Raw genomic sequence first — 57,671 nt, 5'->3', positions numbered from 1 at the left:
CAGCTCACAAACGACCTTTGTTCTATGGGAATAAAAGCCTATTTTTATCCGGTGAGAGATTTTATATTTGCAGATGTAAGTGGAAAATCAAGGGAGTATGAGCATAAAAGAATAGAAATACTTTTGAGCATTATAACATCTCAGTGCGAAGTTGTAGTTGCCTGTGCAGACGCCGCAATGCAGTTTACAATCCCTATGGAAAATCTTGAGGCTTCAGTTCTGAGCCTGATGCCGGGAAAGGAAATTTCTCCGGATAAATGCTGTAAAATTTTAAGCACTTTGGGATATGAAAACTGTGCCAATGTTGAAGGTAAGGGACAGTTTTCAAGGCGTGGAGGAATTTTAGACTTTTTTCCTCCTGAAAGCGATTACCCTGTAAGGGCGGAATTTTGGGGCGATGAAATAGATACCCTTAATTTCTTTGATATAGAAACTCAAAGGCGTACAGAGAGCTGTGAAAATATTCTTTTAGCTCCATCCACTGAAATATTGGTTTCAGATAATCAGGAGCTTGCCGGTAAAATAAGGCATAAAGCCGATTTGCTTAAAGGTAAAAACAGCGCTCTTGCCAAGGAAAGACTGTACCGTGAAGCCGATGATATTGAAAATAATATAAAAATAGGTTCAATGGATAAATTTATAGGTCTTGTATATGAAAAAACCGCCACACTTTTGGATTATGCCGATGATAATACGGTGTTTTTTGTGTCGGAGCTTATAAATGTCCGTGAGAGAATCAAAGGCAGTGAGTTCAGATTTTCAGAGGACTTGAAAGAATATTTTTCCGACGGAATACTTTGCAGAGGCTTTGAAACCTACAGCATAAGCCACGGAACATTTGATGAAATTTTAAGTGAAAATACATGTATCTACCTTGACAATTTTTCAAGGGGAGGATATGATATCAGGCTTGACGCATTGGTTCCCTTTACAGCTAAACAGCTTTCTCCCTGGAACGGCTCAGTGACAGCTCTCTGTGATGATTTGGAGGGTATAACCCTTAAAAATAAAGCTGTTGTGATTTTGGCAGGAACAGAAAAAGCCGCCGCAAACGTGGCTTCACTGCTTCGTGACAGAAATTACAATGCGGTTTATTCCACAAATTTGGAAGAGGCGGAAAAGGAAATAATATACGTTACAGGCGGAAGTCTTTCTTCAGGCTTTGAATATCCCAGCCTGAATTTTATGCTTATTACCCACAGCCTTATTCCGGCAAAGCCCTCTAAAAAGAGAAAGACAATAAAAAGCGGTGAGGCTATATACAGTCTTTCAGAGCTGACTCCCGGTGATTATGTGGTTCATTCAACCCATGGTATCGGTATTTTCGGAGGTATTCACAAAATTGATACCCAGGGAATTGTAAAGGACTATATAAAGATAAGCTATGCAAAGGGTGACGTGCTTTATGTGCCGGTTACTCAGCTTGACCTGGTTTCAAAATATATAGGGCCTAAGGAAAATTCCACAGTCAAGATAAGCCGTCTCGGAGGTACGGAATGGCAGAAAGCAAAAACAAGGGTTAAAGCCGCCGTTAAGGATATGGCAAAGGAGCTTATTGCCTTGTATTCTGCCAGAATGAGCGCAAAGGGTCATGCTTTTTCAGCCGATACCGAATGGCAGAAGGATTTTGAAGCTTGTTTTGAATATGAGGAAACTCCTGACCAGCTCAGATGTATTGACGAGATTAAGGGCGATATGGAGAAAACAGCTCCTATGGACAGACTGCTTTGCGGAGATGTAGGCTTTGGAAAGACGGAGGTTGCCCTGCGTGCCGCTTTTAAATGTGTATGCGACAGCAAACAGTGCGCTTTGCTTTGTCCTACTACGATTTTGGCTTGGCAGCATTATCAAACCGCTTTAAAAAGATTTGACGGATATCCTATCAGAATAGAGCTTCTTTCAAGATTCAGGACTGCAAAACAGCAGAAGGATATTCTTGAAAAGCTTGAAAGAGGGGAGATAGATATAATTATCGGAACCCATAGGCTTGTTCAAAAGGATGTTAAATTCCGTGACCCGGGACTTGTGATAATAGATGAGGAACAGCGTTTCGGAGTTGCTCAAAAGGAAAAATTCAAGGAATGGTATAAAAATATCGACGTACTTACATTGTCCGCAACACCTATTCCAAGAACACTTAATATGGCAATGAGCGGAATAAGGGACATGTCTGTAATAGAGGAAGCTCCCCAGGACAGACAGCCTGTTCAGACTTATGTACTTGAACATGATGAAGCTGTCATAAACGAAGCCATAAGAAGAGAGCTTAGGCGAGGAGGACAGGTTTTCTATCTGCACAACAGAGTTGATTCAATAGACAGCCTTGCGGCGTCCATTGCAAAAAGGATACCGGAAGCCTCCGTTGGTGTGGGACACGGAAAAATGTCAGAACATCAGCTTTCTAAGGTTTGGGAGGAAATGCTGGAACAAAAGATAAATGTTCTTGTATGCACTACAATAATAGAAACCGGTGTTGACCTGCCCAACGCAAATACATTGATAATAGAAAACGCTGACTGTATGGGACTTTCACAGCTTCATCAGCTCAGAGGTCGTGTAGGACGTTCCAGCAGACGTGCATATGCTTATCTTACATTCAACAGAAGCAAGGTGTTAAGCGATATTTCTCAAAAAAGGCTCAATGCAATAAGAGAATTTACCGAGTTCGGTTCAGGATTTAAAATTGCCATGAGAGATTTGGAGCTTAGAGGAGCTGGAAATATCTTGGGTGCAAAACAGCACGGCCATATGGAGGATGTAGGATACGATATGTATCTGAAGCTTTTGGGCGATGCGGTAAAAGAGGAAAAGGGAGAGAAAACCACAAATCCGGAGATTGACTGTCTTATCGACGTTGCGGTTCAGGCGCATATTCCGGAAAGCTATATTTCCGACCTTTCCACAAGGCTTGACGCATACAGAAGAATTGCAGATATCAGAAACGATGAGGACGCCCATGATGTTACCGATGAGTTTATAGACCGTTTCGGTGAGCCGCCTCAAAGTGTTGTGGGACTTATTGATATTGCTCTGATAAGAAATATGGCGAACGCTTTTGGCGTTTATGAAATAAGACAGAATGACAGCGGATTTTTGCTTTACCTGAGAAATATAAAGTCTGAAGAAGCTATGGATATAGTGGTAAAAAATGCCGGAAAAGCATTTTTAAATGCAGGAAAGAAGCCTTATATACTTATTAAGGCTTCAAAAAATGAAAAACCTCTTGAGTTTTTGCTTGAGGTTTTTACAAACCTAAAAAAATAAAAAATGCCTATAAGTGCAAATCAGCCAGTTAAATGGTGAATGTTTTATGAAAATTTGTAAAATTATAGATTTTTATAGACAACAGTGAATATTTGGTGTATAATTACCGATATATGCTGTCATCGTTAAACGATGATGAATTTTATTTAAGGACGGTAATTTTTTATGAAAGCAATCAAAAAAATCACCGCTGCTTTTTTGGCGGTGCTTATGATTATGTCAATCTCAGGATGCAGTACAAAACCGGAATGGTCATACAAGGTTGATGACAATGAGATGCAGATAGGCGTTTATATTTATGCCCTCTATACTGCATATAATCAGGCAGCAACATATGCTTCATCCGCAGAAGGTTACGATGCGGAAAAGTCTTTTCTTAACCTTACAATCACTGATGACGACGGCGAAACAGCAGTTGCTAAGGATTGGATTGTTGACACTGCAAAGGAACTCACAAAGAATATTCTTACAATCGAAGAAGAGTTTGAAGCAAGAGGCCTTACACTCACAGCAGAGGATGAGGCAGCCGCTAAGGAATCAGCTGACAATGACTGGAACCTTGGACCATACTACGATATGTACCTTGCATACGGCATGATGCCAACTCCTTATAAGGATATACTTGAGCCTTACGGTGTATCTTACGAAAGCTTTGAAAGAGCAAGCTACATGGCTTCTGCAAAACAGACAGCTTTGTTTGAAGAAATCTACATCAATGATGAAGAAACAGCAGTAAGCACAGAAGACCTTACAAATTACTTTACAGAGAATTACACAAGCTACAGCTATTTGAGCGTTCGTCTTGCAGATTCTGCAACAGATGACTCAGGCTCAACAACATACACAGCTATGTCCGATGAGGATATTGCAGAAATCGAATCCACACTTCAGGGATACGCTGACAACATCAACAACGGCGCAGGAACCTTTGCAGAGCAGATGGTAGAGTATACAGCTTTAAAAGAGCTTGAGTCAGACCCATCAACAAGCGCAGTTGAAAATCTTGACGAGTCATCACTCAACGAAGATGTTGTTGCTGCGTTGAATGAACTTGAAGAGGGAAAAGCTTCTCTTGTAAAAGTAGGCGAAGCAGAAAATGCTTATTACTACCTTATTTATAAAGCTCCTATAGCTGATTCAGTTGCTGATTATATTGAAGACGAAACAAACAGCTTCAACGTACTCAGCGCAATGAAGTCAGAAGAATTCCAGGATATGCTTACAGCAAAGGCAGAAGAGCTGGGAATTCAGGAGAATACAAGCGTAGTTAATTCTTATAAACCATCAATGTTCGAGTAATATAGTTATTTGCTCTGCCGGATTTAACTTATTACTTTAGGGATTTGCCAAAGTGCAGAAGGAGAATGAGGAGTATATGGCGAAAATGAAAAGAATCACAATATCTTTTTTCCTTGCATTGATTATGTGTTTTTCTTTTTCATCAATTTTTACCGTAAGCGCAGATGAGCTGTCCAGCGATGATTGGGAGGAAATTTCTCTTAATCTTCAGCAGGGCGGGGAACAGTCCGGAGAAGATTTTAACTTTATCAAGGAGAATAACGGAAAAAGTGACGACGGCGAATGGATTTTATACGTTGGAATAGGTCTTGTTGTTGTGGGTCTTTTGGGAATAACATATGCTGTTTTGTCATCAAAAAGACAGAGAGCTATTGCTAAAAAACGCAGAGACGCATACATTAGAAATGCCAAGGCCGCCAACAGAAAAAGAGTAAATTCAACACAGCAAAGCAGGGGAAGAACAAAGCAGGCTTCAACTGCTAAACCTCAGCAAGGTCAGAGAAGACCTGCTTCATCATCCGGCAGTACAAGAAGAGCCTATGATGAAAGCGGAAAGTATGACTCTTACAATTCTATTAAGGGCAGCAGATATGTTGACGGCGGTGTAAGACGTACCAATTCACAGCCATCTCAGGATTTTTACGATGACGGTTACGGACGTTCTGCATCACAGCAAAGTCAGTTTGCAGACGATTATGTAAAGACTTATACAAGAAAATCTTCTCAGCCGAGAAAAACTCCGGGTTATGAAGATATAAGTTCTTTCTCCTCATCCGACAGGGATATTTACAGTTCTTCTTCAAGAAAAAACAGTAAATATATCAACGATTATATCGACTACGAATAATTAAAAACAGGGTAGACGCTTTAAGCGCCTGCCCTTTAAATTTCTACAAACCATCTGTCCTCTTCAAGAAAAAGGTATCTTTGTTTACCTAATAAAAGACAAGTATATCTTATTCCTGCGCCGCCGGCTTTTAAAGAGGCGGCTCTTCTTATATCTGTTATCCTGTCGATTTCAAAGGTTCTGCCGTCTTCCCAGTGAACCTTTATAGGCATAATTCTTCCTTCACAGTCAAACTGCGCCGTAACACATACATATTGTTTCATATTATCACCTCAGTAAATGTGGTTTCATACAGATTATTTGGATTAAATATACTTTGTAAAATATCCAACAGGGTGTATAGTATGGTCATCCTTTGGATTAAAGCCGGAAAGACGTGGGTCGTTTAGCATAACTGCCGGCTGAACACAGTATGAGCCAAATCGTTTTTTTAAACTGTCAACAGCGCAGTCTAAATTATGAAGCCTGTTATTGTTTTTGGCATTACAGAAGAAACTCATCTGCACAGGTGTGTCAGAGGGGATAAGCTCGCTTAAACTTATTCCTATGCTTCTCAAAGGGGTTTCTCCTTTGTTTTTCAAAAACAGGTCTATAGCGTTTTCGGCAATTTCTTCTGTTATATCGGTGGGAATACTTAACTTGCGCTGGCGTGTAAAGGAGTTAAGGTTATTTTCCCTTATTGAAACGCCTACAACCCAAGCCTTTAGGTTTTGTTCTCTAAGTCTTCTTGCTACACTGTCGGAAAGAACAAAAGCTACAATCTTTATGTCCTCAACTGTTTTTAAATCTCTGTAGGTGGTTGTTGAGTTTCCTATACTTTTAACATCCTGATGACTTATAGAAAATGCCACAGAAGCTTTGTCACTGCCGTTTGCGAATTGATTGAGAAGATTTCCGTTTTTTCCGAAAACTGAAACGAGTGTATCCAGGGGGCAGTTTGCCAGATTTCCTATGGTGTATATGCCCATGTTGTTAAGTTTTTTCTTTGTGGCAGGCCCTACAAAAAGAAGATTTTCAACAGGCAAAGGCCAAACTATATATTTATAATTTTTATCAGTTATAACAGTAACTGCATCAGGCTTTTTGTAGTCGCTTCCAAGCTTTGCAAATATTTTATTAAAGCTTACTCCGATGCTCACAGTTATGCCAAGCTCATATTTAATTCTTCCACGTATTTCCTCGGCTATTGCTTTGGCTTTTTGGAAATTCATATCCCTTCCGCTTATATCAAGCCAAGCTTCGTCAAGACCGAAAGGCTCCACTTTTTCGCTGTATTCTCCATATATTTCCCTTGTCATTTTTGAAAATCTTTTATACAACGGAAAATTAGGAGGAACAGTAACAAGTTCGGGACACTTTTGTCTTGCCTGCCATATGGCTTCGCCTGTTTTTACGCCGAAATTTTTGGCAATTTGATTTTTGGTCAGAATAATTCCGTGTCGGTCGTCGGCGTTTCCGCTTACGGCTACCGGTTTGTTTCGGATTTCGGGTCGGTAAAGACATTCCACCGACGCATAAAAGCTGTTGCAATCACTGTGGAGAATATACCTCATGAACAATCGCCTTCCTTGACGAAAATTTGTTTGATATAATTATAGAACTAATTTTCGATAATGTCAATAGGTATTTTATGGAATTGAAAAATTTTTTATATTGAGGCGGAATTTTCTTTGTGATATAATTTAATTGCTTGATAATACAGAAGAAAGGCGGATTGAAATGAAGTTTGTTCATCTTTCCGATTTACATATAGGAAAAAAGGTTAACGAATTTAATATGGCGGAAGACCAGAAATATATATTGAAGGAAATACTTAAAATTATAAATGAAGAACATTGTCAGGGAGTTTTTATCTCCGGCGATGTTTACGATAAGACAATTCCTTCCGGTGAGGCTGTGGGAATATTCGACGATTTTCTCACAGAACTTTCAAATACAAGAGTTAAGGTTTTTATAATAAGCGGTAACCACGATTCGGCAGAGCGACTGGAGTTTGGCTCAAGAATAGTCAAGGACAGGGATATCTATATAGCATCGGTTTTTAAAGGTGCGCCGGAAAAAGTAACCCTTAAAGAAAAGGATGAAACAGTTAATATATTTATGCTTCCTTTTGTAAAGCCCTCTACGGTAAGGCCTTTTTTTGAGGATAAGACAATAGAAACCTACAACGACTGTGTGAAGCTTGCATTGGAAAAGGCTGAAACAAAAGAAGATGAAATAAATATACTGCTTGCCCATCAGTTTGTCACAGGCGCATTAAAAAGTGACTCTGAGGAGGTATCAGTTGGCGGTATTGATAATGTAAACGCTGACGTGTTTGAAGGCTTTGATTATGTGGCATTGGGACATATACACAGACCTCAAAATATTTCCACGGAAACATTGCGTTACTGCGGAACACCTTTAAAATATTCCTTTTCAGAGGCCAGCCACAAAAAGTCAGTAACTATTGTGGAAACAGGAAAGAAAGGCGAAATTTCAATAAAAACCCGTGAGCTTAAACCTCTCCGTGATATGAAAATAATAGAGGGAAGCTACATGGATGTGACAGACAGGGAATTTTATAAAGGACTTAATCTCGACGATTACTATAAAATAATTTTGACAGACGAAAAAGATATTCCTGATGCTATAAATAAGCTCAGAGCTGTATATAAAAATATTATGATCCTTGATTACAAAAACACAAGGACGATGAATAACAACGGTGTGGACGCAGTACAGCCGGTTGAGGATAAATCTCCGTTTGAAATGTTTGAAGAGCTTTATAAGCTTCAAAATAATATTTCTATGGATGATGAAGAAAAAAGTTTTATAAAAAATATTATGGAAGAAGTTTGGGAGGAAGAGCTGTGAAACCTTTAAAACTTACAATAAGCGCATTCGGTCCATATCCCAATAAAGTTGTTGTGGATTTTACAAAGCTGGGAAGCAGTGGACTTTATCTCATAACCGGAAACACCGGAGCGGGAAAAACAACTATCTTTGACGCAATAACCTTTGCGCTTTTCGGAGAACCAAGCGGAGATAACAGAAAATCAGATATGCTGAGAAGCAAGTATGCCGATGAAAACGTGAAAACATATGTTGAGCTGGAGTTTTCCTATAAGGATAAAATTTACACGGTAAAAAGAAATCCTGAGTACAAAAGGAAAAAGCTCAAGGGCGACGGATTTACAAAGGAAACAGCCGACGCAGAGCTTACATTTTCAGACGGAAGAACAACGGTCACAAAAATAAAAGAGGTAAACGAAGCCATAAAGGAGATAACAGGTCTTGACAGGGGTAAGTTTACCAGAATAGTCATGATTGCCCAGGGGGATTTTTTAAAGCTGCTTTTTGCTGATACGGAGGAGCGAAGCAAAATTTTCCGTGATATTTTCAGAACAGAGCCATACAGAAAATTGCAGGAGCGCCTGAAAGAGAATGTTTCAGAGAGTAAAAGGGACTGTGAGGACACTCAGAAAAATATTCTCAGATTTGTTGAAAGCGGTCAGTATTACGGAGAAAACAAAGAAAGATTTGAAGAAATAAGAAAATCTAAAAACGCCGTATATTCTAATGAAGTTCTTGAATTTTTTAAAAGTCAGATGGATGCTGACGAAATATTTTTAAAGGAGTCGGAAGAAAAAATTTCAAGTACGGAAAAAGAGCTTGAAAAGATAAACCAAAACTTAGGACAGGCAGAGCTTTACAAAAAAACACAGGAGCAGATAAATCTGACAAAAAGAGAAATAGAAAGCTTTGAAATGAAAGTTCAAAAGTCAGAAGCTGAGTTAAAAGATGCGGAAAGCAAGCTTCCTTTGTCAGAAACACTGACTGAAAATATACGAGAAGAAAAAGAAAAGCTTCCCCTATATAAGGAACTGGACGAACTGGAAAGCAAAAGAAAAAAATCCGCAGAAAGAGCGGATTTTATAGAGAAAAATTATCAAAACGCAGAAAAGTCGGAAAGAACTTTTTCTGAAAAGCTTAAAGAAGCAAAGGACATCTGTGAAAAATTAGGAGATGCGGAGGTTCAGGTTGAAAAGCTGAAAAACAAAAAATCCGATCTTATGCAGAGAAAAGGTCAGACGGATGAAATTATTTCCCTTATGCCAAATGTAAGAAAGTTGAATGAGGATTACAAAAGGTTAGCAGTAAAATACGAAAAAGAAAAAACAGATTACGAAACTAAAAAAGCTGTATATGAACAGCAGGAAAGAAACTTTTTTGATGAGCAGGCAGGCTTTTTGGCGAAAAATTTAAAAGATAATTGCCCATGTCCTGTTTGCGGTTCACTTTCACATCCAAACCCTGCTAAGGTTTCAAAGGAAACAGTTTCAAGAGAACAGCTTGAAAAAGAAAAAAGTCAAGTTGAAAAATATAGAAACACTGTTTTGGATACACTTACGTTGTTGAATCAGGCAAAATCCACTTTTGAAATAGCAAGGGATAACATTTACAGTAAAATGGAAGAGTTTACCGGAGAAAAGGACAGAAAAAAGGCTGTTGAAATTATAAATTCAGAAAGCGAAAAATTGTCCGAAGAAATTAAATCCCTTGACCTGCAAATAAAGAAAGAGGAACAAAACGGAAGAATAAAGGAGAAAGCTCAAAAAGATATACCGATTTTTGAAAGCTCTTTGAATAAGGCAATAGAGGAAAAGCACAGAAGTGAAATTGAACTGGCAAGAATAAATGAAGAGATAAAAAATCTTGAAAAGGAATTAAAGGAGAAAAAAGAAAAGCTTACCTTTAAAAGCGAAAATGACGCAAAGCTTCATATAGAGAAGCTGCAAAAACAAAAGGATGATATAACATCTGCACACGAGAAAGCTTTTAAAGAATATCAGGAATTTAAAAATAAACTGGATGAGAAAAAAGCATCTCATTCAACGCTTAAAAATCAGCTTGAAAATATGGCAAGCTTTGACTTTGCGGAGCTTAACAGTAAAAAATCAGAGCTGTTGAAAGAAAAAGAGGAGCTTCAAAAACATCAGAAAGAATACAATCTACGTCTTTCTTCCAATAAAACTGCGGTTGATAACATAAAAAAATATACCGTGGAACTGGAAAAATCCGAGAAAAAATATCAGATGGTAAAGCTTTTGTCCGATACAGCTTCCGGCAATCTTTCCGGCAAGGACAGAATATCTATAGAAACTTTTATCCAAATGACTTATTTTGACAGGGTAATAAACAGAGCAAATGTAAGGCTTATGAGAATGAGTTACGGACAATATGAGCTTGTGAGAAGAACGGAAAGCGACAAGGGAAGAGCCCAAAGCGGCTTGGAGCTTGACGTTATAGACCACTATAACGGAACAAAGAGAAGCGTAAAATCTCTTTCAGGCGGTGAAGCCTTTAAAGCTTCTTTGTCACTTGCTTTGGGTATGTCCGACGAGATACAGTCGTCCTCCGGAGGTATTCAGGTTGACTCCATGTTTATAGACGAGGGTTTCGGTTCTCTGGACGATGAATCTTTAAATCAGGCTATAGGTGTTTTGCAGGAGCTTACCGCAGGAAATAAGCCGGTGGGAATAATTTCCCATGTGTCGGAGCTTAAAGAGAGAATAGACAGACAAATTGTAGTTACCAAGCAGAAAAATTACGGAAGTAAGGTCGAAATAAAAATTTGATGTAAAAGGCGGCGTGGTTTGCGCCGTCTTTTGTTTTAACCAACGGTTAATTTTTGAAGGGTTATATTTATAACGGTTCAATTGAAGGAGGAAAATGCTTTTGTTATAATAGGATTAAAGAAGGTGATAACATGAAAATCAACCATACAATAAAGGAAAAGAGAATAGAGAGAGGATATACCCAAGAACAGCTTGCGTCAATTTTGGGTGTGACTGCGCCCGCCGTCAATAAGTGGGAGAAAGGCAGTTCATTTCCGGATATAACCTTGCTGCCTGTTTTGGCAAGAGCCTTGAAAACGGATTTAAACACACTTTTGTCTTTTAAAAATGACCTTACGAGGGAAGAACTCGCCATGTTTTTAAATGAGCTTTCAAAAATTGCAATTTATGAGAGCACAGAAAAAGCTTTTGAAGCGGCAAAAGAAAAGATAAGTGAATATCCAGAAAGCGACGAGTTGATTTTGTATTGCGCCATAATAATAGAAAATTCCGCTATTATGGAGAAGGGAAGAAATATTCAAAGCGATTACGATGAAGCCGAGGTTTTTTCATGGTACGAGAAAGCCTGTCAAAGCGGCGATACAAATATAAAATCCATGGCTCAGTCCTCTGTTGTCAATAAATTTATTGAAAAAGAAGAGTACGAAAAAGCCGAAAAAATCATAGATGAAATCCCGGATAAACTTCCTGTAGATAAGAAACAGCTAAAAATAAATCTTGCTTTGAAAAAAGGCGAATATGAAAAAGCAGCCTTACTTTTGGAAGAAAAGCTGCTTTTATCTGTTACGGAAATATTATCTGATATGACTGCACTTATGCAGACCACTGTGAAAATCGGAAACGTTGAAGATGCAAAGTATATTTCAGAGGTTTCTGCAAAGGCCGCAGAATTATTCGATATGCAGAAATACAATATCTATATACCGAAATTTTTATATCTGTGTTCAGTGGGGGAAAACAGTGATGAATTGAAAAAGGTGCTTTCAATGCTTATGGACTCCACAGAGGAAAAATGGAAAGGGAATAAATCCCCTCTTTACCGTTTTGTAAAAACAAAGGACCACAAGGATTTGGAGAAAATATTGAAAAGAACTCTTTTTTATGAGATTGAAAATAACGATTCTATAAAGTTTTTGCGTGAAACGGAAATTTATAAGAAACTAAAAGCTGATATTAGTTTTCCTCAAGCTTCCAGCCAAAGTCATTGTGATAAATCATAAGCTTTGTCATTCCGCCGTCTATGCAGATATTTTCTCCTGTTATAAATGAAGCTTTATCGGAACAAAGGAAAAGCACCATGTTTGCTATGTCCAGAGGATTTCCTACACGGCCTGCCGGGTGCTGAAAGGCGTCTGCTCCTGAATATTCGGTAAAGTCAGTGTCAATCCAGCCGGGAGAAATCGAATTAACTCTTACTTTTCCGGAAAGAGATACTGCAAGGGCGTGAGTTAAAGCAGAAATACCGCCCTTTGCCGCTGTATAGCTTTCTGTGTTTCTCTGGCTCATTCTGTCACGTGAGGATGAAATGTTTATTATTGAGCCTCCCTTGTTAAAATCATCCATAAAAAGCTTTGAAAGCATATACGGAGCGGAAACACCTATTCTAAGAGCATAATTGAAATCTTCCCAGGAGCAGTCAAAAATTCCGCCCATAGATTTCATTGCGTTGTTTACAAGGAAATCTATATGTCCGTAATCGGAAATAACCTTGTCATGAAATTTTACGAGTGTTTCCTCTTCGGCTATATCTCCTGTAAAATATTCATTTTCTATTTTGTCGATTATGCAGACATGAGCGCCTGCCTTTTTAAATTCATCGGCTATTGCTTTTCCGATTCCCTGTGCGCCGCCTGTTACAACGGCTACTTTGTTTTTAAACATTGTGGTCACCTCATATTTTTTGTTTATTGAAATTCTTTCCGGTTTATTTTATAATTATATACAAATAAAATAAAGGGGAGTTTTTAATGAGTACATATACAGCTGTAAAAACATGGTTCAGCCCTACAGGAGGCACAAAAAAAGCTGTGGATATTTTCTGCGACGGTCTTGGTTTGCCTGTTAAAGAAATAGATTTTACGGTTATGGGAAACAGAGAAAAAACAGAGGAATTTACCCATAAGGAACTTTTTATAGCCTCAGTTCCTGTTTATGCCGGCAGAATACCTCCTATTGAAAATCTTTATAAAAACGTAAAGGGAAACAATACTCCTTGTATTATTGTGGCATGTTACGGGAACAGACACTACGATGATACTATAGCTCAGCTTAAAAATATATTAGATGAAAGAGGTTTCATCTGTATAGGAGCTATTGCCTGCATAATTCCTCACATTTATTCTGACAAACTTGGAAAGGGCAGACCTAACGATAAGGACGAAGAGATAATAAAGGCTTTTGCAGAAAAAATAAACGGAAAGCTTGAAAGCGGAGAACTTTCAGAAATTTCTGTTCCGGGAAATCCAATGCCTGAGCCTAAGCCTGTTAAAATGATAAAGACATGGATAGAGGGACTTTGTAATTTCTGCGGTTTGTGTGCAGAAAGCTGTCCTGTGGGAGCTATCAACAGAGAAACAATGTTCATAGACAACAACGTCTGCATAAACTGTATGCGCTGTTCAAAAGTCTGTCCAAGAGAAGCCAGAAGCTTTGAGGCTGAACACATAAAACTTAAATTGGAGCAGAACTTCTTAAAACCAAGGGAGATAGAGTGCTTCCTTTGATTTTAAATCACAATAAATCTTTTCCGTAGATTTCCGTGTAACAAAGCTTGCCGGAAATTCTTGAGGACTGCATAAGGGAAATTCTTGAAACATTCATGGTAAGGTGTGGGGGAGTAATAAAGATTTTTTCTTTTGAAACCACCTGTCTTGCTATGGTTATATGTGGCTTGAATTTCCTTTTTTCTATGTTAAAGCCGGAGGCAATAAGCTCTTTTTGAATATTTTCTGCGGCTGTGATGAGAGATATATTTTCCTTAATTCCTACCCACCAAAGGTCAGAAAATTTACCGATTTTTTCAGTTGTAATTTTAAAGCTTTTAAAATTTTGAAAAGCTCGGTCAACGGCATTTTTAGCACCCTGAATATTCTTAGTTTCTCCTATAAAAGCCAGTGTTAAATGCAGGTTCTCATCCAAGGTGAAATTACCGAAAACACTTTGATTTCTCAGTTCTTCACGTATGTTTATTAGTCCGTCTTTAAAGTTTTTGTCAAAATTTATTGCAATAAATAATCTCATCGCCTATTTACTCCCTGAAAAAAAGTGATATAATGTAGTTGTGATATATTCTATCATAGGCGTGAGTATATTACAACGAAATTTTTCATCATAATAAAAGTCGGAGGTGCTTTACTTTGGAACTTTGTAAAGGATTGGCTCATGTAGCAATAGCTGTTGAAAATTTGGAAAACAGTATAAAGTGGTATGAAAAAATAGGCGGAAAGTGTCATAACCGTGGAGAACTGAAAACAGATATCGGAGTTAAGAAATTGGCTTTGGTGAATTTGTTCGGCGTTGATTTTGAACTCATAGAAAACGAAGTTCCGGAAAAACTTCCATCAGGAGCGATAACTCACGTGGCAATTACGGTTGTGGATTTGCCTAAGGTTATTGAATACCTCAAAGAAAAAGGCGTTGACAGCTTTATGACTGAGGAAATTGTAAATATGCCTGAGCTTTTCGGCGGCCTTAGAAACATATTTATAAAAGGTCCTGACGGAGAGGAAATCGAATTTATTGAGATGGGAAATTTCTGATAAATTTCGACGGATAAAACGGAGGAAAGAAAAAATATGAAGAAAGCAGCCCTTATTTTAGCTTTTGTATGCATGTTTATTTTTTCAGGATGTTCACAAGGCGAATATATGCCGGAAGTGAAGAATAGAACCAATGTTTTTGAAATTTACGACTGCGGCAGCAAAAAGCTTGTAAAGGAATTAAATGTTAACAGCGATGCTGACCAGCTTTTGATTCTTGACAGTATTATAAACAATGCAGACAACAGTAAGGACTATACAGAAGAACTAAGTGAGGTTGAACCGGAGTATGTTTTGATAAACTGCGGTGAAACCGACGAAACAACCATATATGTAAAAATAAGATTTTCTGAGGGAAAAGTATACAGAGAGATTTACAGTGACAACGAAAGTTCATCAGTCCTTAATCAGGGAATACTTGACTGTATAACAGTTACGGAAGAGGATTTTAGAAGTATTTTGGCATAATAAAAAAGGTAACGGGACAAGCGTCTTCGTTACCTTTTTGTTTTGTGTTGATATTTAAAAAATCAGTCCTGGTTTAAAGCTGCTTTAAGAGCTTTTGAGAACTGGTCAGGACATGAAGTTGACTTCATTCCGCAGGTTATGCCCTCAAGTCTGTTTATAGCTTCTTCAACTTCCATTCCCTCAACAAGGGCAGAAATTCCTTTAAGGTTGCCGTTGCATCCGCCTGTAAAGCTTACATTTTTAACAACGCCGTCCTCAATTTCAAAATTGATTTTTCTGGAACAAACTCCCTTTGGTGTGTATGCATATTTCATATTTATACTTCCTTCCTTAGTTTTGTATATCTTAAATTGTGAATTTAATTACTTTCTTTTCTCGGCAAGCGCTAAAATCTTTTCGACTTCTCTGTCTGTTGTAAAACAACTGCCGAGAGGTCTTGGGGTCATAGAGTGAAATCCGTGGAAATCGGAACCGCCGGTTTTGATAAGATTGTATCTATCCGCAAGGGAAGAGAGATAATCAAAATCACCCTCTTTATTTCTCGGGTGCATAACCTCTATGCCGTCTATCATGTTTTCCTTGCACAGATTTTCCAAAAGCTCATAGCTGTTGTAAACACCGGGGTGAGCCATAACCGCCACACCTTTACAGCTTCTTACTGTGTCAATAGCTGTGCGCACATCCGGATATTCCACAGGAAATAAAGCCTTCGGGTTTTCTCCTCTGAAATAATAGTTGAAAAGCTCGCCGAATATTTTTGTTTCATAACCCAATTCCATAAGTAAAGCTATGATACTCTGCTTAAAAACGCTTTTATATTTACCACGTTTTTCTCTGAGTATTTCATAATCAATAGGGTAGTCTTTTGATATTACCTCTATGGATTTTTCTATAGATTTTTCACGGCTTTGATTTGTAGTTTCAAAAAGCTCATTTAAAGGGTTTTCATCCTGGGGAAGATAGCAAAGAATGTGAACACGTCTTCTTGTAAGAGGGTCACGTGTTGAAATTTCACAGGCTTTGAGAAGTCTGATGTTTTCACGGTCAGCGATTTTCTGAGCTTCAGGGTACTGGGCAAAAGTATCGTGGTCGCTTACAGCGATTGTTGAAAGCTTCAGTTTTACCGCTGTGGTAATAATTGTTTCAATATCGGTAGAACCGTCGGAATACAAACTGTGACAGTGTAAATCTCCGTTCATTTTTACATCTCCCGTTAATAATGAAAAGGTTATAAAACTTTAGATATGAAAAAAGCACCGAACGCAATGTTCAGTGCTTATGGAGCGGATGACGAGGCTCGAACTCGCTACCTCCACCTTGGCAAGGTGGCGCTCTACCGGATGAGCTACATCCGCATCCCTCAGTGCTCGTTTATTATATAACAGTAATCCTCATTTGTCAACACTTTTTTCAAAAAAAATTTAATTTTTTTCAGAGGCAGATTTTTTGACTTTTAGACAGTGAAATACACCTTAAAAATTTTAGTGGCGGAGAAACTGCACTTGTGGTATAATTAAAGTTATAGAGTGAATGAAAAGAAGTTTTACAAATTTATTGAATGGAGGGTATTATATTATGTCTTTTAATTTGAATTTAGGCTGTTGGTCATCGGTTTTTGCCGTGCCTACACGAATTGTTGATAATGATATTAAACTTGCAAGCTCTTATCACTTGAAAGTTTTGCTTTATATTCTCAGAAACTCAGACCATGCCATGACTTATGAGTCAATCGGTTCAGCTCTCGATATGCATCCGGGAGATGTAAAGGACTGCATAAACTTTTGGGCAGACCGTGAAGTGATTTCTGTAGATGAAAATATGATTTCTCCTTATCCCGCTAAAAACTCAGAGAGCGTTATATCTTCTGTGGAAAGGGAAGAAACTCCGGAAAAAGAAGAAGAGAGGGAAAAGCTTTATCATCAGGAAGAGTTTGAAGCTGATGATGAAACAGGAGATGATAGCGGATACACATATCAGCCATCACCTGTTATAAAATCTCCAAGACCTTTGACACGTCCTTCAAGACCTGATATAAAGCATGTGGCACGTATGCTTTCCACAGACAGCGAGCTTGCGGCTTTGATGGAAGAGGCTCAGATGATTTTGGGCAAAACTCTGTCCTCAGGGGACGCCGCAACACTGCTTATGCTCAGGGATACTTATGGAGTCCCTGCAGAGGTTCTTATAATGATAATTCAGTACTGCGCCAGTGTTGATAAAGGCAACATGCACGCTGTTGAAAAGGAAGCAATAAACTGGTCCGACGAGGGCATTATTACAATGGAACAGGCTGATGAGAAAATAAAAGACCTTACAGAAAGACGTGAGGCATGGAACAGAGTTTCACGTGTGTTTGGTTTTAAAAATGTGGGTTCTCCTACAAAGAAACAGCTGGAGTTTGCTTCACGCTGGACTGCCGAATGGAAATTCTCCGATGAAATGCTTAGAGAAGCTTACGAGCGCTGTGTGGATGCTAAAGGTATTTACGAGATGAACTATATAAACGGAATTCTAAGCAACTGGCACAAGAATAAGATTTTCAATATGGATGAGCTTAGAAGCGCCGATGCCGCAAGAATGATGTCTGATAAAGGAGATAAAAAGATTTCTGACACAGCTCAGAGCATACACAACAAAAAGCACAGCTACAATATAGAGCGAACCTACGATATAGGGGAGCTGGAAAAAAGAAGTATTCTGGATGAACAGGATTGATTTTAAACTATAGAGAAATGAGGTGCAGGCCTTGGGATACGGTTACAGTGTTCATGTAAAAGCAAAAGAGGTAATGCAGCAGAGAAGAGCTAAGGCTTTGCGTGAAGCCGACTATAGGCTTCAGGAGATTTACAATAAAATTCCAAGAATAGAGGAGATTGACAGGAAGTTAAGCTCTCTGGGTTCAGCCGCCGCAAGAGCTGTTGTAAAGGGCGGAGACGTAAAACAGCATATAGAGGAACTGAAAGTTCAAAGTCTTGGACTTCAGGAGGAAAGAAAAATGCTCCTTGCAAAGCACGGCTACAGCTTTGATTATGATGAACCGAGGTTTATCTGCAATATATGTTCCGATACCGGAATTATTGAAAAAAACGGAATTTCCATCCAGTGCGACTGCATGAAAAAGCTTATGTTTGAGGTTGCCTGCGATGATATAAACAGGATAGCTCCTTTGAAGCTTTCCACCTTTGATAAGTTTGATTATACCTTACAGCCGGACGAAGTGATATCCGGAATAAATCTCAGAGAGAATATGAAAAGGATATATCTTTTTTGCAGAAAATACGCCAGTACTTTCGGAGAGGGAAGCAAAAATCTTTTGATGAAAGGCGGCCCCGGACTTGGAAAAACCCATTTGAGCTTAGCTATTGCAAATGAGGTTCTTCATAAAGGTTTCGGTGTAATTTACGCTTCTGCTCCGTCGCTCATATCAAAGCTTGAAAAGGAACACTTTTCCTACAGATACGACGACCTTTCGGAAACAGAGGATGCGGTTACAAACTGTGATTTGCTTATTATTGATGATTTGGGTTCTGAGTTTTCTAATCAGTTTTCCACAAAAACACTTTACAATATTCTGAATAACAGAATTCTGCTGGGCAAGCCGATTATAATAAGCACCAATTTGAGCTTTGAAAACATTGAGTCGGCTTATTCCACACGTTTTCTTTCAAGAATTGCCGGAAACTGCGGAACTTTGAATTTTGTGGGAAAGGACGTCAGAAACCTTGTCAGAAGATAAGAAAGTAAGCAAAAGAGTTTTATCATTTTTTCTTTGTTTGATTATGGCACTTTTAAGTTTTGTTTTGACTTCCTGCAATAGTGAAGTAAAGACGGAAACAGCGGAGTTTTTTGTATTCGATACTGTTGTGAATATAACGGCTTACGGAGAAAACGCAAAGGAAGCCATAGAAGCGGCAAGAGACGAGCTTTACAGATATGACGCCTTGCTTTCAACAACAAATGAAAACTCAGATATTTATAAGGTTAACAACAACGAATCCCGGGAGGTTTCCGCTGAAACAGCGGAGATAATAGAAAAATCTCTGAAAATATCTGAGCTTACCGAAGGCTCTCTTGATATAACAATTTATCCCGTTGTGGAGCTTTGGGGATTTACCGGCGGAAACTACAGAGTTCCAAGTGAATCAGAGATTGAAGAAGCTTTGAATTTTGTTGGCTTTGATAAGATTTTCCTACAGGATAATAACGTGGTAAAGGACGATCCAAAGGTTCAGATAGACTTGGGAGCCACAGCAAAGGGATATATAGGTGATAAGGTTGCAGAAGCTATAAAAAATGCAGGCTGTAACAGCGCAGTTTTAAGCATAGGCGGAAATGTTGTGACAGTTGGAACTAAGCCTGACGGAAAGGATTTCAATGTGGGAATTACATGGACTGACGGAAAGGAAATATGCGCAACTGTTTCATTAAAGGATATGTCCGCAGTTACATCAGGTACATACCAACGTAACTTTACCGAAAACGGAGTTTTTTACCACCATATAATAGACCCCAAAACAGGATATCCTGCCCAGTCTGATATAGGGTCGGTGACTATTTTTACTTCAAACGGACTTGTTGCTGACGGACTTTCCACAGCATTTTTTGTTATGGGAAGTGAAAAGGCTGTTGAGTTTTATGAAAACGAAAAATATTCAGAACTTGGCACTGACAGCCTTGATTTTATGATTATTAAAAATGACGGTACATGTATTGTTACAGAAAGTATTTACAGTAATATGAAGTTAAATTCTGACTGCATATCAGAGAGCGATGTAACTGTAATTTGAGACATAAAATAACCCGATGTTTCTGTTTAGTTGAAACATCGGGTTTAACTATTCATGGTGTGTTCCGAATTGTTTTATTTCGCCTTTTCTGAGCTTTTTGAAAAAAACTTTTAAAAGGGCGGCACATTCTTCCTGTAAAACTCCGCCTAAAACTTCTGGTTTGTGATTGTAGGGAAGCTCAAACAGGTTTGTAACAGAGCCGCAGGAGCCGTTTTTCTTGTCATAGGCTCCGAATATAACCTTGGGTATTCGTGCATTGATTATTGCCCCAGCGCACATTGGACATGGCTCTAAGGTCACATACATGGTGCATTGCCACAATCTCCATCCGCCTAATTTTTTACATGCGTTGTTTATGGCTTCTATTTCCGCATGACACAGGCAGTTTTTTTCATTTTCACGGTGATTTGTTCCGAAAGAGATTATTTCATCGTCCTTGACTATTATTGCGCCAACGGGGACTTCGCCGTGCTGGGTATATTTTACGGCTGTTTCCAATGCCTTTTTCATATAGAAAATATGTCGGTCTTCAATTTGAATGTTGGACATTTTATCACCTTTTAACTTAGAAAAGAATCACTTACGGAAATCGCCAAAAGAAGTACTGTAAAAGCTATAATTCCGAAGCTTTGGAAAAAGTATCTGTATTTTTCTTTTTCGGTTTGTATAAGACCTGAATAGGGAGTGCTTGTTCTTTTGCTGAACCTGAGAAGCTTTTCGTCATTTTTTGAAAGTCTGTAGACCGAATATATACCTAAAAGCAAAGCCGCCACTACGACTATTCCGTAAATTATTTCGGAATATGTATTTCCTATATATTTAGGAAGAGCGGAAAAAATACATGAGAATAAATTATTTGCAAAGTGTACAATCATAGCGGGAACTATTGAGCCTGTATAGATTGTGACATACCCAAATACAAGACCGCCAACAAATGCAAAGGGCAGCTGAACAAAATTATGATGCATAAGACCGAAAAGCAAAGCGGAGGTGACCACCGCAAAGCTTTCGCCGTATTTTCTTAAAATTCCCAGAAGAACTCCTCTGAATAAAAATTCTTCTGTAAGTGCCGGGATAACCGCAACAGATAAAATGTATACGGAAAGATTAAGCCATGATTTTTCAAAGACTGATGAGGATTGATTAACGGGTATTCCTATTAAATCCATATTTCCTAAAAAGAGATTGGTAAGATAATTGCTAAGCATAAAAAATGCAAAGGAAGCTATAAGAATAAAAGCAAGTCCTTCTTTTTTAGCTCTTGAAAAGGATATTACGGAACTAATCTTCTCTTTGGAAATGGCGCAGCAGAAAAACCCGGCAGGTATAAAAGCAAGTATAGACGCCATTGCACTTACCAGATTTGAAAGTGCAAAGGAGTTTTGAGGGTTTTCAATGCCCACTGCTGTGCCTATAACAATACCGTATGATATGAGATATAGGATAACTATAGAGAGAAGCAGGGAAAATCCTATCTTTGAAAAATTATTTCTTAAAGAGCTTTTTTGCTCGGCTAAGTACATTTTATCAAAGTCATAGGTGTTTTTGTTATTTAAAGTTTTATTTCTTCCTGAAAACATTAAAAGCCTCCTTTTAGAGGTATTTTTACATTTTACTTTATATAGTGAAGTATATCACCCGAAGAGCTTTTTTACAAGATATAGATTAAAGGTTTGTTTTTAAGAAAAATATAATAAAAGTGTTGACAAAAGAGATTTTGTAGGGTATAATACCAAAAGAACAATAAAGCAAGGCAGTTACATGCTTTCACCTGTGGGGTTCCGTCTGCACGGGTCAATATTTTTAACATGATATTTCTGCGGCGTTGAGCCGTGTTTTTGTGTTGAGTTTATTGTGCGGGCGGAGTGTATTCTGTCCGCATTTTCTTATATTGTTACACAACTTTTTAAAGCTTTGGAGGTGCTTACAATTAGCAGTAAGGAAATTCAGATCAACGAAGAAATTACCGAAAAAGAGCTTAGAATAATCGGCTCAGACGGTACTCAGCTTGGTATTATGTCAGCGGCTCAGGCTCTTGAGCTTGCAGCAAAGAGCAATCTCGACCTTGTAAAGATTGCGCCACAGGCAAAACCACCGGTTTGCAAGATAATGGATTACGGTAAATATCGCTTTGAACAGGCAAAGAGAGAAAAGGAAGCAAGAAAAAATCAAAGAGTTATTGATGTTAAGGAAGTAAGACTTTCCTTGAATATAGATACCCATGATTTTAACACTAAGCTTAACAACGCTCTCAAGTTTATCAAAAAGGGCGATAAGGTAAAGGTTTCCATCAGATTCAGAGGAAGAGAGATGGGACATCCGGAAATCGGTCAGGCTACAATGGAGCGTTTTGCAAAGGCCTGCGAAGAAGCGGCTATTGTGGAAAAACCTGCAAAGCTTGAAGGCAGAAACATGCTGATGTTCCTTGCTCCAAAGCCTAACAAGTAATATAAAAAATCAGGGAGGATAAATTTTATGCCTAAGATTAAAACACACAGCGGCGCAAAAAAGCGCTTTAAACTTTCCAAAAACGGTAAGGTTATCCGTGCTCATGCAAATAAGAGCCACATTCTCAACAAGAAGACAAGAAAGCGCAAGAGAGGCCTTCGTCAGACTTGTGTAACTGATAAGACAAATACAGCACAGGTTAAGCGTTTGATTCCTTACAAATAATTCAATCTGAATTTTTTGTAAGCTATTGTATTGATTTTTAATATAACTTTTCGGAGGTAAATATATATGGCACGTATAAAGGGTGCGATGATGACTCGCAAAAGAAGAAAAAAGACATTAAAGCTTGCTAAAGGTTACTGGGGTGCAAAAAGCAAGCACTTTAAAATGGCTAAACAGGCTGTAATGAAGTCAGGCAACTATGCATACATCGGCCGTAAGCATAGAAAGAGAGATTTCAGACGCCTTTGGATTACAAGAATTTCCGCAGCTTGCAAGCTCAACGGCACAAACTATTCAACATTCATGAACGGTCTTAAGAAAGCAAATATCGCTCTTAACCGCAAGATGCTGGCTGAGATTGCAATTTCAGATCCTGCTGCATTTGCAAATCTTGTAGAAAAAGCAAAAAATGCATAATTAAATGTATAAACTGCGTTTGGGAGTTCCTTCCAAACGCTTTTGCATTTCTTTGGGAAAGTGTAGGTATATATGGAGGCAATTATAAATTCTAAGGATAACCGTATGGTGAAATACGCTGCAAAGCTTCAAAAAAGCGCTTCTTTCAGACGTGAGGAAAATCTTTTCCCGGTTGAGGGCGCAAGGCTTTGCGAGGACGCTTTAAATTCAAAGGCGGAGATAAAATACTTTTTTTATTCGGAAACAGCTGATAAAAAATACCATACAATTATAAAAAAAATATCAGAAAAATGCCCCAATACATACAGGGTAAAAGAGAGCGTATTTCCTAAAATGTGCGACACTGTTACCCCTCAGGGAATGCTTTCTTTGGTTTCACCTCTTGACAAAAGCCGTGTATTTGATACAATAAAAAAGTATAACAAGCTGAAGTTTTTGGCACTTGAGTGCGTTCAGGACCCCGGAAACATGGGAACAATCCTTAGAACCGCCGACGCACTGGGAATTGACGGCATAATAATCAGCAGCAATTCCTGTGATGTTTTCAGCCCGAAAGTAATAAGAGGCACTATGGGGGCGGTTTTTAGACTTCCGATTTTTATAACTGATGATATATGCGGATATATAAAAAGGTTTAATGAAAACGGATGCTCCTATGCTACAGTTCCTTTAAACGCCGATAAAGCGGTGACAGAGATTGACTTTAAATCAGGAAATGTGATTGCGGCTATAGGCAACGAGGGAAACGGTCTTACAAAAGAGTGCATTGAGGCTTGTTCATGCAAAATTACAATTCCTATGACGGGAAATGCCGAGTCCCTTAATGCGGGAATAGCGGCAGGCATTGTTATGTGGGAGATGGTCAGGTAATCATGGTTTATAACAACGCTCGTTACTGGATATGGCTTACTTTGGCTTTGGGATATAAAACGCCTAAGGCCTTAAAGGTATGTGAATTTTCCTTTAGTATAGCTGAGTTCTACGAGTGCGGTGAAAACCATTGGAAGCTTTGTCCCGGAATAACTCCTGCTGATATTCAAAAGCTTAAAAGTACCGCCTTGAGCAGTGCGGATAAAATCATAAATAGATGTATGGAACTAAACATCGATATAATAACCTTTGATGATGAAAGATATCCCATGTGTCTTAAGAATATTTATGCGCCTCCCTGCGTTTTGTACGTAAAGGGAGAATTTCCCGATTTAGATAACAGGTTTACTGTTGGGATTGTGGGAACAAGAAATGCTTCAAAATACGGTCTGCGTGTGGCTTATGATGCGGCTTCAAATCTTACAAGAGCCGGTGCTCTGATAATAAGCGGCGGCGCATTGGGAATAGATTCGGCAGGCCATCGTGGGGCGTTGGCGGCAGGCGGCGACACAGTTTGTGTTTTAGGCGCAGGAATTGACGTAAACTACATAAGTCAAAACGCAAAGATGAGGGAGTATATAACAACTCACGGCTGTCTTGTGACGGAGTATCCTCCGGGAACACAGCCGAAGCCCTATCATTTTCCTGCGAGAAACAGAATAATAGCGGCTTTTTCCGACGCTGTTTTGATTGTGGAGGCGGCAAGAAGAAGCGGAGCGCTGATAACCGCCAATCTCGCCCAGGAACAGGGAAAAGAAGTGTTTGCGGTGATGGGAAACATAAATGCGGCATATTCTGAGGGTACAAATGCCCTTATTAAGGATGGAGCATATCCGTACACCCATTACACGGATATTATCGACGCTTTCCCTAATGTTTACATAACACGTAAAAACGACGTGAGAGCCACTGAAACCGCTTTGGAGGCTATTCCGGTAAAGGGAACACTTCCAAAAAATGCGGGCAAAAGCAAAGTGGTGCCGGCTTCCCAAAAGACTGAAAATGTAAATGTAGTGAATAAAGAAAGGGAAGCCAAAAAAGAGGATATTTCCGAAAATACGAGAAATATTCCAAATGAAAAAATTGAAAGTATAAGCAGTGAAGCGAGGCGTGTGTATGACGCCATTAAACAGGGCGAAACAGTATCCACAGATGAACTGTGCATACGGCTCGGTTTATTGCCTTATAAAATTCTGCCTTATATTACAGAACTTGAAATAGAAGGTCTTGTGATAAATACAGGGGCAAGAAACTACAGAAAAGCATAGCAATATGAAATCTGTATAATAGATGTGACAGAAGTAATTTAAAAAGTACGGAGGAATGAAATGTCAAATCTTGTAATAGTGGAGTCACCGGCTAAGGCTAAAACAATACAAAAGTATCTTGGCAATGACTACGAAGTTATCGCATCTATGGGACACGTAAGGGATTTGCCTGCGGCTCGTCTCAGCGTTGATATAAAAAATAATTATGCTCCGAAATATGCGGTGATTAAGGGCAAGGAAAAGCTTGTGGAAGAGCTTAAAAAGGAAGCCGAAAAAAGCGATAAAGTATATCTGGCAACTGACCCTGACCGTGAGGGAGAAGCTATTTCATGGCATCTTGCATATCTTTTAAATCTCGACCTTAACAGCAAAAACAGGGTTGAGTTTACCGAAATCACAAAAACCGGAGTAAGCAACGGAATGGAACACCCAAGGTCTATAAATATCGACCTTGTAAACGCCCAGCAGGCGAGAAGAATTCTTGACAGACTTGTGGGTTATAAGCTAAGTCCCTTTATTTCTCAGAAGATAAGAAGAGGGCTTTCAGCAGGACGTGTTCAGTCTGTTGCGGTTAGAATTATCGTTGACAGAGAAAACGAAATAAGAGAATTTAAGCCTGAGGAATACTGGTCAATAGACGCAAAGTTTATTCCAAAGGGCAGCAGAAGAGTTTTCTCAGCCGCTTTTTACGGCGACGAAAACGGAAAAATGAAGATTGAAAACGAAGAGCAGGCAAAGAAAATCCTTGCAGACTTGGAGGACGCAGAATATGTGGTTTCCAAGGTTAAAAACGGCACAAGGAAAAAATCTCCGGCTCCTCCTTTTATAACATCTACATTGCAGCAGGAGGCTTCCAGAAAGCTCGGTTTCCAGTCAAAGAGAACCATGAAGGTGGCTCAGGAGCTTTACGAAGGCGTTGAGGTAGAGGGAATAGGCGCTATGGGTCTTATAACCTATATGAGAACCGACTCCCTGAGAATTTCAAACGACGCAATTACCGAGGTTTCAAAATACATTTCCGAAACCTACGGAGAAAAATATCTCCCTGCAAAGCCACGTGTATTTAAATCCCGTGCCAATGCTCAGGACGGACACGAAGCTATAAGACCTTCTGTACCCTCATTGACACCTGACAGAGTAAAGAGCAGTCTTACTTTAGATCAGTATAAGCTCTATAAGCTTATCTGGGAAAGATTTACCGCTTGTCAGATGGCCGACTGTATCCAAAAGACTACACAGGCTGACATTTCTGCAAAGAATTATATTTTCAAAGCTTCAGGATATAAGGTTGACTTTGACGGCTTCACTGTTCTCTATGTTGAAAGCAACGACAGCGCAGAGGAAAAGGAAAAAGAGCTTCCGGCACTGGAAAAGGATATGCCTTTAAAGCTTAAAGAGATTGTGCCGAACCAGCATTTTACTCAGCCGCCTGCAAGATATACGGAAGCTTCCCTTATCAAGGCTTTGGAGGAATACGGTATAGGCAGACCGTCCACATATGCGGCTACAATAACCACCATAACAAGCCGTGAGTATGTAAAGCGTGACGGAAAAACACTTATACCTACAGAACTGGGAGAGGTTTCAACTCAGCTTATGAGAGAGCGTTTCCCGAAAATTGTAAACGTGAAGTTTACAGCTCAGATGGAAAAAGAGCTTGATACAGTTGAAAAGGGCGAAACCCAGTGGGTTCAGCTTTTGGACGACTTCTATCAGGATTTCGATAAAACACTTAAAAAGGCAAAAGAGGACATGGAGGGCGTAAAGCTCCACCTTAAAGAGGACGAAACAGACCTTATCTGCGAGTACTGCGGAAGACAGATGGTTGTAAAATTCGGCCGTTACGGTAAGTTTATTGCCTGCCCGGGATATCCGGAGTGCAAAAACATTAAGAAATTCGTTCAGGATATAGGAGTTGCCTGCCCTAAGTGCGGAGGAAAGGTAATTGTGAGAAAAACCAAAAAGGGCAAACCTTTCTACGGCTGTGAAAATTATCCGGAATGTGATTTTGTTTCATGGACTGAGCCTACAAACGAAAAATGTCCGAAATGCGGCAAGACTTTGTACAAGAAAAAGGGAAAGAAACCTACCCTTTACTGTGCTGAGGAAGGCTGCGGATATTCAAGACCTTTTGAATAATAAGATTTTAACAATGCCCTTTGTGGCTGAATGGTTGTGACTTATGCATATAAATGTAATCGGTGCCGGACTTGCCGGCTGTGAAGCGGCTTTCCAGTCCGCACAGAGAGGTTTAAAGGTTTATCTTTATGAGATGAAGCCCCAAAAGAAAACTCCCGCTCATAAAAGTGATACGTTTTCGGAGCTTGTCTGCTCCAACTCATTAAAGGCTGACAGAGTGGAGAGCGCCGCAGGTATGCTCAAAGAGGAAATGCGTGTTATGAATTCCCTTTTGATGGAGTGTGCCGACCAGTGCCGTGTTCCGGCGGGAGGCGCTTTGGCGGTTGACCGTGACAAATTTTCCGCAATGGTGACAGACAGAATAAGAAATCATCCCAACATACAGGTGGTTGAAAAGGAAGTTTTGAACCTTGATGAATTTATACAGGATAAAGACGGAATAACCGTAATAGCTTCAGGCCCTTTGACCTCTGAAAGTCTTTCAAAAAGTATTCAGGAAAAATTCGGCGGCGCACTTTCATTTTTTGATGCGGCGGCTCCCATAGTTTCTGCGGAAAGTATAGACATGGAACACGCCTTTACCGCTTCAAGATACGGAAAGGGCGATGGGGACGACTATATAAACTGTCCAATGAATAAAGAGGAATACGAGAATTTTCACCGTGAGCTTGTAAATGCCGAAAGAGCGCCTCTTCACGACTTTGATGTGAATAATCCTAAGGTGTACGAGGGCTGTATGCCAATAGAGATAATGGCGCAAAGGGGCGAGGACACAATAAGATTCGGCCCTATGAAGCCTGTTGGTTTGAGAGACCCGAAAACAGGACATCGTCCCTGGGCGGTTTTGCAGCTTAGAAAGGAAAATGCTCTTGGCAGTATGTATAACCTTGTGGGATTTCAGACGAATTTGAAATTTCCGGAGCAGAAAAGGGTTTTCGGCTTAATTCCTGCTCTTAAAAATGCTGAGTATTACAGGTATGGCGTGATGCACAGAAATACATTTTTAAACTCTCCGAAAATTTTAAATTCCGATTACAGCGCAAGGGAATACCCAAACCTGTTTTTTGCAGGTCAGATGACCGGAGTTGAGGGCTATATGGAGTCTGCAAGCTCGGGACTTTTGGCGGGAATGAATGCCGCAAGAAGAGCTTTGGGAATGGAAACTCTCACAATGCCGGAAACCTCTATGACCGGCGCACTGAGCAGATATATAAGCTGTCCAGAGGTTGAAAAGTTCCAGCCTATGGGCGCAAACCTTGGAGTGCTTCCTCCTCTTGAAAACCGTCCAAGAGATAAAAAGGAAAGAGCGGCGGCCTATGCCTACAGAGGACTTGAGGATATAGAAAAATTTTTAAGTTTGTCCGGCGAGAATTTTAAGCCGGCAAATATTCAAAAATAAACATGATTAGGGAAAAAGAACATATATAACAGAATTGAGGTGCAGCATAATGAAAATTATCGTAGACGCATTCGGCGGAGATAACGCCCCTTTGGAAATCATTAAAGGCTCCTGCGAGGCAAAGGCGGAGTACAATGTTGATATCGTTTTTACCGGAAACCGTAACATAATAGAAAAGGTGGCAAAGGAAAACAATATCGACATAAGCGGTATTGAAATTATACATACCGAAGATGTGATTTCTATGCACGACACAGGCTCTGAGATTATGAAGTCAAAGAGCAACAGCTCAATGGCAGTAGGACTTAAGGCTGTTGCCGAGGGTAAGGGCGACGCTTTTGTTTCAGCAGGAAACAGTGGCGCACTCTGCGTAGGCGCAACACTTCTTGTAAAGAGAATAAAGGGCATTAAAAGACCGGGCTTTGCTCCTGTTATCCCCACAATGGAGGGATGCCTTATTCTTGCAGACGGCGGAGCTAATGTGGATTGCAGACCGGAAATGCTTCAGCAGTTCGGTATTATGGGTTCTGCCTACATGAACAAGGTTTATAATCTTGAAAAGCCGAGAGTTGCCCTTGCCAATGTTGGCGAAGAGGAGTGCAAAGGCGGAGAGCTTCAGCTCCAGGCTTATCAGCTTATGAAAAACAGTCCGATAAATTTTATAGGCAATATTGAGGGCAGAGATATTCCAATGGGCGGCTGTGACGTGCTCGTGTGCGACGGCTTTACCGGAAATCTCATTTTAAAAACCTATGAAGGCGTTGCGATGGCTCTTATGAAGAAAATTAAGGGAATTTTCACAAAGGGTATTAAAAATAAACTTGCTGCCGCAATGGTGCTTTCCGATATGAAAGAGATGAAAAAAGAGTTTGACTACAACGAATACGGCGGCGCACCTATTTTAGGATGCTCAAAGCCGGTTTTCAAAGCTCACGGAAGCTCCAATGCCAAGACATTTAAAAATGCCATAAGACTTACAAAACAGTATGTTGAGGGCGACGTTATCGGAGCTATTGCAAAGTCTTTGGAGAGCATGAAATAATAAAAGATAAGCGGTGTAAACATGGAAGAGTTTCAGAAGATTATAGGATATGAATTTAAAAACAAAGAGCTTTTAACTGAGGCTCTGACACATTCATCCTATGCCAATGAACACAAAAATAAAAAAATCAAATGCAATGAAAGGCTTGAGTTTCTGGGAGACGCAGTGCTTTCTATAGTTGTTTCCGACTATATTTTTAAAAACTGTCCTCATCTTCCGGAGGGAGAGCTTACAAAGCTGAGGGCTTCACTTGTATGTGAAAAAAGCCTGTTTCAGTTTGCTAAAAAGATAAATCTGGGAAATTACCTTATTTTGAGCAAGGGTGAGAAGAACAGCCACGGCGACGAAAGACCGTCTATTCTCTCCGACGCCTTTGAAGCGGTGATTGCCGCTATTTATCTTGACGGCGGAATTGAACATGCGAGAAAGCATATTTTAAGATTTGTAGAGCCTGAAATTTTAAATCACAAGCCAAAGGCTTTTAAGGATTATAAAACCACATTGCAGGAAATAGTTCAGAAAAACCCGGGAGAGCTTTTGCAGTACTGTTTGGTTGATGAAAGCGGCCCTGACCACAACAAGCATTTTGTGGTTGAGGTTCATTTAAACAGCAACGTAATCGGTAAGGGCGGCGGAAAGAGCAAAAAGGAAGCCGAACAGCAGGCGGCTCGTCAGGCTCTTGAGCTTATGGGTTATTGATAAAAAGGAGGACGAAAGTTTGTCAGACAAAAATAAAAGGTCAAACGTGGCTGTTTTTGTACCGCACAACGGTTGTCCTCATATGTGCAGTTTTTGCAATCAGAGAAGTATAACAGGGCAGCAGTACCAGCCTACGCCTCAGGATGTTAAAGACGCTGCCCTTACGGCTTTAAAAACCATGGGAGAGTTTTCAAAGGACTCGGAAATCGCCTTTTTCGGCGGCAGCTTTACGGCTATAGACAGGGATTACATGGTATCCCTGCTTAAAGCCGCCTATGAGTTTCACGATGTTTTTAAGGGTGTGCGAATTTCCACACGGCCTGACTGTATAGACGAGGAAGTTCTCGATTTACTTAAAAGCTACAATGTTACGGCTATAGAGCTTGGCGCCCAGAGCATGGATGACCAGGTGCTTTCTGCCAATAACAGGGGGCACAGTGCAGAACAGGTGGAAAAGGCTTCAAAGCTTATAAAGGAAAATGGTTTTTCTCTTGGTCTTCAGATGATGACGGGACTTTATAAAAGTACCTTGGAAAAGGATATGGAAACCGCTTTAAAGATTGCCGCTTTACAGCCTGATACAGTGAGAATTTACCCCACTGTAATAATGAAGAATACGGCTCTCGGCGACCTTTACCTGGGCGGTGAATATAAGCCTTATAGCTTTGAAGATACAGTGAAGCTTTGTTCAGATATGCTCAAGCTTTTTATGGAAAGAAACATAAAGGTGATAAGACTGGGGCTTCATTACAGCGAAGAGCTTTTAAGGGACAGACTTGCAGGAGCCTACCACCCGGCATTCAGAGAAATATGCGAAAGCAGATGTTTTCTTGAAAATATTAAAGCGGCCTTTGACGGAAGAGAAAATTTAGATATAAGAACACTTCCCGACGGGAAAACCTTTATCAAGAGAAAAAAAGTGCTGATAAATGTTGCGAAAGGCTCGGTTTCAAAAGCTGTGGGACAGTCGGGCGCAAACAAAAAATATATCTTTGAAAAGGGATATATACCTGTTTTTAAGGAAGATGAAAACCTTAAAGACTTTGATGTGAAAATTCAGATACTTGAATGACTATAAAATAACCTTTTGTTATGGGGTGTATGAATGTTACTGAAATCACTTGAAATACAGGGATTTAAAACTTTTCCCGATAAAACAAAGCTTACCTTTGACAAGGGCATTACCGCCGTTGTAGGCCCTAACGGTTCGGGAAAAAGCAATATAAGCGACGCTATAAGATGGGTGCTTGGAGAGCAGTCTCCGAAAAGCCTTCGATGTTCCAAAATGGAGGATGTCGTTTTCAACGGAACCGACGGAAGAAAGCGACAGGGTTTTGCGGAGGTCACTCTCACTATAGATAATACGGACAGACTTCTTCCCTTTGACGGTGACGAAGTGGCTGTCACAAGAAGATATTACAGAAGCGGCGACAGCGACTATCTTATAAACAAAAGTGCCGTAAGACTTAAAGATATACACGAGCTTTTCATGGATACCGGACTTGGAAGAGACGGTTATTCCATGATAGGTCAGGGAAAAATTGACAGCATAGTTGCCTCAAAAAGTGAGGACAGACGTGAAATCTTTGAAGAGGCGGCAGGTATTTCACGTTACAGATACAGAAAGCTTGAGGCTGAAAGAAAGCTTGCTTCTGCCGAGGAAAACCTTGTAAGACTTCGTGATATTGTGGCTGAGCTTGAAGGAAGAGTAGGGCCTTTGAAGGTGCAGGCTGAAAAAGCGGAGAAGTTTTTGGAATATTCCGAGGAGAAAAAAGGTCTTGAAATCGCTTTGTGGTTGGAAACACTCAATAAATCCTCAGCTATTTTAAAGGAGCAGGAGGACAAAATAACTGTTGCCAAGGCACAGCACGATGACGCCGAAAAAATTCTGGAAGAGATAGCAATAGAAACAGAAAAGCTCTACTTTGAAAACGGAGAGATTTCCTCAAAGATTGAGGAGCAGAGAAGTATGAACGCTGAATACTCTGCCCTTTGTTCTTCAAAAAGGGGAGAAATCTCGGTTGCACAAAACGATATTATCCGTGACAGGGAAAATATAGAAAGACTTGAGAAAGATATTGCTCAGACGGAGATAACCTCAGAGGATTCTCAGAAAACGGCTCAGGAAAAAACAGAGATTTTGAAAGAGGTTGAAAAGACACTTTCAAATCTTAAAGCAAAATATGACGAGACCTCAGAAAAGCTCAATGCTAAAACCGCCGATACATGGAATCAAAGCGAAAAAATTCAGAAGCTTACATCTGAAATCACACAGATAAACTTTAAGCTTGCCGATGTTCGTGCAGCCTGCCTTGCTGCTCAGTCTGCGGCTGAGGATTACAGAGAGAGAATAAAAAGAGCTGAGGAGTCCGGCGAGGAAAGACAGAAAAAGTACGAGGAAATAAAAAAATCCGCCGAGGAATATACTGCGGTGGTTGAAAAGTATAAAAATCAGGGAATTGCCCTTGAAAATGTACTTAAAGGACTTGAAATAAAACTCCGAAACCAAAAGGCAAAACGTGACCAGACAAAAGCGGAGTCTGATAAACTTATTCTCGATACAGGAGAGATTTTCAGAAGAGTTAAAATTCTTGAGGACTTGGAAAGAAACCTTGAGGGTTTTTCCCAGAGCGTAAAGGCGGTTATGAAAAATTCAGCCGCAGGACTTTTGGGAGGAATACACGGACCTGTATCAAGAGTTATAACAGTTCCCAATGAATACACAGTGGCTATGGAAATAGCTCTTGGCGGAGCTATGCAGAACATTGTCACAGGTACGGAAGAGGATGCAAAAAAGGCTATTGAGCTTTTGAAGCAAAAGGACGCCGGACGTGCAACTTTCCTGCCGATATCCACGATAAAAGGAAAGCAGCTTAATGAACAGGGACTTGAGAATTGTTTCGGTTACATAGGAGTTGCCAGCGAGCTTTGCTCCTGCAAAGATGTGTATAAGGGAATACTTGACAACTTGCTGGGCAGAATTGTTGTGGCTCAGGATATAAACTGCGCCGTTTCCATTGCGAAAAAATACAGCTACAGATTTAAAATAGTTACCCTTGACGGACAGGTTGTAAACGCCGGCGGTTCTCTTACCGGTGGTTCCCTTGCAAAGAAATCAGGACTTTTGAGCCGTGCTACAGAGATTGAAAGACTCAAACGCACAGGCGCAAAAATGCAGGAGAAGTCCGATAAGCTTAAAGAGGAATACAGACAGTCAGAGGAAAATCTGGGAAAATGCGAACAGGAAATAGAAGAAAAGAGAAATCTTTTGAGAGAAACCCAGCGCAGATACATTCAGGCAGAGGGTGAGTACAAAGCCTGCGTCGGTGAATACAAAAACCTTGAAGCGATTATTTCGGAAAATAACACTCAGATTGAAGAGACAAAACGTCATCTTGACGAAAGCATAAAAACCGCTGAAAGCTCTTCGAAACTTCAAAAGGAAGCGGAGGAGGAAATAGCGGAAAAAGAAAAGATTTTGCAGAGCCTTACAGGAAAACGTGACGACCTTTCAAGAGAAAGGGAGATACTTTCAACAGAACTGCAAAACATAAGACTTGAAACCGTAAAAACAGAAAAGGATATTGAGTCCTTGAAATATGAAATCGCTGTTATGAGTGAGGCGGCTTCCGACCAGAAAAAGAGAAAACAAATGCTTTTAAATGAAATCGAAGCCATAAAACAGCGCTCAATGGGTTCAAACCACAGAATAGAAGCCATTGAAAAGGAAATCGCTTTGCTTGAAACAAGAATTTCCGAAGGCGAAGCAAACATAAAAGAGTTTAACCGCCAGCGTGAGGAAAAAGAACAGCTTACAGTTGAACTTAGACAGAAAGAGCGTGACAAAACCTCTGAAAGGGAAATTTCAGGACGTGAGCTTGCTCGTCTTGAGGAAAGAAAACTCAATCTTCAAAAGCAGTACGACGATATAATATCAAAGCTTTGGGAGGACTATGAGCTTACAAAAAGAGAAGCAGAAAGCGTTGCAAAGCCTATTGAGAATATCCCTCAGGCGCAGAAGCGTTTAAACGAGCTTAAACAGAAAATTAAATCTCTGGGAAGCATAAACGTGGGTGCTATTGAGGAATACAAAGAGGTTTCAGAGAGATACGAGTTTATGACCACTCAGGTTTCCGATGTTGAAAAGTCCAAAAAAGAGATTGAAACCTTGATAAACGGACTTACAAAACAGATGAAGGAACTTTTTGAAGTAAACTTTAAGAAGATAAGCGAAAACTTTACCGCAACCTTTAAGGAGCTTTTCGGAGGAGGTACGGCATCACTGTCACTTTCAGAGCCTGATAATGTTCTTACCAGCGGAATAGATATTATAGTTCATCCGCCGGGCAAAATTGTGGTTCACCTTGAGGCTTTGTCCGGAGGCGAAAAAGCTTTGGTGGCTATCGCTTTGTACTTTGCGATTATGAAAGTTCGTCCGGCACCGTTTTGCGTTATGGACGAGATTGAGGCGGCTTTGGACGATGTAAATGTTGAAAGATTTGCAAAGTACATGAACAGAATTACAGATAAAACACAGTTTATACTCATTACCCACAGACGTGGAACAATGGAAGAAGCCGATGTGCTTTACGGTGTAACTATGCAGGATGAGGGTATTTCCAAGCTTTTGGAACTGAGAACAGCAGAAGCTGCTCAAAAGCTTGGAATAGATACAAGCAGAGCCTGAGTATATTAAATAAAATCTACAGGGGATGATTACATGGGATTTTTCAGCAAAATTAAAGAAGGTTTGAAAAAAACAAGGGATAATGTTGTAGGTCAGATTGATTCAATGCTTAAATCCTTTACAAAAATAGACGACGAGCTTTTTGAAGAGCTTGAGGAGCTTTTGGTTATGGGAGATGTAGGAATGTCAACAGCTTCCAAAATCTGCGACCAGCTTAAAGAAAAGGTTAAAAAAGACGGTATCACCGACCCTAAGGTTATTCGCTGGATGCTTGAGGATATAACAGCCGAAATGCTTGCAGGAGGCGAGGAGCTTGTTCTCAATACAAAGCCGTCAATTATTCTTGTGATAGGCGTAAACGGAGTTGGAAAAACCACAACAATAGGCAAGCTTGCAAACAACTTTGTCAAGGACGGAAAAAAGGTTATCCTTGCAGCGGCTGATACGTTCAGAGCTGCGGCTATAGAACAGCTTGAAATCTGGGCTGACAGAAGCGGCGCAAGCATTGTAAAGCAGAAAGAGGGAAGCGACCCGGCAGCTGTTGTATTTGACGCTATAGCTGCGGCAAAGGCGAGAGATGCGGATATTATTATCTGTGACACAGCCGGCAGACTTCACAATAAAAAACACCTTATGGATGAGCTTGCAAAGATAAGCCGTGTTATAGATAGAGAGCTTCCGGGAGCAGACAAGGAATTTTTGCTGGTTTTGGACGCAACTACAGGCCAAAACGCTGTAGTACAGGCAAACGAATTCAGAAATGCCACAGGTATCACCGGTATAGTTCTGACAAAGCTTGACGGAACCGCAAAGGGCGGTGTTGTGCTTGCTATTAAGGACGGTCTTGGTATACCTGTAAAATATGTGGGCGTAGGCGAGCAGATAGACGACTTGCAGCCATTTGACCCACAGGGCTTTGCAGAAGCATTGTTTGCACAGGATAAGAAATGATTTTTCCGAGAGGAGAAAGAGAAAATATGAAAAAATTTATTATTGCCACCAACAATGCCAAAAAGCTTGTTGAGCTTGACAGAATATTAAACCCATTGGGAATAAATGCCGTAACCGCAAGGGACGCAGGCGTTGATTTGGACGATGTTGAGGAAACAGGAACAACCTTTGAAGAAAATGCCCTTATCAAGGCTATGTCAGCCTTTGAAAAAAGCGGACTTCCGGCTATTGCCGACGACAGTGGACTTATGGTTGACGCCCTCGATGGACGTCCGGGAGTTTACACCGCCCGTTACGGCGGAGAGGGACTTTCCGACAAAGAGAGATATATGCATCTTTTGGATGAAATGAAAGATATTCCAAAGGATGAGAGAACCGCCAGATTTGTAAGCGCAATTTGCTGTGTGATTTCAAAGGATGAGGTTATCACAGTCCGTGGTGAATGTGTGGGAGAAATCGCTTTTGAACCGTCAGGTGAGGGCGGTTTCGGATATGACCCGATTTTCCTCTATGAAGGCAAATCATTTGCTCTTCTCACACCTGAGGAAAAGGACAGCATAAGCCACAGAGGAAAAGCTCTGAGACTTTTAAGAGAAGAGCTTTTGAAAAAGAATATAGACGGTTAAACCGTTTGAATTTTATAAATAAAACAAGGAGTGTTATATATAGTGTTGACAAGCAAACAGAGAGCATATCTCAGAGGTCTTGCAAGCAAGGAAGATACAATTTTGATGCTGGGTAAGGGCGGAATGAGCGACCAGATTATAAAGCAGGCTGATGACGCAATAAAAGCCAGAGAGCTTATTAAGGGCAAGGTTTTGGAAACCTGCGAGCTTACACCGAGAGAAGCAGCTGAAGAAATTGCGGAGAAAATTTCTGCCGATGTAGTTCAGGTTATCGGAACAAAATTTGTGCTCTATAGAAGAAACAATGACGAGCCGAAAATCGAGCTTCCTAAGGCTAAGAAATAAGGTTTTAAAATGAGTGAAAAAATTGCAATGCTGGGCGGTACTTTTAATCCAATTCATGACGCCCACGTAAAACTTGCCCTTGAGTTTGCAGACAGAATGAAACTTGACAAGGTGCTTATGGTTCCTACGGCAATTCCTCCACACAAGGAAATAAAGGACTTTGTGCCGGCAGAGGAAAGATTTTATATGACAAAGCTTGTGTGCGATATGTACGACAAGCTTGAACCCTGCGGCCTTGAGCTGGAGAGAAAGGGAAAAAGCTATACGGTGGATACTTTGAAAAGCATAAAGGAACTGTATCCAGACGCAGAGCTTTACCTTATTGTAGGTGCCGATATGTTTTTGTCATTGGAAACATGGAGAAATCCTCAGGAAATATTTAAAATGGCAAAGATACTTTCCGCACCCAGAGAGGACAGCGATTATGAGCCTATGAAAGAGCATCAAAAGGTGCTTAAAGAGCTGGGCGCTGACACTTTTGTCCTTGAAAAGTCGATTTTCACTGTGTCCTCAACGGAAATAAGGGAAAAAATTAAAGGCGGAGAAGATGTTTCAAGCCTTATTCCTGAAAAAATTTATTCATATATAAAGGAAAAAGGTCTTTACCTTTGAATAAATAAATGATAAAATAATAGGTGATTTTATTTTTGATTTCGGGGGTATGTATTGTGTTGACGGCTGATGAGTATAAAGCTATGTTAAAAAAGTCTTTGTCCACAAGAAGATTTACCCATTGCGTAAATGTTTCAAAGGAAGCTGTAAAGCTTGCAAAGATTTACGGAGCAGACAAGGACAAAGCGAAAATTGCGGGACTTTTGCACGATGTTACAAAGGAAATGCCTTTTGAGAAACAGCTTGTTATTATGCATAACGGCGGACTTGCTCTTACAGAGGACGAGCTTATCTCAACAAAATTGTGGCATGCAATGTCCGGCGCAATTTATGTCAGAGATATTCTTCTTATTGACGACGAAGATATTTACAATGCAATAAGATATCATACAACAGGCAGAGCAGGAATGTCTTTGCTGGAAAAAATTATCTTTACCGCCGACTTTACAAGCGCCGAGCGTTCATATAACGGTGTAGAGGTTATGAGGGAAAAATCATACAAAAACCTTGACGATGCGGTTTTGTACGGGGTTTCCTTTACAATAAGCGATATTTCCAAGAAATGTCAGCCCCTTCATCCGGACGCTTTGAAGCTGTACAACGAAATTGTATATTCAAAATACAAAAAGGAAATCAAATCAAACAAATAATCAGAAGAAAACTGACAGGAGTGATTAAGTGAATACACGTGAACAGGCTCTGGAAATCGTAAAGATCCTTGATTCAAAAAAAGGACTTGATATAAAGCTTATAAATATTTCAGACGTGTCCAGTCTTGCCGACTATATGGTAATTGCCACAGGTACAAGCAGTACCCACGTTAAAGCTCTTGCCGAAGAGGTAGAGTATAAAATGGACGAAATGGGAATTTCCGTAAGTCACATTGAGGGACACCGTTCAAATACATGGATTTTACTTGACTATGTTGATATTATCGTTCATGTTTTTTCCGACGAAGCCAGAGAGTATTACAGCCTTGAAAGACTGTGGCAGGACGGTAAAATGGAGGACATTTCCGATTATCTTATCGACTGATTTTGCAGGTGAATATTTTCACTGTTTTATTGAATAGCAAGCCGCTTCTTGCGGCTAAATAAACAAGGAGGTTTCTGTTTTGAAGTACGACCATAAACAGATTGAACCCAAATGGCAAAAGGTTTGGGAGGACAGAGGGGTTTTCCACGCTGAGGAAAATTCACAGAAAGAAAAATTTTATGCATTGATAGAGTTCCCTTATCCTTCAGGTCAGGGTCTGCATGTTGGACATCCACGTCCTTATACAGCTCTTGATACTGTTGCGAGAAAAAGAAGACTCCAGGGATACAACGTACTGTATCCGATAGGCTGGGACGCTTTCGGACTTCCTACAGAGAACTATGCAATTAAAAACCACATTCATCCTGAAATTGTTACAAAGCAGAATGTGGCAAGATTTAAAAGCCAGATTCAGTCTTTGGGTATTTCCTTTGACTGGAGCAGAGAGATTAACACAACTGATCCTGAATATTACAAGTGGACTCAGTGGATTTTCCTCCAGCTTTTCAAGCACGGACTTGCCTATAAAAAAGAAATGGCTGTTAACTGGTGTACATCCTGTAAGTGCGTTCTCGCAAATGAAGAGGTTGTCAACGGCACATGCGAGCGCTGCGGCAGTGAGGTTGTAAGAAAAGTTAAATCTCAGTGGATGCTGAAAATCACAGAATATGCAGACAGACTCATAGAGGATTTGGATTTGGTTGACTATCCTGAGAGAGTTAAGGCTCAGCAGAAAAACTGGATTGGCAAGAGCACAGGCGCAGAGGTTGACTTTACTACAACAACCGGCGATAAGCTTACAATATACACAACAAGACCTGACACTCTTTACGGTGCTACATATATGGTTATTTCTCCTGAACACCCGATGATTGAAAAGTGGGCAGGAATTTTGGAAAACATGGACGAGGTAAGGGAATATCAGGCTCAGGCTGCAAGAAAGTCTGACTTTGAACGTACAGAGGTTGCCAAGGACAAGACAGGCGTTCGTCTTATGGGCGTTGAGGCAATTAACCCTGTAAATGATAAAAAGATACCTATCTTTATTTCCGACTATGTTCTTGTTTCTTACGGTACAGGCGCAATTATGGCTGTTCCTGCACACGATACACGTGACTGGGAATTTGCTAAGAAATTTGATTTGCCGATAATCGAGGTTGTTAAGGGCGGAGATGTTGAGAAAGAAGCATTTACCGACTGCGCAACAGGCATTATGGTTAATTCCGGTATTTTGGACGGACTTTCAGTTGAGGATGCAAAGAAAAAAATCGTTGAATTCCTTACAGAAAAGGGTATCGGACACGAGAAGGTAAACTTTAAGCTTCGTGACTGGGTATTCTCACGTCAGAGATACTGGGGCGAGCCTATTCCGATTGTTTACTGTGAGAAGTGCGGCTATGTTCCTCTTGATGAGAGCGAGCTTCCTCTTAAACTTCCTGAGGTTGAGTCCTACGAGCCTACAGACAACGGAGAATCACCTCTTGCAAATATCACAGACTGGGTAGAAACCACATGTCCTCACTGTGGAGGAAAAGCACACAGAGAAACAGATACAATGCCTCAGTGGGCTGGTTCTTCATGGTACTTCCTCAGATATATGGATCCTCACAACGATAAGGCTTTGGCAAGCAAGGAAGCTATTGAATACTGGTCACCTGTTGACTGGTACAACGGCGGTATGGAGCATACAACACTGCACTTGCTTTACAGCCGTTTCTGGCACAAGTTCCTTTACGATATCGGCGTGGTTACAACAAAAGAGCCATACGCTAAGAGAACAAGCCACGGAATGATTTTGGGTGAAGACGGCGGAAAGATGAGTAAGTCCAGAGGCAACGTTGTAAACCCGGATGAGGTTGTTGACGAGTACGGTGCAGATACAATGCGTCTTTATGAAATGTTCATAGGCGACTTTGAAAAGGCTGCTCCTTGGAAAACATCAAGCATCAGAGGCTGCCGCAGATTTATTGAGCGTTACTGGAATCTCCAGAACATACTCGTAGACGGCGATGAAATAAGACCTGAGCTTGAGGGCCCGTTCAACAGAACAATTAAGAAAGTCGGAGACGACATTGAAAATCTTAAGTTTAATACAGCTATTGCGGCGTTGATGGCTCTTATCAACGACATCACCGCAGTGGGTTCTATAAATAAAAAGGAACTTTCCATATTCAGCATTCTGCTCAATCCTTTTGCTCCTCATGTTACAGAGGAAATGAACCAGCAGTGTGCTTTGGGCGACGATATAATTGCCGCTCAGAAGTGGCCTGAGTATGACGAAAGCAAATGTGTTGAGGCCACAGTTGAAATTGCAGTTCAGGTTAACGGCAAGATTAAGGCAAAAATCAATATTCCTGCCGACTGTGACAGTGAAACTGCACTTAATGCGGCAAAGGCTGACGCCAATGTTGCAAAACTTATTGACGGTATGAACATAGTCAAGGAAATTTATGTAAAAGGAAAGCTTGTCAACATAGTTGTTAAGCCGATGAAATGATTTTTTGATAAAATTCAACTAAATTTTCATTATCCTATTGACAAGTATGTCAGTTATGTTATATAATACTCCTTGCAATTATGTGCATATAACCCCTGCCTTATGGCGGATGGGAGGGAAGATAGATGGCAGAAGTTAGACTTAAGGATAACGAATCTCTTGAGAGCGCACTCAGAAGATTTAAGAAGCAGTGTGCAAGAGCCGGCGTTATTGCTGAGGTACGCAAAAGAGAAGCTTATGAAAAGCCTTCCGTAAAGCGTAAGAAGAAATCCGAAGCAGCTCGCAAACGCAAATATAAATAATTAAAAGCAAAAAGCGGACAGGGGCTTCTTGTCCGCTTTTTTACTGTTTCGGAAGAATTAAATGTGAGTTCTAAGGAATGATAATAATGAAAAAAGTACTTGTAATTTTAGGTCCGAACCTGAATATGGTTGGAGTGAGAGAAAAAGGCGTTTATGGAACAGAAACCGCCGAAAGCATAAATCAGCAGATTTTGGAAAAAGCAAAGTCTTTAGACTTTGAATGTGATATTTTCCAGTCTAATCACGAAGGAGATTTAATTGACAAAATACATTCTGCTTTGGGAGTTTACGAAGGCGTTGTTATAAATGCAGGCGCTTTGACCCATTACAGTTATGCTTTGAGGGACGCTATAGCTTCTGTTAATATTCCTTTTGTAGAGGTTCATATGTCAAATATCCACAAAAGGGAAGAGTTTCGTCATCACTCTGTAATAGCTCCTGTTTGTGTGGGACAGATTGCAGGATTCGGAAAGCATGTATATTTTCTGGGACTTGAGGCATTAAAGGAATTGATGGTATGAGTATTTACAGCGAAAGAATAAGGAAAATGAGATATTACATCTTTGCTCCAAATGAAGCTATGCTTTTTACCAAGGATGAAAATATCTACTACTTTACCGGAATGCGCCACAGCGAGGGCTCTTTGCTTATCACTGAGAAAAAAGCCTATCTTTTTGTGGACTTCAGATATGCTGAAGCCGCAGAAAAAATAGTTTCTTCCGCTCAGGTTATAAATTCTGTTGAGCGTGAAAAGGACATATGCAAGGCCTGTGTTGAAAACGGAGTAACTTTATTAAGCCTTGAGGCTAGAGAAACAAATGTACTTCAATACAACAGATTTACAGAGCTTTTCACAAAACGTCATTCCATAAAGCTCGAATGTGACGGCGGTTTTGATATGGCGATTGCCAACAACCGCATGATCAAAACTCCCGATGAAATTGAAAAAATGCAGACCGCTCAGAATATTACGGAAAAAGCTCTTACAGAGGTTTTAAACGATTTAAAGCCCGGAGTTACTGAAAGAAGTATAGCGGTAAGGCTTGAGTATCTTATGAAGCTTTACGGAGCAGAGGACGTTTCTTTTGACCTTATTACAATCACCGGTGAAAATACATCTTTGCCTCACGGCGTACCGGGAGACAGAGTTGTAAAAGACGGCGACTTCTTTACCTTTGATATCGGTGCGGTCTATGAGGGTTACCACAGTGACATGACGAGAACTTTCGGTATCGGTCACATAAATGAAAAGCAAAGGCAGGTTTACGATATCGTATTGAAAGCTCAGAAAGCCGCTTTGGACACTATTAAGGATTCGGTTTTTGCCAATCAGGTGGACGCAGCTGCAAGAGATATAATAAAGGATGCCGGTTACGGAGATTATTTCGGACATGCAGTTGGCCACGGAGTGGGACTTGAAATTCATGAAGCTCCCACAGTTTCTCCGAGAAGCACAAAGCTTTTAAGTCCGGGAATGGTGATAACCGATGAGCCGGGAATTTATATTCCGGGAGAATTCGGCGTAAGAATCGAAGATATGGTTCTTGTAGAACACGGAGGATACAAAAATTTTGCTTCTTTTACCAAGGACTTGATTGTAATCTGATTTTTATTGCAAAAAGTCATTGATTTTTATGTCGCTTTTATGTATAATATAATTGTTGAGTACCGACAAATTTTTTTGTTTGGCGCAAAAAGATGCGGCGGAGGAATAAATAGGAGGAATTAACTTATGATATCTGCAGGAGATTTCAGAAACGGCGTTACATTTGAAATGGATGGACAGGTTGTTTCTATTATCGAATTTCAGCATGTTAAGCCAGGTAAGGGTGCTGCTTTCGTAAGAACAAAAATCAGAAATGTAATCACAGGCGCTGTTGTTGAAAAAACTTTCAACCCAAATGATAAATATCCAACAGCTTATATCGAGAGAAGAGATATGGAGTACAGCTACGAAGACGGCGACCTCTACTATTTCATGGATACAGAGACATGGGAGCAGATCCCGATAAATAAATCCATTCTCGGCGACAACTTTAAGTTTGTAAAAGAGAACATGGTTTGCAAGATCCTTTCTTACAAGGGCAATGTTTTCGGCGTAGAGCCACCAAACTTTGTTGAGCTTATGGTAACAAAGACAGACCCTGGATTTAAGGGCGACACAGCTACAAATGCAACAAAGCCTGCAACTCTTGAGACAGGCGCTGAAATCAAGGTTCCTCTCTTCATCGATGAGGGCGAAATGATTCAGATCGATACAAGAACAGGCGAGTACATGGGCCGTGCATAATGCACAGATTTAAGGAGATTTTACTATGAACTTGAACGAAAAAATTGCTTACATCAGAGGTTTGGCAGAAGGACTTAATCTTGACCAGTCAAAGGACGAGGTAAAGGTTCTCAATGCTATTATTGAGCTTTTGGACGATATGTCTTTCACAGTAACTCAGATGGAAGACCTCTATGATGAACTTTCAGAGCAGATTGATGCTGTTGACGAAGATCTCTCATACCTTGAGGATGATTTCTATGAGGATTATGATGAGGACGAGTGCGACGACGATTGTGACTGCGGCTGCTGCGGCGGTGACGACGAGGAAGAGGATGTTTACTATGATGTAACATGCCCAACCTGCGGCGAGACAATCAGCGTTTCTGAGGATGTTCTTCTCTGCGGCGAGATCAACTGCCCTAAGTGCGGCGAAACTCTCGAGTTTGATTTCTCAGAGCTTGAGGACGAGGAGTGCGACTGCGACGAGTGCGCTAAAGGCGAGGAAGAGTAATTTAATTTCCGGTCACAAGTAACAAAATAAACACCTTCCGTGTATAATAGCGGGAGGTGTTTTTTATGCTTTATAAAAAAACTAAAAGGAAGAAAAGGAAAATTTTTAAAAAATATCTGATTTTCTTTTTTGTACTTTGTGTGGCGCTGGCGGCAGTGTTTGAATATCAGGTAAAGCCGATACAGGATAACTTTATAAGAACCAAGGGGAAAGTTGTTGTTCAGAAATGTATCTCAGACGCAGTTACAAAAACCCTTGAGGAGTCTCCGAATGAAGATTTTGTAAATATTTCCACAAACGGTGACGGAACGGTAACCGCCGTAAATACCGACGCTGATTCTGTGAACAAATTTAAAAGCGATTTGGAAAGTGAAATTTCAGCATCTCTTGAAAAAATACATACGGAAAACATAAGTATACCAATAGGAGCTTTTTCAGGGCTTACACTTCTTACAGAGGTTGGTCCAGATATAGCATTCACTTATTTTTTAACAGGCAGCTTTGAGGCTCAAATTACAGACAGCTTTGAAAGCGCAGAAATAAATCAGACACTCCATCAGGTGGAGCTTACTGTTACCGGAACGGTGATACTTGCGGCGTACGGATATGAAGAGGAAATAGAGGTAACAACCAATTATATAATATCTCAGACGGTTATCGGAGGAGAGGTTCCCCAGTACAGCAGATATTATGGTATATAAAAATTGACGGTTATCTGAATATTTTGTTTTTAAGCAATCTCATAACCTTATTTACTTGAAAAAAAGCGTATTTTGTGGTAGAATAACATGATACTACAAGAGAATGGGGGATTTTGTCCGTTGCTTAACGACAATTTAAACAATTCACCGGAAATTCAAAACGATTATATAAAACTCATCGCAGAGATTATGGAGATAAGAAAAAGGGGAGAAGTGCCTCTTGCTTATATCAGAACCTACGGTTGTCAGCAGAATGTTGCAGACAGCGAGAAGATAAAGGGAATGCTCTCCATGTGCGGTTATGAGTTTACAGATAACCCAAACAATGCAGATTTTATTCTTTTTAACACCTGCGCCGTAAGAGAGCATGCCGAGGACAGAGTTTTCGGAAATGTGGGAGCTTTAAAGTCACTTAAAAGAAAGCATCCGTCAGTGCTTATCGCTTTGTGCGGCTGCATGATGGAGCAGGAGCATGTGGCAAACAAGATTTATAAGAGCTTTCCTTTTGTTGGTCTTGTATTCGGAACACACTGTATGCATATTTTTCCGCAGCTTCTGTATAAGTCACTTGTTGACGGAAAGAGAGTCTTTGAAAGAGATAACGACGACCTTTTGGTGCATGAGGGAATACCTGTAAGACGTGACGGAAGCTTTAAAGGCTGGCTTCCTATCATGTATGGCTGTGATAACTTCTGCACATACTGCATAGTGCCTTATGTGCGTGGAAGAGAGAGAAGCCGTGAAAGCTCGGTAATTCTTCAGGAAGCAAAAAACATGATTGACGCAGGCTATAAGGATATAACATTGCTGGGTCAAAACGTAAATTCCTACGGAAAAGGTCTTGAAGAGAAAATCACCTTTGCAGAGCTTTTGAAAAAGATTGACGATATCGAGGGCGATTATCTTTTAAGATTTATGACCTCACATCCAAAGGACTGCACAAAGGAACTTATCGACACAATGGCTTCAGGCAAACATATAAGCAAGCATCTGCATCTGCCTTTCCAGTCAGGAAGCGACAGAATTTTAAAGCTTATGAACAGACGCTATAATGTGGAAAAATACTTGAGTATTATAGATTATGCAAAAAGCAAAATACCGGATGTTTCACTTACCAGCGATATAATTGTAGGATTCCCGGGTGAAACCTATGAGGATTTCAAACAGACCTTGGAGCTTATCAGAAAGGTAGAGTTTACATCATTGTTTACCTTTATCTACTCTCCGAGAGTTGGAACACCGGCGGCAAAAATGGATGACCCGATACCTTATGAGGAAAAATCAAAGTGGTTTTCCGAGCTTTTGGCGGTTCAGGAAGAAATCGCCGCAAAGAGATGCGCTGCTATGGTAGGAACAACTCAGAGAATTTTGATAGAGGGAGAAACCGGAAAAGACGGTATGCTTGCAGGAAGAACCTCAGGCAACATCGTTGTAGAGCTTCCGGGAGATAAAAACACTATCGGAACATTCCAAAATGCAGAAATCACAGAAGCCCGAAACTGGATACTCAGAGGAAAGCTTCTTTGATAATAAATTAGAAAAATACATTGATAATATAAAACGGAGGAAAATTAAAATGGATATTATTGAAATGACAAGAGATTTGGGAAGAGCACTCCAGCAGGAGGAAAGCTTTAAAAAGCTTATGGACGCTCAGAAAAAGGCAGACGCAGATATCGACCTTCAGAGACTTATCGGAGAGTTTAACCTCAAGAGAATGGCTATCAACAACGAGGCTTCCAAAGAGGACAGAAGCGATGAGAAGCTCAAGGAGCTCAACGCTGAAATGCGTCATGTTTACGCTGACATTATGAAAAATGAAAACATGACAGCCTACAATGAGGCAAAAAATGAGTTTGACGCTATTATGCAGAGAGTTACTGCTATCATTACTCAGTGTGCTGAGGGCGCAGACCCGGAAACTGCTGACTACTCACAGTCAAGCTGCTCAGGCAGCTGCTCAACATGCGGCGGATGCGGCTGATAAAAACTTTTTTTATCTCCCTAAAATAAGGAAAGGAAGTATGTAAATGGCTGATTTATCGCCAATGATGCAGCAGTACTGCGAAATAAAAGAAAAAAATAAAGACAGCATTTTATTCTTCCGCTTGGGAGATTTTTATGAAATGTTTTTTGACGATGCAAAAATAGCTTCCCGTGAGCTTAATCTCACTTTGACAGGAAAAGACTGCGGTTTGCCAGAACGTGCGCCTATGTGCGGAATACCTTTTCACAGCTATGAGGGATATCTTGCAAAGCTTGTGGCAAAGGGCTACAAGGTTGCCATATGCGAGCAAACCGAGGACCCTGCAAAGGCAAAAGGTCTTGTAAAAAGAGAGATTATAAGAATTGTAACTCCCGGCACAGTGCTTGAAAGCAGTATGCTGGACGAGGGAAAAAACAATTATATAGCTTCTCTTTACGGCCTTGGCAATGATACGGGAATGTGTTTTTGCGATATTTCAACAGGCGAGCTTTTGGTGACTGTGGTAAGCGACAGCACAGCAACAGGTGAGCTTGTTAAAAATCAGCTTACGGCATTTTCTCCCAGAGAAATTCTTATCGGCGGAGATGTAATAAACATCAAAAAGCTGGATACATTTATCTCTGAAAAGCTTTCCGCTTCTGTGGAAATGTTTGAAGATGAAAAATACGATGAGAATAAGTGCCGTAATGAGCTTGAAAACCAATTCCCAACGGATGAGTTTCAGAAAATTTCACAAATGCCTTTGGTTATAAAAGCCTTGGGCGGACTTTTGGAATACCTTTCAGTAACTCAGATGGTGGGACTTGAAAGAATAAATAAAATCAAGATTTTTACTGACAGTCAGTATTTGAGGCTTGATTACAACACCTGCCGAAATCTTGAGCTTACACAAACCATGAGAGGCAATGAGAAAAAGGGTTCTCTTCTCTGGGTGCTGGATAAGACAAAAACCCCTATGGGCAAGCGGCTTATCAGAAGCTGGATTGAAAAGCCTCTTATGAATATCTGTGAGATAATCAACAGACAAAGCGCAGTTGAAGAGCTTGCAGGGGACACGGAAAAGAGAATGGAGCTTGCACATCTTTTATCGGGAATTTCCGATATGGAAAGACTGCTTACTAAAATAGTGTATGGTTCAGCAAACGGACGTGACCTGCGTTCTCTTGCTTCCACTTTGGAGGTGCTTCCCTCTGTTAAATGTTATCTTCAGGACAGTGAGTCCAGCAAACTCTCTGAGATTTATTCCGGACTTGATGTTTTGGAGGATATCTTTACACTTATAGATAATTCTATTGCGGTAGACCCGCCTTTCTCTGTGAGAGAGGGAAATATAATTAAAGAGGGATTTAATAAAGAACTGGATGTTCTGCGTGGAGATATGACCAATTCTTCACAGCTTTTGGCTGATATCGAAACAAGAGAAAAAGAAAAGACAGGAATACCAAAACTTAAAATAGGCTATAACAAAGTATTCGGTTATTATATTGAAATTTTAAATTCCTCAAAGGATTTAGTTCCTGATAATTACATAAGAAAGCAGACCCTTACCAACTGCGAACGCTATATTACCGATGACCTTAAACTTCTGGAAAGCAGAATTTTAGGCGCAAAAGACCGTTCAGTGGCCCTTGAATATGAACTTTTGGACGGTATAAGAAAACAGGTGGCTGAAAACCTTGATAGAATTCAGAAAACAGCAACTACAATAGCGGTTCTGGATGTTTTGGTTTCCCTTGCAAATGTGGCTGTTGACAACAGATATGTGCGCCCTGAAATAAGCCTCGACGGCGTTATAAAGCTCAAGGACAGCCGTCATCCTGTTGTTGAAGCTATTTTAAAGAATGAACCCTTTGTTCCTAACGATGTAAATCTGGATAACGACAACTGCCGTGTGGCTATAATTACCGGCCCTAATATGGCAGGTAAATCCACATACATGCGCCAGACTGCCCTTATTGTTATAATGGCTCAGATGGGAAGCTTTGTCCCTGCATCATACGCTCATGTGGGAATAGTGGACAGCGTTTTCACACGTGTTGGCGCATCAGACGACTTGGCGGCAGGTCAGTCAACCTTTATGGTTGAGATGAGCGAAGTGGCAAACATTGTGATGAACTCCACTTCAAAGAGCTTACTTATTTTGGATGAGATAGGCAGAGGTACATCCACTTTTGACGGAATGAGCATTGCAAGAGCTGTTTTGGAATATGTGGTTGATAAAAAGAAATTGGGAGCGAAAGCCCTTTTTGCTACACACTACCATGAGCTTACAGTCCTTGAGGATTTGCTTGACGGTGTTAAAAACTATAACATTGCCGTAAAAAGACGAGGGGACGACATAACCTTCCTGAGAAGAATAATTCCCGGAGGAGCCGACGACAGCTACGGCGTAGCAGTTGCAAAGCTTGCAGGAGTTCCCGACTGGATTATAAAAAGAGCAAATAAAATACTCTCTGAGCTGGAAAGCGGCAAAAAGCCGGATGTTCCTGAACAGAAAAAAAGCTCGAAACAGCAGGCAAGTGAATTTGCCTCACCGTTTTTGCTGACTGAAAGCGCACCTTCTAAGGTGGAAGAGAGATTAAAAGAAATTGATGTAAATACTTTAACGCCTATTGAAGCGTTGAATGTGATATACGAGCTTAAACAGCTTATAGAATAATAAAAAAGGTGGTGACACGTTTGGGAAGAATAAATGTTTTAGATAAACATATGGCGGAGCTTATTGCCGCAGGTGAGGTTGTTGAAAGACCGGCATCGGCAATAAAAGAAATGGTGGAAAACTCTATTGACGCCGGCTCAACCGCTATAACTGTTGAAATAAAAAACGGCGGCGTGTCATTTATGAGGGTTGCAGACAACGGCAGCGGAATTATGCGTGACGATGTAAAAAAAGCATTTCTGCGCCATGCAACCAGTAAAATAAAAGACCAAAGCGACCTTGATAAAATAGGCACTTTGGGATTTCGAGGAGAGGCTCTGGCGTCTATTTCAGCCGTTTCCGACCTTACCCTTATAACCAGGTGTCCGGAAGACTTTGTGGGAACCTCCTACAGGGTTAGGGGAGGAGAGGAAGTCTTGTTTGAGGATGTTGGTTGTCCTGTTGGTACAACCTTTATTGTCCGTGAACTTTTCTTCAATGTTCCTGCAAGAATGAAATTTCTAAAAAAGGATGTTTCAGAGGGCAATGCGGTTTCGGCGGTTATGGACAGGCTTGCCTTAGCTCATCCTGAGATTGCATTTACTTATATTAAGGACGGAAAAGTAGCTTTAAAAACTACAGGTGACGGAAAACTGCGTTCCGCCATATATTCGGTTTTCGGAAGAGAGTTTGTAAACACTTTGATGCCGGTGGATTACACCCTTGATAATGTACGTGTTTACGGATTTATTTCAAGACCGGTCAACGCCCGTCCCAACAGAAACATGCAGAATTTTTTCATCAACGGACGTTACGTCAAAACGAAAACCGGAGTTGTGGCTTTGGAAGAGGCCTGCAAGGGTTCTGTAATGGTGGGGAAATTTCCTGCCTGTGTTTTAAATATTCAGCTTGATTTCAGCATGGTGGATGTCAATGTACATCCGGCAAAAATAGAGGTTCGTTTTGTAAATGAAAAGCCTGTTTTTGATGCTGTTTATCATGGTGTAAAATCTGCATTGCTGAAAGAGGATACAAATAAATCAGCTGTGATAAATTCTTCACAAAAAAATTCGTTTGAACCTCAGACTCCAAAGGTAAATCCTTTTGAGATGGCGCAGATGATATTTAAAAAGCGTGATTTGGAAGAAGCAGAAAAAAATGAACCTCCAAAGGCTGAAGAAAAAACAGACCCGATTTCTGAACTTGACATTGTTTCGGAAAATATTAAGCCGTTGAGTCTTGAAGAAAAACCCTTTAAAGAAGCAGAAAAAACATCAGAGTATAATAGCTCTGATATATTTAAAAACAAAACAGAAGAGGACATTTCTATTACTTTTGAGGAGAAAGAAGAAAAGAAAGAGGATAAGAAATCTCTTTCTGAAAATGATGGCGACTCAATTAAAAAAGTTACCCCGTCGGATGAATATATAAAGGCTTTAAAGGAAAAGATTATAACAAACTTTAAGGACCACGGAAACTTTTCCTCAAATAAAAACCAGCGTGACTTAAATGATTCAGCAGGAATAAATGAAAATGCTCATGTTTATGCAAAGCTAAATAAAGAGGTTTTCAAAGATAATGATGTTACCTCAGAAACAGTGCAAAAGCCGAAAGAAGAAAACTTTACAGGTGAAAATCTTTTGGAAAAGGATGAGCAAACAGTATTGCCTCGTTTTATAGGAGAACTTTTTAATACATATATTATCCTTGAAAACGAGAAAAAAGAGATGCTGCTTATTGACAAACATGCGGCTCATGAGAGAATTCTTTATGAAAAACTTAAAAAAGAAAAGGGAAAAGGTTTTTCTCAAATGCTTTTGGATCCTGTAAGGGTTTTGCTTGACAAAATGGATTACGACAGCAGTATAGCTCATCTTGATGTGTTTAAGGAAGCGGGATTTGATGTAGAGGATTTCGGTTTCGGAACACTGATTGTGCGAAGCGCTCCCCAGTATCTTGACGAAAAGGATATACACGATTCCGTTATTGAAATGGCGGGATACATCGCAAAAAATAAAAAAGATATTACCACAGAGCATATGGATTGGATTTATCACAATGTGGCTTGCCGTGCCGCAGTAAAAGGCGGAAACCTTAATTCAAGTGCAGAACTTATGGAGATTGTAAAAATTCTCCACGAAAATCCACAGCTCAGATACTGCCCACATGGCAGACCTATTGTGGTTTCAATATCAAGAAGAGAGATAGAAAAACAATTTGGCAGGGTGTGATTACCGATGTCTGATAAAGATAAAATCAAAGTTTTGACCGTTGTTGGCCCAACCGCTTCCGGAAAAACAGCTCTTGCCGTGGCTTTGGCAAAAGCCTTGGACGGAGAGGTTATATCTGCTGACTCAATGCAGATTTACAAGGAAATGAGCATAGCTACGGCAAAACCGGATGAAGAGGAAAAAGACGGCGTTGTTCATCATCTTATGGATTTTTTGCCGCCGTCTGAAATTTTTTCCGTCGCCGATTATGTGGAGCAGGCGGGAAAAATTATAGAGGATGTTCATAAAAGAGGTAAGCTTCCGATTATCTGCGGAGGAACAGGCCTTTACATAGATTCTCTTTTAAAAGGTGTAAAATTCACCGAAGAAAAATTTGACCCTAAGCTTAGGGAAAAACTAAACGAGGAATACAAAGAATTTGGAATTGAGCCTCTTTTGGAAAGACTGAAAGAAATTGATTTTGAAAGCTATGAAAAGCTTAAAGTTGAGAGAAATCCCAAAAGAGTTATAAGAGCTTTGGAGATATACGAAACCTCCGGAGTTACAATGTCAGAACAAATTAAAAACTCTCTGCCTGAAGAACTGCCTTACGATACCGTTAAAATCGGTCTTAAATGTGCAGACAGGCAAAATCTTTACAACAGAATAAATCTCAGAGTAGACCTGATGATGGAGCGGGGATTATTGGAAGAAGCCAGAGAGGTGCTTAAAAAACCTCTCGGTGCAACTGCGGTTATGGCTATAGGCTATAAAGAATTGGCTCCGTATTTCAACGGTGAGAAAAACCTTGAGGAATGTATTGAACATCTTAAACAGGAAACAAGGCGTTATGCTAAAAGACAGCTCACCTGGTTTGGAAGGGACAAGGATATAAATTGGATACTTACTGATGAGTGCAGAAATTTTGAAGATGTTTTCCAAAAAGCGGCAGACATCTGCGGTTCTGCGGGACTTGTAAAAAAGTAAAGGAGTAATTTCTGTGAAAAGAACTGAAAAGAAAAAAGGTATGCTGGTCACAGGAGGAATTATTCTTCTTGTGGCGGTTGCTATAGTTACATATATTGTAAAATCTGCCAGTGCTATTCAGACAGAGGACGCAGTTTCCATTGAAGTGACAGATTATATCGATACCACCGGTTATGTTGTTAGAAATGAAAACTATATTCTTTCAAATAGAGAGGGAATTGTAGCATACGATGTGGATGACGGTGAAAAAATAAGTTATAACGGTGTGGTAGGAAGTGTCTTTCAAACAGAAAAAGATGCGCTAAACCATAAAAAAATCAGAGAACTGGACGCACAAATAGAAAATTTTGAAAGATTGAATCAGACAAACGTAAATGTTCAGATAGGACTTGACTCTGTAAATAACCAGCTTGACTCACGATTGATACAGTTTCAAGAGGATTTAAATAATAACAGCTTTAAATCTATGGATACAAACGTATCTGAACTTATGTACCTTATAAATCAGAAGCTTATTCTCACAGGCAAGGTTGAAAACTTTGATTCTGAAATTGAGGAATTGAAGCAGGAAAAAGAAAGGCTTGAGGCTGAAACGGCGGACAGTCTTTATACTATTACCAGCGAATATGCAGGTTATTTTGTTTCAACCTGCGATGGATATGAAAATATTTTGAGCTATGACGACATTGAAAATGTGACGCTTGATGACTATAATAATGTTGTAACAGCTGCAAATGTACCTGATTCTGCAATCGGAAAGGTAATACACAGCTTAAACTGGTATGTTGTATGTCCTGTTACTGCTGACCAGGCGTTCAGTCTTTCAAACGGTTCAACAAATGTTACAATCAAGATGCCTTATGCTTTTTCCGAAGATATACCTGCAAAAGTTATAAAGGTAAACCAGGAAACAGAGGATTCTGACGGAGTTGTAATATTGCAGTGCTCCTATATGGATTCAGACCTTTCAAAAATAAGATCTGAAACAGTGCAAATCGGCTTGAAAACATATGAGGGTATCAGAGTCAGCAAAGATGCTCTTCACAACGACTATGTAACCTATACCTACGAGGATGAAAGCGGAAACACCGTTGAAGAGCAGAAACTCGTTCAGGGTGTTTACGTAAAATACGGAAGCAAGCTTATATTTAAGCAGGTTTCAATTTTGTATGCAGGCAACGATTTTGTTATTTGTGATCCATCACCTGAAGAAGGTGTTTTATATAATGGTAAAACAGTAGAACTGTACGACCAAATTGTTGTGAGCGGAGGTAATCTATATGACGGAAAAATTATTGACTGATGTGGAATATAATTTTAAAACTATTCAGGAAAATATATGGAATACAGCTGCATCTGTTGGAAAAAGCGGCGACGATATAACCTTTCTTGCAGCCACAAAAACTGTAAGTCCTGAAGTTATAAATCACGCAATTTCACTTGGTCTTGACCACATAGGTGAAAATAAAGTTCAGGAGCTTTTGTCAAAATACGATTATTACAATCTCGAGAAGTGTTCATTGCAGTTTATAGGACATCTTCAGACCAATAAGGTGCGACAGATAATTGATAAAGTCGATCTTATTCAGTCGGTAGATTCTGTAAAATTGGCACAGGAAGTATCCAATCAGGCAATTAAGCACGGCTTGGTTTGTGATGTTTTGGTAGAGGTAAATATTGGAAAGGAAGAAAATAAATCCGGTGTTATGCCTGAAATGCTGGAAGAATTATTAAATAATATTTCTAATTTTGAGGGCATAAATGTTAAAGGATTGATGACAATTCCGCCAATTTGTGATAATACACAGAAAATCAGAAAATATTTCGAGAATATGCACAATATTTTTATTGACATATCGTCGAAAAAAATAGATAATATAAGTATGGACATTTTGTCGATGGGTATGTCGGCAGATTACCGTGAGGCTATTTTGGAGGGTGCGACTATGATTAGAGTCGGTTCTGCTCTCTTTGGTCCACGCCTGTACAAACAATAAACATTTCATTGGAGGAAATTTCTATGGCAGGGTTAGTAAATAAGATAAAGAATCTTTGGGGAGATAACGAAGAAGATTACGAGTACGAAGATGATATGAACGAATACGACGAGGACGAAGAAGACATAGAGGATGAGTATGAGGAAGAAGAGCCTGTTGAAAGACAGCCTCAGAGAGACTCTTATCAGAGAAGAAACTTTAACAATTCTATGAACGGAGGAAATAAAGTGGTTAATTTCAGCGCAACAGCAAAGCTTCAGGTTGTTCTCTTTAAGCCTGAGAGATTTGGTGAAGAGACAAGAACTATTGCGGACGAGCTTATTAAGCTTCACACAGTTGTTCTTAACCTTGAAAATACAAACAAGGATATGGCAAGAAGAATTATCGACTTCCTCAGCGGTGTTGCTTATGCTAAGGGCGGACAGATAAAGAAGGTTGCCGCAAATACATATATCATTATTCCTAACAATGTTGAGCTTACAGGTGATGACCTCCTCGACGAACTTGAGAATAACGGCTTGTATCTTTGATGAAAAAATTAAAAGGTGATGCTTTTTCTGATGAGGATTCTATCCTATCAGCAAAAATATGTGATTTAATATCATTATCGGAAAAGCGTTGTTGTCCATGTTTTTCGGATTTTCTGAATCTGCATGAGATTCATGTTGCCGTAAAAACGGCAGACAGCAATGCTTTTTCTCGTTTTGTGCTTTTTGGAGGCTATGAGCAGGCGGAAAGAAAAATTTTTGCGGTGCTGCCTGATTACATAGAACCTTCAGATTGTACAGATGATTTTCCCATAATTCCCCTTACTTTTGAATATAAAAAGGAATTTGAGCTTAGTCACAGAGATTTTCTCGGTGCGCTTATGGCTCAGGGAATAAAAAGAAATTGTATAGGGGACATAGTTGTCACGGAAGGCAGAGCAGTTGTTTTTGTTAAGGACGATATGGCCGATTATATCTCGCTGAACATTGATAAGGTGGGCAGAGTCGGTGTTAAAATAAGTAAAATTATTCCGCCGGTTATATCGGCAGGGAACAAATTTATCGACATTGACATAACAGTCAGCTCAATGCGTCTTGACTGTATGGTTTCTGCTTTGACCGGTTTAAGCCGTGACAAGTCTTCGTCACTTATTTTTTCAAAAAATGTGTTTATAAACAGCAGTGAAGTTTCAAAGCAGGATGTTTTGGTTAAATGCGGAGATACAATCACTGTAAGAAAAAAGGGTAAATTTATAATTGATTCCTTAAATGGCAATACAAAAAAAGGAAGAATTAAGATTTCAGTAAAAAAATACTCTTAAAATTGCTTATTTATGTTTGATTTTCTTTTCGGAATATGATATTATAAGACAATAGTATCAGATATATTTACAATAAAGGTTGTGACAGCACACAGCCTTTTTCAGATTACTAATAGTGTTGACTTTGTTGTGACATAAAATAAAATTACGACAGGAGTGCGTTTAGATGCTTACTATTGATGAAATCAAGAATATAAGCTTTAGAAAAGCAAACAGAGGCGGCGGCTATCATCCCGATGATGTTGACAGCTTCATTGACGATGTAGTTGCAACTTTTGAACAGATGAAAAGAGAAAAGTCCGACCTTATCAGAAAAATGGATATTCTTGCAAACAGAATTGAAAAATATCGTGCTGACGAAGAGATTGTAAGAAATGCTCTTATATCTTCTCAGAGAATTTCTGATGAGACAATTAAAGACGCAAATGAAAAAGCAGAAGGAATTATTAAAGACGCCGAGGCACGTGCTCAGCTTATGGTTATGGACGCAAACAAAGCTGTTCTTGCTAAGAAGGATGAGATGCTCAAGCTTGAGAAAGATGCTGCTGATTTGAGAGATGCAGTGCTCGCTATGTATAAAAAGCATATTGAGGTAATAAGCGAACTTCCTACACAGCAGGACGTTGAGGAGTTAAACGAAAAACTCTACGACAGCAAAGAGGAAGAAACTGCACCTGTTGAACAAGAGGCAGAAACTGCATCAGAAGAACTTTTGACAGATGTTCAGCCTTCAGAGGTTGAGTTTGAGGGAGAGGTTATCACAGAAGCTTCTGAAAATGAAATGGAAGGCAATAACGAGGTTCAGGAGTAATATTCTGACTTGAATTTAGTATATATTTATTTTATATATAATTTTACAGAGCCGGATTGCAGTTTTGCAGTTTTGGCGATGAATTGATTTAAATAGGTTTGGAGAGATTATTGGTATGCCACAGGATTATAATGCAACGCTCAATCTTCCGAAGACTGAGTTTCCTATGCGAGCTGGACTTCCAAAAAGCGAGCCGGAAACTTTGAAGCGTTGGGAGCAGGAAAAAATTTATGAAAAACTGATGGAGAAAAACGAGGGTAAGCCTTTGTTCGTTTTGCACGACGGCCCTCCTTATGCAAACGGCAATATCCATCTTGGAACATCACTTAACAAGGTATTAAAGGATATTATTGTAAGATACAAGAATATGTCAGGCTTTAAGTCACCTTATGTGCCGGGTTGGGATACACACGGACTTCCTACAGAGCTTAAAGCAAGAGCAAAAGCAGGCGTTGAAAATTCAACAACAATTTCCGAGCTGGAGATAAGAAAGATTTGCCGTGAGTTTGCTTTGGGATATCTTGATGACCAGAGAAATCAGTTTAAACGTCTTGGCGTTATAGGCGAGTGGGATAATCCTTATATCACTCTTCTTCCTGAGTTTGAGGCAAAACAGATTGAAATTTTTGCAGAGATGGCTTG

At 40.0% G+C, this 57,671-nt stretch carries 55 protein-coding genes and 1 tRNA gene (2 of these 56 cut by a window edge); 47 read left to right on the top strand and 9 right to left on the bottom strand.

The window, feature by feature from the left end:
• From mfd to B5F08_RS04090, 3 genes are all read left to right on the top strand, one after another.
• Positions 1 to 3,264, top strand: partial view of a transcription-repair coupling factor gene (gene mfd / locus B5F08_RS04100; protein ID WP_087376664.1) — the 3' portion only. It extends 189 nt beyond the left edge of the window; only the last 3,264 of its 3,453 coding nucleotides appear in the window; its start codon lies off the left edge, out of view; the stop codon is at positions 3,262 to 3,264.
• A 165-nt stretch (positions 3,265 to 3,429) separates the two neighbouring features.
• Positions 3,430 to 4,563 (top strand): hypothetical protein, encoded by a 1,134-nt coding sequence (locus B5F08_RS04095; RefSeq protein ID WP_087376634.1) that lies wholly within the window; start codon positions 3,430 to 3,432, stop codon positions 4,561 to 4,563.
• 76 nt (positions 4,564 to 4,639) lie between these two features.
• Positions 4,640 to 5,410, top strand: coding sequence for a hypothetical protein (locus B5F08_RS04090; RefSeq protein ID WP_087376632.1), 771 nt, complete (start codon positions 4,640 to 4,642; stop codon positions 5,408 to 5,410).
• A gap of 35 nt (positions 5,411 to 5,445) precedes the next feature.
• Here B5F08_RS04090 and B5F08_RS04085 read toward each other — a convergent pair whose 3' ends face one another.
• Positions 5,446 to 5,673, bottom strand: a complete 228-nt coding sequence (locus B5F08_RS04085; protein WP_087376630.1) for a hypothetical protein — start codon at positions 5,671 to 5,673, stop codon at positions 5,446 to 5,448.
• A gap of 42 nt (positions 5,674 to 5,715) precedes the next feature.
• On the bottom strand, positions 5,716 to 6,963 hold the full coding sequence (dinB, locus tag B5F08_RS04080) for a DNA polymerase IV (protein WP_087376628.1): 1,248 nt from the start codon (positions 6,961 to 6,963) through the stop codon (positions 5,716 to 5,718).
• Between the two features lie 166 nt (positions 6,964 to 7,129).
• Here dinB and B5F08_RS04075 point away from each other — a divergent pair, with 166 nt between their 5' ends.
• The 3 genes from B5F08_RS04075 (at position 7,130) to B5F08_RS04065 (ending at position 12,251) form a co-directional block, all read left to right on the top strand.
• A complete protein-coding gene (locus B5F08_RS04075) occupies positions 7,130 to 8,266 on the top strand; it encodes an exonuclease SbcCD subunit D (RefSeq protein WP_087376626.1) in 1,137 nt (378 codons plus the stop codon).
• Positions 8,263 to 11,031, top strand: a complete 2,769-nt coding sequence (locus tag B5F08_RS04070) for an AAA family ATPase (protein ID WP_158096209.1) — start codon at positions 8,263 to 8,265, stop codon at positions 11,029 to 11,031. Before B5F08_RS04075 ends, B5F08_RS04070 begins: the two co-directional genes overlap by 4 nt.
• A gap of 131 nt (positions 11,032 to 11,162) precedes the next feature.
• Entirely contained in the window at positions 11,163 to 12,251 is a 1,089-nt protein-coding gene (locus B5F08_RS04065; RefSeq protein ID WP_087376622.1) for a helix-turn-helix domain-containing protein, read from the top strand.
• Here B5F08_RS04065 and B5F08_RS04060 read toward each other — a convergent pair.
• Positions 12,205 to 12,912 (bottom strand): SDR family oxidoreductase, encoded by a 708-nt coding sequence (locus tag B5F08_RS04060; RefSeq protein WP_087376620.1) that lies wholly within the window; start codon positions 12,910 to 12,912, stop codon positions 12,205 to 12,207. The two genes, B5F08_RS04065 and B5F08_RS04060, sit on opposite strands and share 47 nt — an antisense overlap.
• Positions 12,913 to 12,998: 86 nt before the next feature.
• On the opposite strand from B5F08_RS04060, the gene B5F08_RS04055 reads away from it, so the two are divergent.
• Positions 12,999 to 13,754, top strand: a complete 756-nt coding sequence (locus B5F08_RS04055) for a 4Fe-4S binding protein (RefSeq protein WP_087376618.1) — start codon at positions 12,999 to 13,001, stop codon at positions 13,752 to 13,754.
• A 7-nt stretch (positions 13,755 to 13,761) separates the two neighbouring features.
• On the opposite strand, the gene thpR is transcribed toward B5F08_RS04055, so the two are convergent.
• Positions 13,762 to 14,271, bottom strand: coding sequence for an RNA 2',3'-cyclic phosphodiesterase (gene thpR, locus B5F08_RS04050; protein ID WP_087376616.1), 510 nt, complete (start codon positions 14,269 to 14,271; stop codon positions 13,762 to 13,764).
• A 116-nt stretch (positions 14,272 to 14,387) separates the two neighbouring features.
• Here thpR and B5F08_RS04045 point away from each other — a divergent pair, with 116 nt between their 5' ends.
• Complete coding sequence (locus B5F08_RS04045) at positions 14,388 to 14,789, top strand: VOC family protein (RefSeq protein WP_158096208.1); 402 nt, start codon at positions 14,388 to 14,390, stop codon at positions 14,787 to 14,789.
• Positions 14,790 to 14,825: 36 nt separating this feature from the next.
• The gene (locus tag B5F08_RS04040) at positions 14,826 to 15,257 is read left to right on the top strand and encodes a hypothetical protein (RefSeq protein WP_087376613.1); all 432 of its coding nucleotides are present in this window, start codon (positions 14,826 to 14,828) and stop codon (positions 15,255 to 15,257) included.
• A 62-nt stretch (positions 15,258 to 15,319) separates the two neighbouring features.
• On the opposite strand, the gene B5F08_RS04035 is transcribed toward B5F08_RS04040, so the two are convergent.
• From B5F08_RS04035 to B5F08_RS04025, 3 genes are all read right to left on the bottom strand, one after another.
• On the bottom strand, positions 15,320 to 15,571 hold the full coding sequence (locus tag B5F08_RS04035; protein WP_087376611.1) for a TIGR03905 family TSCPD domain-containing protein: 252 nt from the start codon (positions 15,569 to 15,571) through the stop codon (positions 15,320 to 15,322).
• A gap of 48 nt (positions 15,572 to 15,619) precedes the next feature.
• Positions 15,620 to 16,456, bottom strand: a complete 837-nt coding sequence (locus B5F08_RS04030; protein WP_087376609.1) for a PHP domain-containing protein — start codon at positions 16,454 to 16,456, stop codon at positions 15,620 to 15,622.
• Between the two features lie 80 nt (positions 16,457 to 16,536).
• A tRNA-Gly gene (locus B5F08_RS04025) sits at positions 16,537 to 16,612 on the bottom strand.
• Between the two features lie 220 nt (positions 16,613 to 16,832).
• Here B5F08_RS04025 and B5F08_RS04020 point away from each other — a divergent pair.
• Genes B5F08_RS04020 through B5F08_RS04010 form a run of 3 tightly spaced genes read left to right on the top strand, consistent with a single transcriptional unit; the run spans position 16,833 to position 20,044 of the window.
• Entirely contained in the window at positions 16,833 to 17,972 is a 1,140-nt protein-coding gene (locus B5F08_RS04020) for a DnaD domain protein (protein ID WP_158096207.1), read from the top strand.
• Between the two features lie 31 nt (positions 17,973 to 18,003).
• Positions 18,004 to 18,993 carry an ATP-binding protein gene (locus B5F08_RS04015; protein WP_087376605.1) on the top strand — a complete coding sequence of 330 codons (990 nt, stop codon included), beginning with the start codon at positions 18,004 to 18,006 and terminating at the stop codon, positions 18,991 to 18,993.
• Positions 18,980 to 20,044: an FAD:protein FMN transferase gene (locus B5F08_RS04010; protein ID WP_087376603.1), complete on the top strand. Its 1,065-nt coding sequence runs from the start codon at positions 18,980 to 18,982 to the stop codon at positions 20,042 to 20,044. The genes B5F08_RS04015 and B5F08_RS04010 overlap by 14 nt, the downstream gene beginning before the upstream one ends.
• Before the next feature lie 48 nt (positions 20,045 to 20,092).
• Here the strand turns inward: B5F08_RS04010 and tadA are convergent, their stop codons facing one another.
• Together tadA and B5F08_RS04000 are read right to left on the bottom strand one after the other, a co-directional pair.
• A complete protein-coding gene (tadA, locus tag B5F08_RS04005) occupies positions 20,093 to 20,593 on the bottom strand; it encodes a tRNA adenosine(34) deaminase TadA (RefSeq protein WP_087376601.1) in 501 nt (166 codons plus the stop codon).
• An 11-nt stretch (positions 20,594 to 20,604) separates the two neighbouring features.
• Positions 20,605 to 21,624, bottom strand: coding sequence for a CPBP family intramembrane glutamic endopeptidase (locus B5F08_RS04000; RefSeq protein WP_087376599.1), 1,020 nt, complete (start codon positions 21,622 to 21,624; stop codon positions 20,605 to 20,607).
• A 340-nt stretch (positions 21,625 to 21,964) separates the two neighbouring features.
• On the opposite strand from B5F08_RS04000, the gene infC reads away from it, so the two are divergent.
• From infC to ileS, 35 genes are all read left to right on the top strand, one after another.
• Positions 21,965 to 22,492, top strand: coding sequence for a translation initiation factor IF-3 (gene infC, locus B5F08_RS03995; RefSeq protein ID WP_087376662.1), 528 nt, complete (start codon positions 21,965 to 21,967; stop codon positions 22,490 to 22,492).
• 27 nt (positions 22,493 to 22,519) lie between these two features.
• Positions 22,520 to 22,717: a 50S ribosomal protein L35 gene (gene rpmI, locus B5F08_RS03990; RefSeq protein ID WP_087376597.1), complete on the top strand. Its 198-nt coding sequence runs from the start codon at positions 22,520 to 22,522 to the stop codon at positions 22,715 to 22,717.
• 66 nt (positions 22,718 to 22,783) lie between these two features.
• Entirely contained in the window at positions 22,784 to 23,134 is a 351-nt protein-coding gene (rplT, locus tag B5F08_RS03985) for a 50S ribosomal protein L20 (RefSeq protein WP_087376595.1), read from the top strand.
• A gap of 105 nt (positions 23,135 to 23,239) precedes the next feature.
• Complete coding sequence (locus B5F08_RS03980) at positions 23,240 to 24,004, top strand: TrmH family RNA methyltransferase (RefSeq protein ID WP_242968261.1); 765 nt, start codon at positions 23,240 to 23,242, stop codon at positions 24,002 to 24,004.
• On the top strand, positions 23,986 to 25,272 hold the full coding sequence (gene dprA / locus B5F08_RS03975; RefSeq protein WP_143256352.1) for a DNA-processing protein DprA: 1,287 nt from the start codon (positions 23,986 to 23,988) through the stop codon (positions 25,270 to 25,272). The genes B5F08_RS03980 and dprA overlap by 19 nt, the downstream gene beginning before the upstream one ends.
• A 60-nt stretch (positions 25,273 to 25,332) precedes the next feature.
• Positions 25,333 to 27,411, top strand: a complete 2,079-nt coding sequence (gene topA / locus B5F08_RS03970) for a type I DNA topoisomerase (protein WP_087376589.1) — start codon at positions 25,333 to 25,335, stop codon at positions 27,409 to 27,411.
• A gap of 43 nt (positions 27,412 to 27,454) precedes the next feature.
• Complete coding sequence (gene trmFO, locus B5F08_RS03965) at positions 27,455 to 28,810, top strand: methylenetetrahydrofolate--tRNA-(uracil(54)-C(5))-methyltransferase (FADH(2)-oxidizing) TrmFO (protein WP_087376587.1); 1,356 nt, start codon at positions 27,455 to 27,457, stop codon at positions 28,808 to 28,810.
• A gap of 49 nt (positions 28,811 to 28,859) precedes the next feature.
• Positions 28,860 to 29,852, top strand: a complete 993-nt coding sequence (plsX, locus tag B5F08_RS03960) for a phosphate acyltransferase PlsX (RefSeq protein ID WP_087376585.1) — start codon at positions 28,860 to 28,862, stop codon at positions 29,850 to 29,852.
• Between the two features lie 21 nt (positions 29,853 to 29,873).
• Positions 29,874 to 30,551, top strand: a complete 678-nt coding sequence (gene rnc / locus B5F08_RS03955; RefSeq protein ID WP_087376583.1) for a ribonuclease III — start codon at positions 29,874 to 29,876, stop codon at positions 30,549 to 30,551.
• A gap of 19 nt (positions 30,552 to 30,570) precedes the next feature.
• Positions 30,571 to 31,623, top strand: a complete 1,053-nt coding sequence (locus tag B5F08_RS03950) for an elongator complex protein 3 (RefSeq protein WP_242968259.1) — start codon at positions 30,571 to 30,573, stop codon at positions 31,621 to 31,623.
• Between the two features lie 33 nt (positions 31,624 to 31,656).
• Positions 31,657 to 35,238 (top strand): chromosome segregation protein SMC, encoded by a 3,582-nt coding sequence (smc, locus tag B5F08_RS03945; protein ID WP_087376581.1) that lies wholly within the window; start codon positions 31,657 to 31,659, stop codon positions 35,236 to 35,238.
• Between the two features lie 33 nt (positions 35,239 to 35,271).
• Positions 35,272 to 36,189, top strand: a complete 918-nt coding sequence (gene ftsY, locus B5F08_RS03940) for a signal recognition particle-docking protein FtsY (RefSeq protein ID WP_087376579.1) — start codon at positions 35,272 to 35,274, stop codon at positions 36,187 to 36,189.
• 26 nt (positions 36,190 to 36,215) lie between these two features.
• Positions 36,216 to 36,815 (top strand): RdgB/HAM1 family non-canonical purine NTP pyrophosphatase, encoded by a 600-nt coding sequence (rdgB, locus tag B5F08_RS03935; RefSeq protein WP_087376658.1) that lies wholly within the window; start codon positions 36,216 to 36,218, stop codon positions 36,813 to 36,815.
• Positions 36,816 to 36,857: 42 nt separating this feature from the next.
• Positions 36,858 to 37,160: a ribosome assembly RNA-binding protein YhbY gene (yhbY, locus tag B5F08_RS03930; protein WP_087376577.1), complete on the top strand. Its 303-nt coding sequence runs from the start codon at positions 36,858 to 36,860 to the stop codon at positions 37,158 to 37,160.
• Positions 37,161 to 37,169: 9 nt separating this feature from the next.
• Entirely contained in the window at positions 37,170 to 37,772 is a 603-nt protein-coding gene (gene nadD / locus B5F08_RS03925; protein WP_087376575.1) for a nicotinate-nucleotide adenylyltransferase, read from the top strand.
• A 56-nt stretch (positions 37,773 to 37,828) separates the two neighbouring features.
• Positions 37,829 to 38,422 (top strand): bis(5'-nucleosyl)-tetraphosphatase (symmetrical) YqeK, encoded by a 594-nt coding sequence (gene yqeK / locus B5F08_RS03920; RefSeq protein WP_242968257.1) that lies wholly within the window; start codon positions 37,829 to 37,831, stop codon positions 38,420 to 38,422.
• 28 nt (positions 38,423 to 38,450) lie between these two features.
• A complete protein-coding gene (gene rsfS, locus B5F08_RS03915; RefSeq protein ID WP_087376573.1) occupies positions 38,451 to 38,807 on the top strand; it encodes a ribosome silencing factor in 357 nt (118 codons plus the stop codon).
• 79 nt (positions 38,808 to 38,886) lie between these two features.
• Entirely contained in the window at positions 38,887 to 41,304 is a 2,418-nt protein-coding gene (gene leuS, locus B5F08_RS03910) for a leucine--tRNA ligase (RefSeq protein WP_087376571.1), read from the top strand.
• A gap of 125 nt (positions 41,305 to 41,429) precedes the next feature.
• Complete coding sequence (rpsU, locus tag B5F08_RS03905; protein WP_022506407.1) at positions 41,430 to 41,606, top strand: 30S ribosomal protein S21; 177 nt, start codon at positions 41,430 to 41,432, stop codon at positions 41,604 to 41,606.
• Positions 41,607 to 41,692: 86 nt separating this feature from the next.
• A complete protein-coding gene (gene aroQ / locus B5F08_RS03900) occupies positions 41,693 to 42,127 on the top strand; it encodes a type II 3-dehydroquinate dehydratase (protein WP_204245155.1) in 435 nt (144 codons plus the stop codon).
• A complete protein-coding gene (locus tag B5F08_RS03895; RefSeq protein WP_087376569.1) occupies positions 42,124 to 43,212 on the top strand; it encodes a M24 family metallopeptidase in 1,089 nt (362 codons plus the stop codon). Before aroQ ends, B5F08_RS03895 begins: the two co-directional genes overlap by 4 nt.
• Positions 43,213 to 43,338: 126 nt before the next feature.
• A complete protein-coding gene (gene efp, locus B5F08_RS03890; protein ID WP_087376567.1) occupies positions 43,339 to 43,896 on the top strand; it encodes an elongation factor P in 558 nt (185 codons plus the stop codon).
• 25 nt (positions 43,897 to 43,921) lie between these two features.
• Positions 43,922 to 44,389 (top strand): CD1247 N-terminal domain-containing protein, encoded by a 468-nt coding sequence (locus B5F08_RS03885; protein ID WP_087376565.1) that lies wholly within the window; start codon positions 43,922 to 43,924, stop codon positions 44,387 to 44,389.
• A gap of 65 nt (positions 44,390 to 44,454) precedes the next feature.
• On the top strand, positions 44,455 to 45,090 hold the full coding sequence (gene yunB, locus B5F08_RS03880) for a sporulation protein YunB (protein WP_087376563.1): 636 nt from the start codon (positions 44,455 to 44,457) through the stop codon (positions 45,088 to 45,090).
• 120 nt (positions 45,091 to 45,210) lie between these two features.
• Positions 45,211 to 46,617 carry a tRNA (N6-isopentenyl adenosine(37)-C2)-methylthiotransferase MiaB gene (gene miaB, locus B5F08_RS03875; protein WP_242968255.1) on the top strand — a complete coding sequence of 469 codons (1,407 nt, stop codon included), beginning with the start codon at positions 45,211 to 45,213 and terminating at the stop codon, positions 46,615 to 46,617.
• Positions 46,618 to 46,666: 49 nt separating this feature from the next.
• Positions 46,667 to 47,074 carry a YlbF family regulator gene (locus tag B5F08_RS03870; protein ID WP_087376559.1) on the top strand — a complete coding sequence of 136 codons (408 nt, stop codon included), beginning with the start codon at positions 46,667 to 46,669 and terminating at the stop codon, positions 47,072 to 47,074.
• Between the two features lie 46 nt (positions 47,075 to 47,120).
• Positions 47,121 to 49,736 (top strand): DNA mismatch repair protein MutS, encoded by a 2,616-nt coding sequence (mutS, locus tag B5F08_RS03865; RefSeq protein WP_087376557.1) that lies wholly within the window; start codon positions 47,121 to 47,123, stop codon positions 49,734 to 49,736.
• Between the two features lie 20 nt (positions 49,737 to 49,756).
• Complete coding sequence (mutL, locus tag B5F08_RS03860) at positions 49,757 to 51,946, top strand: DNA mismatch repair endonuclease MutL (RefSeq protein ID WP_087376555.1); 2,190 nt, start codon at positions 49,757 to 49,759, stop codon at positions 51,944 to 51,946.
• Positions 51,947 to 51,952: 6 nt separating this feature from the next.
• Positions 51,953 to 52,912: a tRNA (adenosine(37)-N6)-dimethylallyltransferase MiaA gene (miaA, locus tag B5F08_RS03855; protein WP_087376553.1), complete on the top strand. Its 960-nt coding sequence runs from the start codon at positions 51,953 to 51,955 to the stop codon at positions 52,910 to 52,912.
• Positions 52,913 to 52,925: 13 nt separating this feature from the next.
• Positions 52,926 to 54,215 carry an HlyD family efflux transporter periplasmic adaptor subunit gene (locus B5F08_RS03850; protein WP_087376551.1) on the top strand — a complete coding sequence of 430 codons (1,290 nt, stop codon included), beginning with the start codon at positions 52,926 to 52,928 and terminating at the stop codon, positions 54,213 to 54,215.
• A complete protein-coding gene (locus B5F08_RS03845) occupies positions 54,193 to 54,909 on the top strand; it encodes a YggS family pyridoxal phosphate-dependent enzyme (protein ID WP_087376549.1) in 717 nt (238 codons plus the stop codon). Before B5F08_RS03850 ends, B5F08_RS03845 begins: the two co-directional genes overlap by 23 nt.
• 23 nt (positions 54,910 to 54,932) lie before the next feature.
• Positions 54,933 to 55,439: a cell division protein SepF gene (locus B5F08_RS03840; protein WP_087376547.1), complete on the top strand. Its 507-nt coding sequence runs from the start codon at positions 54,933 to 54,935 to the stop codon at positions 55,437 to 55,439.
• Positions 55,439 to 56,218, top strand: coding sequence for a YlmH family RNA-binding protein (locus tag B5F08_RS03835; RefSeq protein ID WP_087376545.1), 780 nt, complete (start codon positions 55,439 to 55,441; stop codon positions 56,216 to 56,218). The genes B5F08_RS03840 and B5F08_RS03835 overlap by 1 nt, the downstream gene beginning before the upstream one ends.
• A 166-nt stretch (positions 56,219 to 56,384) precedes the next feature.
• On the top strand, positions 56,385 to 57,029 hold the full coding sequence (locus tag B5F08_RS03830; protein WP_087376543.1) for a DivIVA domain-containing protein: 645 nt from the start codon (positions 56,385 to 56,387) through the stop codon (positions 57,027 to 57,029).
• Positions 57,030 to 57,144: 115 nt separating this feature from the next.
• A protein-coding gene (gene ileS, locus B5F08_RS03825) for an isoleucine--tRNA ligase (protein ID WP_087376541.1) crosses the window boundary here: on the top strand, positions 57,145 to 57,671 show its 5' end (the start). The gene runs 2,242 nt beyond the window's last position; the window shows 527 of its 2,769 coding nt (coding positions 1–527); it begins with the start codon at positions 57,145 to 57,147; its stop codon lies beyond the right edge, outside the window.

It is taken from the genome of Anaeromassilibacillus sp. An172 (genome assembly GCF_002160515.1).
Taxonomy (GTDB): Bacteria; Bacillota; Clostridia; order Oscillospirales; family Acutalibacteraceae; genus Limousia; species Limousia pullorum.
Note: the sequence above shows the minus strand (reverse complement) of the source record. Positions and strands in the feature narration are given on the sequence as shown.

What these genes read in the sequence shown, in the direction of transcription:
- B5F08_RS04095 (WP_087376634.1), top strand. Translation starts at nt 3,430, where the DNA reads ATGAAAGCAATCAAAAAAATCACCGCTGCTTTTTTGGCGGTGCTTATG.
- B5F08_RS04090 (WP_087376632.1), top strand. Translation starts at nt 4,640, where the DNA reads ATGGCGAAAATGAAAAGAATCACAATATCTTTTTTCCTTGCATTGATT.
- B5F08_RS04085 (WP_087376630.1), bottom strand. Translation starts at nt 5,673, where the DNA reads ATGAAACAATATGTATGTGTTACGGCGCAGTTTGACTGTGAAGGAAGA.
- dinB (WP_087376628.1), bottom strand. Translation starts at nt 6,963, where the DNA reads ATGAGGTATATTCTCCACAGTGATTGCAACAGCTTTTATGCGTCGGTG.
- B5F08_RS04075 (WP_087376626.1), top strand. Translation starts at nt 7,130, where the DNA reads ATGAAGTTTGTTCATCTTTCCGATTTACATATAGGAAAAAAGGTTAAC.
- B5F08_RS04065 (WP_087376622.1), top strand. Translation starts at nt 11,163, where the DNA reads ATGAAAATCAACCATACAATAAAGGAAAAGAGAATAGAGAGAGGATAT.
- B5F08_RS04060 (WP_087376620.1), bottom strand. Translation starts at nt 12,912, where the DNA reads ATGTTTAAAAACAAAGTAGCCGTTGTAACAGGCGGCGCACAGGGAATC.
- B5F08_RS04055 (WP_087376618.1), top strand. Translation starts at nt 12,999, where the DNA reads ATGAGTACATATACAGCTGTAAAAACATGGTTCAGCCCTACAGGAGGC.
- thpR (WP_087376616.1), bottom strand. Translation starts at nt 14,271, where the DNA reads ATGAGATTATTTATTGCAATAAATTTTGACAAAAACTTTAAAGACGGA.
- B5F08_RS04040 (WP_087376613.1), top strand. Translation starts at nt 14,826, where the DNA reads ATGAAGAAAGCAGCCCTTATTTTAGCTTTTGTATGCATGTTTATTTTT.
- B5F08_RS04035 (WP_087376611.1), bottom strand. Translation starts at nt 15,571, where the DNA reads ATGAAATATGCATACACACCAAAGGGAGTTTGTTCCAGAAAAATCAAT.
- B5F08_RS04030 (WP_087376609.1), bottom strand. Translation starts at nt 16,456, where the DNA reads ATGAACGGAGATTTACACTGTCACAGTTTGTATTCCGACGGTTCTACC.
- B5F08_RS04020 (WP_158096207.1), top strand. Translation starts at nt 16,833, where the DNA reads ATGTCTTTTAATTTGAATTTAGGCTGTTGGTCATCGGTTTTTGCCGTG.
- tadA (WP_087376601.1), bottom strand. Translation starts at nt 20,593, where the DNA reads ATGTCCAACATTCAAATTGAAGACCGACATATTTTCTATATGAAAAAG.
- B5F08_RS04000 (WP_087376599.1), bottom strand. Translation starts at nt 21,624, where the DNA reads ATGTTTTCAGGAAGAAATAAAACTTTAAATAACAAAAACACCTATGAC.
- rpmI (WP_087376597.1), top strand. Translation starts at nt 22,520, where the DNA reads ATGCCTAAGATTAAAACACACAGCGGCGCAAAAAAGCGCTTTAAACTT.
- rplT (WP_087376595.1), top strand. Translation starts at nt 22,784, where the DNA reads ATGGCACGTATAAAGGGTGCGATGATGACTCGCAAAAGAAGAAAAAAG.
- B5F08_RS03980 (WP_242968261.1), top strand. Translation starts at nt 23,240, where the DNA reads ATGGTGAAATACGCTGCAAAGCTTCAAAAAAGCGCTTCTTTCAGACGT.
- topA (WP_087376589.1), top strand. Translation starts at nt 25,333, where the DNA reads ATGTCAAATCTTGTAATAGTGGAGTCACCGGCTAAGGCTAAAACAATA.
- trmFO (WP_087376587.1), top strand. Translation starts at nt 27,455, where the DNA reads ATGCATATAAATGTAATCGGTGCCGGACTTGCCGGCTGTGAAGCGGCT.
- plsX (WP_087376585.1), top strand. Translation starts at nt 28,860, where the DNA reads ATGAAAATTATCGTAGACGCATTCGGCGGAGATAACGCCCCTTTGGAA.
- rnc (WP_087376583.1), top strand. Translation starts at nt 29,874, where the DNA reads ATGGAAGAGTTTCAGAAGATTATAGGATATGAATTTAAAAACAAAGAG.
- smc (WP_087376581.1), top strand. Translation starts at nt 31,657, where the DNA reads ATGTTACTGAAATCACTTGAAATACAGGGATTTAAAACTTTTCCCGAT.
- ftsY (WP_087376579.1), top strand. Translation starts at nt 35,272, where the DNA reads ATGGGATTTTTCAGCAAAATTAAAGAAGGTTTGAAAAAAACAAGGGAT.
- rdgB (WP_087376658.1), top strand. Translation starts at nt 36,216, where the DNA reads ATGAAAAAATTTATTATTGCCACCAACAATGCCAAAAAGCTTGTTGAG.
- nadD (WP_087376575.1), top strand. Translation starts at nt 37,170, where the DNA reads ATGAGTGAAAAAATTGCAATGCTGGGCGGTACTTTTAATCCAATTCAT.
- rpsU (WP_022506407.1), top strand. Translation starts at nt 41,430, where the DNA reads ATGGCAGAAGTTAGACTTAAGGATAACGAATCTCTTGAGAGCGCACTC.
- aroQ (WP_204245155.1), top strand. Translation starts at nt 41,693, where the DNA reads ATGAAAAAAGTACTTGTAATTTTAGGTCCGAACCTGAATATGGTTGGA.
- B5F08_RS03895 (WP_087376569.1), top strand. Translation starts at nt 42,124, where the DNA reads ATGAGTATTTACAGCGAAAGAATAAGGAAAATGAGATATTACATCTTT.
- efp (WP_087376567.1), top strand. Translation starts at nt 43,339, where the DNA reads ATGATATCTGCAGGAGATTTCAGAAACGGCGTTACATTTGAAATGGAT.
- B5F08_RS03885 (WP_087376565.1), top strand. Translation starts at nt 43,922, where the DNA reads ATGAACTTGAACGAAAAAATTGCTTACATCAGAGGTTTGGCAGAAGGA.
- yunB (WP_087376563.1), top strand. Translation starts at nt 44,455, where the DNA reads ATGCTTTATAAAAAAACTAAAAGGAAGAAAAGGAAAATTTTTAAAAAA.
- B5F08_RS03870 (WP_087376559.1), top strand. Translation starts at nt 46,667, where the DNA reads ATGGATATTATTGAAATGACAAGAGATTTGGGAAGAGCACTCCAGCAG.
- mutS (WP_087376557.1), top strand. Translation starts at nt 47,121, where the DNA reads ATGGCTGATTTATCGCCAATGATGCAGCAGTACTGCGAAATAAAAGAA.
- miaA (WP_087376553.1), top strand. Translation starts at nt 51,953, where the DNA reads ATGTCTGATAAAGATAAAATCAAAGTTTTGACCGTTGTTGGCCCAACC.
- B5F08_RS03845 (WP_087376549.1), top strand. Translation starts at nt 54,193, where the DNA reads ATGACGGAAAAATTATTGACTGATGTGGAATATAATTTTAAAACTATT.
- B5F08_RS03840 (WP_087376547.1), top strand. Translation starts at nt 54,933, where the DNA reads ATGGCAGGGTTAGTAAATAAGATAAAGAATCTTTGGGGAGATAACGAA.
- B5F08_RS03835 (WP_087376545.1), top strand. Translation starts at nt 55,439, where the DNA reads ATGAAAAAATTAAAAGGTGATGCTTTTTCTGATGAGGATTCTATCCTA.
- B5F08_RS03830 (WP_087376543.1), top strand. Translation starts at nt 56,385, where the DNA reads ATGCTTACTATTGATGAAATCAAGAATATAAGCTTTAGAAAAGCAAAC.